Origin of the sequence: Kitasatospora herbaricolor (assembly GCF_030813695.1) — a bacterium.
GTDB classification, from domain to species: domain Bacteria; phylum Actinomycetota; class Actinomycetes; order Streptomycetales; family Streptomycetaceae; genus Kitasatospora; species Kitasatospora herbaricolor.
The window spans coordinates 115344-171489 of record NZ_JAUSVA010000002.1 but is presented as its reverse complement, the minus strand read 5'-3'; the positions used below and the strand labels follow the sequence as shown (position 1 = coordinate 171489).

The following is a 56146-nucleotide window of genomic DNA, read 5'->3' as shown; positions in this document are numbered from 1 at the left end:
GATCAGCCAGCGCCACCGGTAGGGGCCCGCGGTCTCGCCGGGGGCGGTCGTTCCGCCGGGGCCGGAGCTCTCGCCGGGGCCGGCGGTCTCACGGGAGCTGGTGGTGGGGGACGGGTCTCGCACGCTTGATACCTCCATCATGAAGTAATTCCATGGTGAAGGTAAACTGGGGGCGGTAGGTTGTCAAAGCGGCCGCCGACGCGGACCGCGCGGCAGGCGAGAAAGGTGGCGGGCCTCCATGGCGGGACCGACCGGCGACGGTGTGGCGGCGCAGCGCGAGCGGCTGATCGAAGGACTGAGGATCTACGGCGGTCACTACGCCGAGCTCGGCCGACGCTTCGCCGCCTGGCTGGGCCTGCACTCGACCGACGCGACCGCGGTGCTGGAGATCGCCGCCGCGGAAGAACGCGGGACCCCGCTCTCGCCGGCGCGCCTGAGCGAGCGCATCGCCCTCTCCACGGGCGCCACCACCGCGCTCCTGAACCGCCTTGAAGGCGCCGGGCACATCACCCGCTCCCGCGAGCACCCGGACCGGCGCATCGTCACCCTGCGCAGCGGCGCGCACATCCAGGAACGCGCGGACGAGTTCTTCGGCCCGCTGGGTCACCGCCTGGACGCCGCGATGGCCGGCTACCCGCCGGAACTGCTCCAGCGCTTCGAGGCCTTCGTCGCCGATCTGAACGTGACGCTGGAGAGCCACCTCGCCGAGCAGGAGCCGGGTGGCTGACGAGCCGTGGTCGCCGCCGTCCCGGCCGCCCCGACGGGAGCGCCTGGCCCTGGCGAACCGAGAACCGCCGGCCCCCAGGGGCGGGGGTGACGGCGGAGACGGCACGAGGGTGTCCGTCCCGGTCGTCTCCGACCGGGACGGACACCCTCGTGACCGTGCTCCGTGTGTACGTGAACGGCGTGGATCCGCCGCGCTGCGCAACCGCAGGTCAGGCAGGCAGGCAGGCAGGCAGGCAGGCCGGCCGGGCCGGTGATCACCTGACGCTCACGGGTGCCGGCCCTGACTTCTAGGCCGGGAGGAAGAAGCCGGTGATCTCGGCGAGGCGTCCGTCCTCGTGGTGGCGGGCGCTGCTGATGCCGGCCGACGCGCTCGCGCCCCGGTCGTCGAGCTGGGTCCAGCGGGCGAGGGAGCGGTCGTGGTGCTCCAGCACCTCGTCGATGCGGAACCGGTGGCCGGGGAAGGCGCCGGCGAAGCCGGCCATGTAGGCGGCGAGGTCGGTCAGGCTGCCGACCTCGGTGCCGGGGTCGCGATAGGCGACCTCGTCCACCGCGACCGCGCCGAGGGCGGCGAGCCGGTCGGCGGGGTCGGCCGACCAGCAGGCGGCGTAGTCGGTCCAGAGCCGCTGGGTGTCACTCATGGTCGTCCTGCTTCCGTGGGGTCCTCAGAGAGCCGATCGACGCCATCGCGCCGTCGGTGACGCTGTGCAGTGTGGTGCGGGGGCGGCCGGCCCGGACGAGCACCAGCAGGCCCTGGTACAGCGCGAGCAGGTGGACGGCCGTGGTCGCGACATCGAGGTCGGGCGGCGTGTCGCCGCGGTGCCGGGCGCGGGTCAGCGCGTCGGCGAAGCCGTCCTCGATCGCCGCCAGGCCGTGCCGCACGCCGGCGGCGGCCTGGGGGAGGGCGAAGGACTCGACGGCGGTGTTGGTGAGCAGGCAGCCCGGGTCGGGCTCGGCGCCGGTCTCCACCGCCGAGGTGAAGAACGAGCGGATGCCGGCCAGTGGGTCCGCCGGCTCCAGCAGGTGGACCCGGACCCGGCCCCGCACCACCCGCTCGTTGTAGGCGTCGAGTGCGGCGTGGAAAAGCCCGTCCTTGTTCCCGAACGTCCGGTACAGGCTCCCGGGGTGCAGCCCGGTGGCCTCCTCGATGTCCCGCAGTGAGGCGCCCTGGTACCCCCGGTGGCGGAAGAGCCGCATGGCCGAGGCCAGCACCTCGTCCTGGTCCCAGAGCTGTTTGCGCCCCATCGCGTCCTCCGTAGTTGAACGATTGCTCACAAAAAATAGCACAGCTGAGCGATCGGCTTCACCGTGCGCAGGGGAGGGGTGAGGCGGGAGGGGTGAGGCAGCAGACCGGGGCCGTGGACAGGACGGCGCCGGTGGTTGGGCGACGTCCGCGCCCCTGGGCGTGCAGCGGGGTGCGCGCGGCGCCGGCGCACGGAGCGGGTCCGTTCGCGGCTGGCGCACCGGAGCGGTGAACCGCCGGACCGTCGACACCGGACCGGAGCCCGCCGCGTTCATGGCGGTACGGGCGCTCGGCCCGGCCCTCGCGGGTGCCGGGGAGCGGGCGCCGACCGCCGATCCGGCCGGGCGCCCGGCGGAGGGCGCGGCCCTGGTGGAACTGCTGACGAGCCACCAGGGCCCCGGCCGCCCGGCTCCGGACGCCGACGGCCCGCGCGAGCGGATCACCAGGGGCCGGCCCGCCCTGGCACTCCGACCACGGACGCGATCCCGCCGGCTCCGCGTGCCGGCGGCCTGCCCGGCCCGGGCACCCCGGACCGCCGCCGCGCGCCGGCGGTCAGCGCCCCGCGGCGGCGTAGGCGGAGCCGACCGCGTTCGGCGCGCCCCCGGGCTGGAACAGGCCCGTCGCCCCGGGCTCGGTGGCGGGCAGGGCGAACCAGGCGTACCGCTGGACGTAGGGCAGCCCCTGCAGCATCGCCGTCGACGCCTTGACGAAGGCCACCTGCTGATCGGCGGTCGGGAAGCTGGTGCCGCCGGCGAACTTGATCAGCGCGTACTCGGTCAGCCACACCGGCAGTTGGTACCGGTCGTGCACCGCCTGGAGGTAGCGCTGGAGCTGCCCGACGGCCTCGGTGGTCCGGAAGTCCGAGCCGTACCAGTGCAGGGCGATGAAGTCGACCCGGTACCCGCGGCTCCTGGCGCCCTGCATGAACTGGTCCAGCCAGCCGCCCGGATCGGCGCCGCCGTAGGCGACCGCCGGACTGCCGAGGCTGAGGCCGGTGGCCATCAGCTTCGGCCACAGGTCCAGGGCCTGCTGCGGCGTCAGGTTGGACTGCGCGGCGAGATCCGGCTCGTTGAAACCGAGCAGGGTACTGCTGCCCTGCTGGGTGGCCTTGGCCAGCGAGCCGTTGCCGACCGCCGCCGAGCCCCAGATCATCGGGACGAAGTCGACGCCGGCCGGCGCCGCGATGCCCGGGTGGTCGGGCCCCCAGGTGTAGTACCAGGAGGCTCCCGAACCCGTCAGCGCGGTGCCCACGCCGTCGAAGGCCCAGGTCGACACGCCCTTCTTGGCACCGCGGACCGGCTGGGCGGCGGGCGCCGGGGCGACGGCCGCCGTGGCGGCGGCGGACGGTGCCGGCTTGCCCGAGGGCGTCGCGGTGGGCCGCGCCGAGGTGGCGGCGGCGCTCGGTTCCGCGGAGGGGGAGGGGGACGGCTGCGCGGCGGCAACGGCCGGATCCGACGCGGCGGCCGACGGCGCGTCACCGGTGGGGGCCGGGGCGAGCGCCGGCGCGGAGACGGCGGCGGGACGGGGATCGGCGGCGCTCAGGCTCGCCGCCAGCACACCCAGCGCCGCCACGGCGGCCATCGCGCCCACCATCAGGCTCACGCTCTTCACCGTGGCGCGGCCGCGGCCGCCCGCGCGAAGGGCCCGGCGGCCGTGCCGGGCCGCCCGCCGTCCGACGCTCGGGCCCTTGCCCGCTCCGCCGCCGTGCGCCGGGTTCGCGCCGACACCCGCGCCCTGGTCCGCGCCCCCGCCCTGGTCCGCGCCCGCGCCCTGGTCCATGCCCGCGCCCTGGTCCGGCCCCGGCCCGTGCTCCGTGGGCGGGGTGCCGCCAGCCTCGCCGCTGCCCGTCAGCGGCAACGGCAGCGGGTGCGCGGTCGGTACCGGGACGAGTGCCAGCCCGGCCAGCAGACCCTCGGCGGGTATCAGCCCGCGCGCGCCCGCCGTGCACTGCGCGCAGTCCCGCGTGTGGCGGGCCAGCCGCTTGCGCCAGAGCGGCGAGGGGACTTCGTCCCAGGACTCGGCGAGCGCCGCCAGCTCCGGGCAGACCGGCCGGCGCTCCAGCGCCCGCACCAGCGAACGGGCGATGTCGAGCTGCTGCTTCATCCGCTGCACCCGCACCCCCGTGTGCGCCGGCGAGAGCCCGAGGGCCGCCGCCAGTTCGGCCCGCCCGAGCTGACCGGCGGCCTCCAGCCACCACAGCGCCAGCAGCTCCTGATCGGCCGCATCGAGCCAGCGGGTCGCCAGCGCCACCTCCCGGCGCTGGCCGGTGAGCCCCAGCCGCAGGATCGACAGGTCCACGAAGTCCGCCTGCGGATCGGCCTGCTCCGCCACCTCCTCCAGGGCGGCGGACGGCACCTCCTCCACCTGCGCGGCCCGGTACCAGCGCACCTGCCGGACGGTGACCGCGACCAGCCAGCTGCGGAAGGCGGAGGGATCGCGGAGCTGCGGCAGCCCGGCGACGACCCGGAGCAGGATCTCCTGCGACAGGTCGTCCACCTCCCCGGGCCGGCCCAGTGACCGTCCGACGATGTTGTAGACCAACGGCAGGCAGAACGCCGACAGCTCGTCCAGCGCCGCACCGTCGCCCCGCTGCGCCGCCGCGACCTTCGCCGCGGTGAGGCCGCCGTCCTCGAATGTGCTCATGGTGCCTCTCGCTCCTCGTCGCGGCGCACCGCCGGACGGACCGGAATGTACATCCCACAGTCGGAGTGCCGATCCGCGGTATGCCGATAACAGAAACCTGCATGGGTGGGGGTCGTCCCCGGGCATCCCACGGCGTCGCCGGTGCCCGGCGCGACCGCGGGCGTCCGGACGTCCGGACCGCACCCCTTCCTCCTCCTTCTCGGCCGGTCAGCCGAGCGCGTCCCAGAGCGCGACGGTGTGCGGCGCGTCGGGCTCGGTCTCCTCCCAGCGCTCCGCGAGGGCGAGCACTCGTTCCAGCGCCTCGCGCAGCAGGGCCTCCGCCGGCCCGACGGGAGGTTGGTTCGGGTAGGAGGTGAACGGCAGGGGCTGGGCCGCCCGGGGCGCCGGCGCCCCCGGCGGGGGTACCAGCCGCAGGGCGGGCGGCGGGGCGGACACGGTGTCGGGCGCCGGTGGGTGGCCGGGTCGGGGGGTGGTGCTCATGCCGGTCCTCCGGTCGGGCGTGGCTCGAACGTGCACATGGTGCCTCTCGCTCCCGGTCGCGGCGGCCCGCCGGGACGGGCCGCGGGGACGCACCGGAATGCACGTCCCACAGGAGGAGTCCGGACCTGGGGCGCGTCGATAACAGAAAATCAGCGAGGGTTTCCGCTCCTCTGCCGACGGCCCACGTCGTGCCGGGCGCCGGGCGCCGGCTTCTGGGGGCCGGGTGCCCGTTCCCGGCAACCGAACCTCGCCGTCGGCCCGGCGGTGTTACTGTCGCGCCATGTCCAAGACCGAGATCGACGCGGTGACCGCCGAGTTCTACGGCGCCTTCGACAACCGGGGCGGCAAGCCCGCCGACGTGGCCCGGATCCGCCGGCTGGTCGTCCCGGGCGGCGTGATCGTCAAGACCGGCCCCGATTTCACCGTCTACTCCGTGGACGAGTTCGTCGCACCGCGCGAAGCCCTGCTCGCCGACGGCCGGCTGGTCGAGTTCGCCGAGTGGGAGACCTCCGAGCGGACCGAGATCGTGGGCGACATCGCGTCCAGGTTCGGCGAGTACCGCAAGGCCGGGATCGCGGACGGCCGACCGTTCGAGGGCGGGGGGACGAAGACCATCCAGTTCGTCCGCACCCCGGAGGGCTGGCGGATCTCCGCCTTCGCCTGGTTCGACCGGCCCTGACGGGCATCCTGCCCTGATGCGTGCGGACCGCACCCGCCGACGACCCCGCCACCGCAGCACCGCCGAGGTGCTCGGCCGGCCGAGGGCCGCCGGTTACGGCGTCAGCCGGGCCAGTTCGGCGGCGCGGTTGCGGCGGACGTCGGCGGCCAGCTCGCGGGTGGCCGGCTCCCTGCCCGCCGCGCCCTCGGAGTCGGCGAGCCGGACCGACTGCTCCAGGTACTCGCGCAGGTAGCCGCCGACCAGGCGGTCGAAGGCCGCGCCGCTCTCCTGTTCCGCGGCGGCGTACTCGGCCGCGGTGGTCATGCCCGGCATGTCGTGGCCCTCGTGCGGGCGGGCCCGGTCGGCGCCGGCCCCCACCAGGAGCGCTTGCAGGCGGGCCAGTTCGGCACCGTCGGCGACGGCGACGGCCGTCGCCAGCTCGCGCAGGTCCGGTGAGGCTGCCCTGACGGTGGCCAACTGGGCCATTCGGACAGCCTGTTCGGTCATCGGAGCGGCCAGCTGCAGCCAGGCGAGGTCCGTAGGGTTGAACGCCGACCCCGGGGTCGAGGCGACGTCCGTTCCAGGGCCTCCGGTGCCGGCCGCCGCCCCGGGGCCCGCGCCCGCCGCACCTCCGGGGGCCTGGCGGGACACCGTCGCGGCCGCGGCGGGTGCCCGCTCCGCGCCGGCGCCGGGAACCGCGACGGCGGCGAGTGCGCCGCAGACGGCCAGCGAGGCCACCGCCGCGCCGACGAACGCTCTTCTCATCGGAGGCCCTTCCGGAAGGACGGCGGTGTCCCGGGCGGGAGGGCTGCGCCGTCCCGCCCGGGCCGGTGAAGGGTACTGCCGGGTCGTCACGGACGCCCGTCGGCCCCGCACTTCACGATCGGGTTGATGCAGTCGCGGACGCGCCGCTCCATCTCGGCGGCCGGCCAGACGTTGAAGAAGTCACCGTGCATCGTGTAGCCGGGCCCGGAGGCCAGCCGCAGCCGCGACGGGTCGCCGGTCACCGGGTAGCGCAGCACCTGGCGGAGCTTGGGCACCGGCACCGGGTGGGTGGCCGGGCAGGCTCCGCCCACGGGGTACGCCATGTGGCTCTTGTGGTCGGCCGAGTCGAGGTCCTTGCCGTTCCAGCACTGCGGGAAGTCCAGGTACGACTCCAGCATCGTGCCCGCCGGGCAGTTCACGAAGTTGTGGGACGGGTTGACCTCGCCGGCGTGCAGGCACGACCAGCGCGAGATGGTGTTGTCGTCCGGCCCGGTCGCCTTGGCGTTGCCGGCGACGATGCGCAGGCCCCGGGGCAGCGGCTGGGTGTTGGCGATGACGTCGTCCCGGACGCCCTCCCCGAGGTAGTAGAAGGTGGTTCCGGTCGGCTCGACCGGGACGTTGTCCGCGTACAGGGTGGGCACCCAGTAGGAGGAGACGTCGGTCACCGGGTTGCAGGTGCCGCCGGACGTTTCGAGCCGGCCGAGGTCGGAGAACGCGTCGGTGGCGTTGTTGCCGAAGAAGCTGTGCATGTGCGAGCCGCCGGGCAGGCCGGGCAGCACGATCGGATCGTCCGGCAGGCGGTGGCTGTAGGGGCACTCGGCGAGGAACTCCGCGACCCGGACCGCTCCGGGCGGCACCGCCTGCGTACCGACCGTGCCGAAGACCTGGAACTCCCAGAGCGAGACGCCCCAGGCGGTGGCCCGCGCGGTCGCGAAGACCCGGACGTACCGGCCGGTGGCCGAGAGGTCCAGGGTCTGCTGTCCGGCGGCGCCGGTGGCGTTGCGGACGGTGACCCAGTTGGTGCCGTCGGCCGAGACCTGGAGCTGGTAGCTGCTGGCGTACGCGGCCTCCCAGTTCAGGACGACGCGGTTGATCACGGCGTTGGCGCCGAGGTCGACCCGGATCCACTGGTTGTCGGCGGCCGCGCTGGACCAGCGGGTCCCGCCGTTGCCGTCGACGGCGAGCCCGGCCGGGTAGGCCGCGTTCTCGACCGAGGACGCGGTGACCGGCCGCCCCTGGGACAGCGGGGTGTCCACGGCCTGGGCCTGGCCGGTGGTGCCGGTGATCAGGGCTCCGGCGGTGACCAGGGCCGCGACGAGGCCGGTCAACCGCCGGCGCAGCCTGCCGGAGGCGGAGTGCGAGCGGGCGCGCGAAGGGGGTCGCGGAACCGGGGACCGGAGCGGCGACCGCAGGGTGAAGGACCTCATGGCTTCCAATCGGGTGGGGGAAGGAGCCGGAAAGGTGCGGTGAGGGTGCATGACGGGCGCTCGACGTCCATGGGGGGAGAGAGCGCTCTCCGAAGCTAGGATCCCCCGCAGGCACTGTCAAGGCATCTTGCTGGTCCTCCGTCAACGTACCAACCCCGGAACGCCGTTGGCGGCGGACTGGGGAGAGCGCTCCCGTCGAAGGCTGCCTGCCGGAGCGAGCAGAAACCGGCTTGCCCCCACCCCGGCGAGCGCTGCGACAATGGTCCGGTGATCCCGACGTTCTCCCAAGGTCCGATCGAAGTCCCCCGGATCGTCACCCAGTTCGCGGCCGGACGACCCGCGCTGCCGGTCTGGCGCAACGCCGTCGGCGGCCTGACCTTCCAGATCGGCGAAGGGGCCTCGCGACAGTTCCTCAAGTGGACACCGGCCGGCAGCGGGATCGACCTGCCGGCCGAGGTGGTGCGCCTGCGCTGGGCGGCCGCCCACACGGTCGTGCCCGAGGTCCTGGCCGAGGGCTCGGACGAATCGGGGGCCTGGACCATCACCGCCGGCCTGCCCGGCCGCACGGCGGTGGACGACCACTGGAAGCGCGACCCGGCCACCGCGGTGCGCGCGATCGGCGCCGGACTGCGGGCGTTGCACGACCGACTTCCGGTGGAGGAATGCCCGTTCGACTGGTCGGCCGGCCGACGACTGGCGGCTGTGCGGGCCAGGGCGGCCGCCGGCCGGATCGATCCCGCCGACTGGGACGAGAGCCTGCGCCCCCTCGGCACCGTGCAGCACGCTCTCGACGTGCTGGCCGACCCGCCGCCCGTCGACCGGCTCGTGGTCTGCCACGGGGACGCCTGCGCTCCCAACACCCTGGTCGGCGACGACGGCACCTGCGTCGGCCACGTCGACCTGGGCGCCCTCGGCCTCGCCGACCGCTGGGCCGACCTGGCCGTCGCCACCTGGAGCACGGAGTGGAACTACGGCCCGGGATGGGAAGGAGCGCTGCTCGACGCCTACGGCGTCGAGCCCGACCCGGAGCGGACGAGGTACTACCGGCTGCTCTGGGACCTGTCGGACTGAGACGGCCGTCCGGGTTGCTCCGGACTCGTCCTGCCCTGCCCCTCGTAAGGGGGCTCGTGTCACAGCCCGCCCTGCGCACCCGGTGCGCTCCTCAGCACGGCGCGGGTCTCCCCGGCGCGGGTCTCCCCGACCGGCAGGTGTACCTCGGCCACCGTCGCCGTCGGCGCCCCGGGGGTGTCGCCCGGCGCGCCCGGCAGTCCTTCGGCGACGGCCGGCGCGCCCTTCTCGTTGCGGCACCACCGCCGGGCCCCCCGTGCTGACCCGGCAGCCGAAGGACCAGCGTGACCGTCTCCTGGCCGTGCTTGCCGTGCTGGCCGACCTGGCCGAGGCCGAGCCGGAGCCGGGACAGCGCGAGCATCCGGAGGCGATTCCGTATGCCAGCGGTCTGGTCGAGGACCCCGAGGACCGAGACCCCCACGACCGCCGGTGACGCCCTTGGCCGATTCCGCCGGTGGCGCCCGTGGGCCGACCCTGCGGGCGCGACGGCCGTGGTTCGCCTCAGGAGGAAGGGCCGTCGTGCGGAGGACGCCAGAATCCCGGATCGCGGTAGCGCCACCAGTACAGGACGGTGCGGTCGTCGGGCCAGGCCGCGAGCTGCACGCCCCGGGGCTCGAAGCGGTCGCGCTCCGGATCGACGGGCCGCCAACTCCGGTCCCGCGGTTCGTTCTCCTCAGGTGCCCGGACCTGCCCGAGGAACTGTTCGTGACTGGCTCCGAACGCCACGAAGTTGCGCTGGGCCTCGATCAGGGAGGTCCGCGGATTCGCCCCGATCGCCTGGTCCGGCCACCGGAGCTGGACCGGGTCGTCCTCCCAGCAGCACACGGGGCAGATCTCGTACGATCCGGGAGGCCCCGCCATCGTCAGACGGCCACAGCACACGCACGGGTACTTCAGGTCCACGATCGCCATCCTGCCCCGGGCGGGCCCGTTCGCTCAACCCGCTCGCCGCGGAGCACCGAGACCGCGCACCGGGTGGCCTGCCGACGGGACGGGGAACGGCTCGGCGCGGCCGGTGGCATCTCCTCCGCCGGCGCCTGCGGCGAAGGCTCACTGCCAGGCGGCCTCCTCGGTCCAGACGCCCTGCGGGTGCCTGTCGACCGGCAGATGGAGAGCGGGTTGCGCGCGGCAGCCCGGACTGGCCCGCTCGTCGGCGGGCCAGCGGTGCTCCCGGTCGGGCCAGACCAGCTGGAGAAAGGGGACGGGAGTCCGCCGGTAGAAGCCGCCGGCCGTGCCGAACAGGGCGCGGAGCCAACTGTTGTCGACGGGTTCGATCCGGAGCCGATAGTCCTCGATGACACCGGGGAGGAGGGAGCCCGGCTCCCGGGGCGCCCCGTCGCGCAGCAGGGTCGCGGCATCACCGATCCAGTGCATCAGGCCGCGCACTTCCAGGCCGAACATGGCGATTTCGGGGATGCGGTGGGAATGCCACAGGCCGACGGTGAAGGCCCAGTCGGGGACGTCCCCGCCGCCACCCACGCCGACCACGTGCCAGCCGTACTCCTGGACGTGCGCCATCACCGAGCCCCACTGCTTCCTGCGTTGCCGCCGGGCCAGGAAGGTCGCGGAGGCGGCGGGGACGCAGAGGACGCACGGGCAGGGAGCGGTCGCGGTCAGGTCGGTCACCCGGGTATCCAAGCAGATCCGGGCCGATCTGCGGGCACGCCGACCAGCGGGGATCCACGACGGGCCGCGATCGCGGGTGCAGGGTCGCGGCGGCGCCGGTCCGGGCAGCTCCCGGCGGGGGTGAACCCGCTGACCCCGGCGACGACCGTTCCCGCTCCCACGGCCGCCGGGGCGTCGTTCTCCTGGCCCGCGCGCGGTGCGTCGTGCCGTCCGGATCGCCTGCCCCCGGGGCGGACCGGACGGTCAGGGCCGGCGGGCACAGATGGCGGTCAAGACGGCCAGGTCGGCCGCTGTGCGCACGGGGTCGTCCCAGTGGACGACGTGGCGGGCGCCCTCGTGGACCAGCAGGGTGGCGGGCGGGAAGGCGGCGGTCAGGCGTTCCTGGTCGGAGGGGGGGAGGAGCGGGTCGTGGTCGCCCCGGATCACCAGGACCGGAGCGGTGACCCGGTCGAGGCGTTCGGGCGACGGTTCGTCGAGCAGGCCGTGGAAGGTGTCGCGCCACACCCGGGCGGGCACGAGCCGGGGTGATCCCCGCAGCAGGTGTCGCGTCCCTCCCCGACGGGCCTCGATCGTCAGTCGAGGCCTTCGATGATGCGGAAGTCGCGCTCGACGCCGTCAGCGAGTACGGCCAGCGCCTCCTGGTAGGCCGCACTCGCGCGCGCGGCGACCGCCTGTTCGAAGCTGTCGAACTCGATCAGGATGGTGCGCTCGGCGATTCCGGCGTCGTGTGCGACGACCCGGCTGCCGCGGGCGAGCAGCCGCCCGCCCGCGGCCCTGACGGCCGGACCGGCCAGCTTGTCGTAGGCGGCAAGCCTCTCAGGGGCGGCGATGGTGCGGTAGACGCTGACCCAGTAGCCCTTGGCCACGGTACCTCCTGTGTGCGGAATTGATGATCGGAAAGCATGCTCGGATCCATGGCCGGCGCGCTGCGGGGCAGCGAGCCGACCAAGACGCCTTGAGCGCGCAGGCCTCAGCGCATGACCGTGCGCACGATCGCTGCCTGGCCGCCGACCCGGATCCGGTGCCCCGCGCGGCCGCGGTGGACGGTCGCTGTGATGGTGGACGGGTTGCCGAGGTGGTCACCCATGTCGACAGCGAGGCGGCGTGTGCCGGAGCCGGCAAGGTGCGCTGCCAGGCAGGCCGTGCTGTTGGCGTTGGCGATGTCCTCGGGGACGCCGATCGACGGGGAGAACATCCGGGCCGCTGCTCGGCCGTGCCGGTCCGGGGGCGAGTAGGCGTAGCAGCCCAGCAGACCGTGGCGGTCACATGCTGCGCGCAACAGGGTGAAGTCCGGCGTGAGTTCGGCCAGTGCGGCGCGGGATCGGACGGGCAGCAGAAGCCTCGGCCGTCCGTTGGACGCCACGCACGCTTCGCCGGCGACCGCGTCCCGCGTCAGTCCGAGGCTGCCTGCGACTGCCCTCAGTTCGGGTCCACCGGCGCTACGCAGGCTGACCGGGCCCGGGTCGAACGACGCCGTCAGGCCGTCACCGCTCCGGCTTGCCCGACAGTCGAAGCTGCGGTGGGCCGTGCGCAGGACGCCGCGGTAGTCGTGGTCGCTGCCTTCCCGCTCGGCCAGCACGGCGAGGGCGGCGACGGTGCCGTGGCCGCAGGCGGGCAGTTCGTCCTGGGCGGTGAAGAACCGCAGGGTGTACGCGGGCCGACGACGCTCGATTCCGGTCGCGCGGAGGAAGACGGCGTGCGATGTTCCCAACTCCCCGGGAATGCGGCATCGCTCCTCGTCGGTGAACGGCGCGTCATCCAGAACGGCGGTCGGGCTGCCACCCGCGCCGTCTCGCTGACACGCGTCGACGACCGCTACCTCCGGCATGGCACCGGGCCGGTGGTCAGCAGCATGGTCAGATCCAGTGCGGGCGCGCTGTGCGTCAACGCCCCGACCGAGATGAGGTCGACGCCCGTCCCGGCGATGGCGAGAACCGTGTCCAGGCGGATGGTGCCCGAGGCCTCCAGCAGGATCCGGGAGGCGTCGGGCCGCCCGGCCCGGAGCTTCACGACCTGCTCGATGTCGGCCACCGGCATGTTGTCGAGCATGATCCAGCGGGCTCCGGCGTCGAGGGCCTCGACGGCCTGTGCGACGGTCTGCACCTCTACATCGCTCTCCACGGTCTGCCCGGTGTGCGCCATCCCGCGCCCGACCGCCTCGATCGCGGCGGTCACCCCGCCCGCCGCGGCGATGTGGTTCTCCTTGAGCAGGACCATCGCCGCGAGATCGAGGCGGTGGTTGTGGCCGCCGCCGGCGGTGACCGCGTACTTGTCCAGGGCGCGCAGGCCCGGCGCCGTCTTGCGCGTGTCCAGGATGCGCGCCCTGGTCCCTTCCACAGCCCGGACGTAGCGGTCGGTGAGCGTCGCGATGCCGCACATGCGCTGCAGGAAGTTCAGCGCCGTGCGCTCCCCGGTGATCAGGCTGCGCGCCGAACCGGACAGGTGCACCAGGACCTGGCCGTCGGCCACTCGGGCGCCGTCGGCGACGGCCGGCTCGACCTTGACCTCAGGGTCGACCTGCGCGAAGACCTCGGCGACCACGGGGAGGCCGGCGGCGATGCCGCTCTGCCGGGTGCGGATCTCGGCCGTGGCCACCAGGTCCTCGGCAACGCTCCACACGGTGGTGATGTCCTTCCCTGACTCGTCCTCGACCAGGGCGGCAGCGGCTGCGGCCCGTGCTGCCGCCGAGGGAAACGCGGTCGTGGTCATCTGGTCTCCAGCTCTGAGTGGACGTCGGCTCCGTCGCGGCACGTGCTGACGAGGCGTCATGGGAGTTCCGCCCGTCGGGTTTTCAGGACATGGTGGAGCCTGTACTCGCACTCCCGCGTGCCGGTCACCCGCCCCCTCCGGCCGCGAACAGGTTCCTGGTGCGCCGTCCGTGCGACTCGGCGCCGACCACGAAACCGGGGCACCATGCGACGCGCTTGTACCGGCCCTCCCCGCCGGTCCCGCCTCCGTCGACTCGGGCTTTCAGGGACTCCTCCCGCCCGGATCGTCGGAGCAGGCGCCGCAACAGCCGCGTTCGCTTCGATTTCCGAAGCGGATATCCATGCTAGCGTGTCGGAATTCGAAGCGTCAACCCTGGAGAGCTGGACATCGCGACATGGCAACACCCACACCTGGCAGTCCTGTTCGCGGCTCGACCACCGGCCGCCCCCTCATGGCCGCACTCGATCTGTTCGGGCGGCGGTGGAGTCTGCGCATCCTGTGGGAGCTTCACGCGGGTCCGCTTGGATTCCGCCCCTTGCAGAAGCAGTGCGACGACATGTCCTCCAGCGTGATGCGGCAGCGCCTGACCGAGCTGCTGGATGCCCGGGTGATCCACCAACTGCCGGACAGCCGCTACGAGCTCACCCCGCTGGGACAGGAGGCGCGCCACGCCCTGAACCCCCTCGCCCAATGGGCGGAGCACTGGGCGGCCACGATGGACCCGCAAGGGGCGGACCACGCCGACGACCGGTCCGCCGGCCGCGTCCCGGACCCGGACACCGCGGGCGACGGTGCGAAGAGGGACTCCTCGGACTGACGCCCCGATCGGACTGACGCCCCGACCCCGGAGCGGTGGGGGCGGGGGACCGCCGCATCGCGGGGTCGCTGCTGGTCGTCGGAGGCGGACCGGACGTGGTGCCGGGCTGCGCCAACGGTGAACGGCCGGCTCGGGAGGTGGCGCGGGGGAGTACCTGCTCGTGCCGCACGGTGGCCCCTGCTCGGCATGCCCGCGCGGCCTTGCCCCCGTCACCGCCGACCTGCCGGCGAGCACCTCGGACGGCCGTAGCCCGTCGGGCGCAGGTCCGGCAGCAGCCGGGCGCCGCCCCCGTGGGGCGGGACGGCCCGCCCGGGGCCGTCCGGTGGGGCAGGGGGTTGCGGCTCACGGGTCCCCTGGGTCACTGGAGTTACCGGGTTGCGCGTTCGCGTTCCTTGAGGCTGCGGCGTTCGGTCTTGCCGACGGGGGTGCGGGGGATGGCGTCGATGAACTCCACCCGCCGGATCTTCTTGTACGGTGCGACGCGTTCGGCGACGAAGGTCATGATCTCCTGGGCGGTGGCCGGTTCCCGCAGGACGACGAAGGCCTTCGGGATCTCGCTGGCCTCCTCGTCGGGCACCCCGATCACCGCCGCGTCCGCGACGTTCGGATGCGTCATCAGGACCGCCTCCAGCTCGACCGGGGACACCTGCTGGCCCTTGTACTTGATCAGTTCCTTGATCCGGTCCACCAGGAACAGTTCCCCGTCCGCGTCGACCTTCCCCAGGTCGCCGGTGTGCAGGAACCCGTCCCCCTCCAGCACCTCGCCGGTGGCCCGCGGCGCGTCCAAGTAGCCCTTCATCACGTGCGGGCCCCGCACCAGGACCTCACCCTCCAGCCCCGGCCCCAACGCTTCACCCGTCGTGGTGTCCACGATCTTGAACTCGATGTTCGTCGTCGCCCGTCCCACCGACCCCGCAGGCGAACCCTCCACCTGCATGAACGACACCAACCCCTCGGTCAGCCCGTACCCCTGCGCGACCCGGCACCCCAACCGCTCCTCGCACAGACGCGCGATCTCCGGGTCCAACGCCGCCCCGCCCGAGATCACGGTCCGCACCGACGACAGGTCGAAGCGCTCCACCAGCGGACTGCGCGCCAGCAGCACCGCGATCGTCGGCACCACGTACAGACGCGTGATCCGATGCTCCTGGATCGCCTGCAGATACCCCTGCGGATCGAAACGCGGCATCGTCACCACCGTCGCGCCCTGACGCAGACTCGCGTTCAACACCATGATCAACCCGAACGCGTGATGGAACGGCGCCACCGCCAGCACCCGCTCCCCCTCCTCCAACGGCGCCCCACCGTTGGTCTGCAACACGTTCGCACTCATGTTGCGATGCGTCAGCATCACCCCCTTCGGACGCCCCGTACTCCCCGAGGAGTGCAACAACGCCACCACGTCCGACCCCGCGTCCACCCCCACCACCGACACCCCACCCGCACCCCCGACCGGCACCCGGTCCGGCACCCGGTCCGGCGCCAGGTCCGCTGCCGGATCGAGGAGTTCCGAGAACGGCGTGGTACCGGGCGCCTGCCCGAACACCACCACCTCCCGGACCTCGGTGCCCGCCACCAACTCCGACGCCCTGGACGCCTGTTCCTCGGTCGTCACCAGCAGCACCGCACCCGACCCGCCCAGATGCCCCACCAGGTCCGCCGTCGTGTCCAACGGGTTCAGCACCACCACCGTGGCACCCAACGACGCCGCCGCGTGGAAGACCACCGGGAACTGCGGCACGTTCGGCGCCAGCAACGCCAGCACGTCCCCCCGGCCCAGACCCCGCCCCCCGAGGGCGCCCGCCACCCTCTCCACCCCGGCGACCAACTCCCCGTACGTGAAGGAGTTCTCCCCCGCCACGTCCACCAGCGCCACCCGGTCCGCGTGACCGCCCGCCTCACCCAGCACGAACGTCGTGAACGCCACATCGGGAACCGGCGTCGGCGCATGCGGCCCCGTGAAGATCATGACGCCGCGTCCCCACGACGGTAGGTGCTCAGACCCGGCTGGAAACTACGCTTCTCGAACTGCTTCAACGCCACGTTGATCCACTCGTTGCCCGTCAGACGCGACAACTCCCACAACTTCGCCTGGTCGTAGTCGATCGCCGCCGGCAGATCCGAGGCCCGGTTGTGCTCGTACACCTGCTTCGCCAACTCCAGCGTCACCGGGTTCTTCTTCACCAGCTTCGCCACGATCCGGTCCGTCTCCGCGTCCAGCTCACCCGCCGGCACCGCCCGGTTCACCAACCCGAACTCCTGCGCCTGCGCACCCGTGAACGTGTCCCCCGTCAAAATGTAGTACAACGCCTGCTTGCGCGGCAGATTGTTCGCCGCCGCCCACGACGCCCCACCCGCCGGGAAGATCCCGAAGTTGATCTCCGACAACCCGAACAGGACATCCTCCGACGCCACCGCCAGATCACAGATCCCCGTCACCAGCACCCCGCCACCGAAAGCGAACCCGTTCACCTTCGCCACCGTCACCGCCGGAAACGCCTTCAACCGCTGGAACCACCGCAACGCCACCAGATTCGTCCGGTAGAACAACATCGGATCCTCGTAAGGACGCAGGAAACACTCCTCCAGATCCATCCCCGCACTGAAACTGTCACCGTTCCCGGTGACCACCACCACCTTCACACCCCCCACCGTCTCGATCTCGTCCAACGCCGCATTCATGTCCGCATGCATCTGCGGATTCATCGCGTTCTTCTTCTCCGGACGATCCAACGAGATCGTCGCCACCGGCCCCTCGATCTCCAACTGCACCGTCTCAAGCTTGACCACCACAACGCCACCCAACCCTTCCGCACCGAAACGAACCCGACCGGACAACCCGACCGGACAACCCCACAACGAAACCCCGGACCGCCACCCACAACACACAGCAACCGACACCCGGAGACCGACCCCACGAGCATCACAGCACCCCAAACCACACCGCTTCTCCCAACGTGCCCAAGCCCCCGACCGCACCACCAGCAGCAACGGGTGGCCCGTGTGCGATCCTCGCGCCGGAGTCGATTTCCTGACGGTTGTCCAATAACCCTTGATAAAGGCACTATTGCCGGTGGAGCGGGTATGGGCGAAGGGCGGGACGACGGGAATCGCCCGTACCTGGCGGCACCTGCCGGAGGACCACCCGCTGTGGCCCACCACCTTCGAGCGGCCTACGACACGCCGCCAACAGGGCAGGGGCGTCCGAAAGTCCCGGTGTTCTTGGTCGGGTAGCGCTTCAGTGCGCGGATGAGCCGTCGAGTCGGGGAGCTGAGCGAGGTGCGTAGCCGGCGGCTCAACCAGCGCTCGGACACCCGTCCCGCCCGGATCCTTGCGAAGATTCTCTGCATGACCTTGTTTCCTGCTGACCGCGACTCCTCTGGCTCCTCCTTCGCCGAGGTCGGCGATCCCGTCCTGGCCGTCGCGGACAAGCGGCGACGCATGGTCGCGGTGGCCGGCGCGCACGAGTATGACGAGGCCAAGACCGTAGGCGTCTTCCACGTCACCGACCGCGCCCGCCGCCGTTGGCTCCTGAGCTCGCAGTACCCCGTGAACGCGATGGCCTTCCATCCCACTCTTCCCTTGCTGACCGTGGGATCCGGCGAGTACGACGGCGGCTACCACTTCGAGGGGGAGCTCCTGCTTGTGAACCTGGAGACCGGTACCACCCTGTCGCTCATCGAACACCACCTCGGCCGCCAGATCCTTGGCCTGGAATGGTTGAACCACCAGGACCTCCGCGTTCTGATGGCGCCACCGGACGACTGGAAGGACCGCAAGGCCCACGTGGAAGGACACGTCGCCGTGGTGCACCGCGCCGACTGGACCGTGGTCGGAGCCAAGTCGCTCACCGGCCGGGACCTGGCCGGCCCCCGCGTGCCGGTGCCCCGCCCTGACCACCGCGAGGCCGCCCGGCAGGCGGTCGCCCGTCTGGTGTCGCCGCGGACGCGCCGACACCACAGCAACGGGACACACGCATGAGGACCTGGATTTGAGGCAGAGCGAGACACGGCTCGGCCAGCTCGCCCGGTCACAGTGGCCCATCGCCAACCGGCTGAATTTCGTCCGCGACACAACCTTCGCCGAAGACACCTCGAAGATCCGCACCGGGCGCGGCCCCGGGAACATGGCAACCCGGCGCGACCTGGCGATCAAGACCTTCCGTCGGCACGGACACCGCAACATCGCTGCCGGCCTCCGCCACGTCTCCTACGACCCCTTCAACCGGCCGCTCGACCTCGAGTAGCACCCCCCTCCACGTACGGAACGCCTCCAGTACGCCGTGCTCGCGGCGGGCGGCTCGACGGAACCGCGCCGGAAGTGCTCCCGTCCGCCCGGCTGGGCCTGGCCGCCGGGCGGACCGCCCGGCGGCCGTCGGTGGTCGTCCGATGGGCGTCCTGTGGTCGTCCGGTGGCCGTCCCCATGGCCGGATCTGCGATGACCTCGTCATTGCGGCCACCTCCGGCCCAGCGGCATGATCAAGGCATGCCCCAGTCGCCCCACCGAGTCGTCGTCGCCGCCTTCCCAGGCGTCGAACTCCTCGATGTCACCGGACCGGCTGAGGTGTTCTCGGTCGCCACCCGTGTCGCCGGACCCGACCGGCCCGGCTACGTCGTGCAGATCGCCACCGCCGACGGCGCACCGGTCCCGACCTCAAGCGGTGTGCGCCTGATGGCCGACCTCACCCTCGGGGCGGTGGACGGCCGGGTGGACACCCTGCTCGTGGCGGGCGCGATCGACCTGGTCGGCGACACGGTGGAGCCGGTGATCGACCGGGAAGTCACCGCCTGGCTCCGCACGGTGGCGCCCCGGGCAGGCCGGGTCGGGTCGATCTGCGCGGGTGCGCACCTGCTGGCCGCGGCAGGGCTGCTCGACGGCCGGCCCGCCACGACCCACTGGCTCACCGCGGCCCGCTTGGCGGCCGAGCACCCGGACGTCGCGGTCGACCCCGATCCGATCTTCATCCGCTCCGGGCGCGTATGGACCTGCGCCGGCGTCACCTCGGGGATGGACATGGCGCTCGCGATGGTCGCCGAGGACCACGGTCAGGCGCTCGCGCTCGGCACCGCCCGGATGATGGTCATGTACGTCAAACGCTCCGGCGGGCAGAGCCAGTTCAGCGTGCCGCTCTCGGTCCAGAGCGCCGGCGGTGACCGCATCGACGACCTACGGGTGTGGATCGCCGAGCACCTCACCGAGGACCTCTCGGCCGAAACCCTCGCCGCCAGGCTGCACCTGAGCGTGCGCCACTTCTCCCGCCTGTTCCGCCGACGTACCGCCACCACACCGGCCGCCTACGTCGAGTCCGCCCGCCTGGAGTCCGCCCGCCGACTGCTGGAGGAGACCGACCTCGGCCTCCCGGAGATCGCGGCCGCCAGCGGCCTGGGCTCCGTGGACACGCTGCACCGCTCATTCCAGCGACGTCTGGGCACCACCCCGGCCGAGTACCGCCGCCGCTTCTGACCGCCCAGGCGGCCCCGCGTCACACCGCCTGCCAACCCACCGCCGCCCGGCGTTCCCCAGCCATGCCCGCACGAGCCGAAGCCACCACCCACACCCTGGAGCCCGCCATGTCCCGTACGAAGGTCGTCCCCATCCCGGTCCTGGGCCGGCACGCCGTCAACGCCTACCTGCTGCTCGGCCGCCGGCCCGTCATCGTCGACGCCGGGACTCCCGGCAGCGGCCGGAAGATCTACGAGCAGATCGCCGCACACGGCGTCGACCCCTCCGAGATCTCGCTGATCGTCCTCACCCACGGCCACATCGACCACTTCGGCTCCGCCGCAGAACTGCACCGCCTCACCGGCGCACCCGTCGCCGGCCACGTCGCCGACCTCGGTCCCTACCGCAGCGGCCGGGTCCGCGAACCGTACCTGCCCACCGGCCCGATGGGCCGGCTGATGGACCGCAACAAGAACCTGCACGTCCGGGCCGAACCGGTCGAACCCGGCGTACTGATCAGCGGCGAGACGAGCCTGGAGGACTTCGGGATCGCCGGCCGCATCATGCCCACCCCCGGGCACACCGCCGGAGCCGTCTCCGTCCTCACCGACGAGGGCGACCTCGTCGCGGGCGACCTCATCGCCAACTCCTTCATGGGCCTGATCCCCGGCAAACCGGCCAACCCGCCCTTCCACGACGACCCCCGCCAGAACCTCGCCAGCCTGCGCGCGATGCTCGCCCTGGGCCCCACCGCACTGCACGTCGGCCACGGCACCGCGCTGGACCCCGCCCGGGTACGACGCTGGGCGGAGCGCGAGCACGAGCGCCTGGCCAGGCTGGAGTCCGCCGGCCGCCTCCCCCTCCGAGAGGAGGAACCGTCCCGATGATCCCGGCGAGGCAGCGGCGCCCCGCCGGCAGCTGCTGTCACGCGAGGACGACGACGGTGGCGGAGGCGCCGACGGCGCTGGCGTTGCCGCCGGTACGGATCGACTGGCGCCGCTGCCCGTCCGGCCTGCCGGCCCACCGAGTCGTGCCTGGTCGACCAGCCTGTCACCGGTCACCTCCTCGGCCGCCCATGGCGCCGATACCTGGACCACGCCGAGGCTGGGACGCTCCGGCGGCACCTGGTCATCGCCGCCTTCGTCGTCTGCCGCTCCCTGACCGGAGCCCGACCGCAGGAGAGACCTCCCCCGCGTCGTCGAGGACGGCGAGGACGAGACCGAGGAGGACGGGCCGCACTGGCCTTTCCGGTCTTGCGTTCGGTGCGGCGGCGCTCGATCTGGACGGCCTGGCGGGCGCCGGGGAACAGCAGGTTGCTCGCGTTGGCGACCTTGATCCGACGGATCTCGCACGCCCGCTGCCGGTTTCCTACGTCCGCCCCAGGAACGGGATGTCCCCCAAGGAAACGACTTTGGCGGCACGCGGAGACTCCTCCGGCTGCCCATTTTTGACGAATCGACCGATCCGCTCAACAAAACAGGTTGCCGATCCGGTGGGCCTGTGTCACTGTTCCGCCTGGATTGACAGTCGGACAAGAGAATTGGTGCCATGGGGAATCAGTACGAGGAAGAGTGTCGTCGGTCGTTGGCCGAAGAGCAGGCGAAGAGCCTCGCCGAGACCAACAACTGGGACCACGTCGACAGGCCTCAGGTCCACCAGGACTGGGACGTGCTGTACCGGGAGATCGCGGCCTGCCTGGACGGCTCCCTGCCTGGGGACTCCCGGATCCAGGAGCTCGTCGGTCGGCATTTCGGCATAGCCTGCCGATTCTACGCCCCCAGTACGCAAGCATACGTCGGGATGGCACTCTTCTACGCGGAGGACGACGCCATGAGGGAGTTTCACAACTCGTACCATCCCAGGATGGTGGAATTCCTGGGTGAGGCGATGAGGATTTTCGCCGAACGGCGAGCCGGCTTCACCTCGTAGTACTCGAGCCGCAGATCGTGATCCTGCCCGTTGACAGAGCAGGGCTTCGGCGTTGCGTGAGTCCTCCCTCCGGTTCGTGACGGTCTGTTCGCCACCCGCAGCCGGACGGCCCCGGGCTCTCGGCCTCTGCGATCAAGGCGCTGCGAGCGATGGGGCCGGCCGCCGCCCCGGCCGCCCCGCTCGCCTCGGCCGTCCGCGCCTGCCACACGCTGGGCTCCCCGGACAGCTTGGTGGGTGGTCATCACTGCCGCGTGCGTCGGAGCGGACCGCGAGGCAGCCCTGCGACTCGTCCGCGGCGGACGACCAGCATGGTGGGCGGCCGGATCCCGAGGGGACCGGCGCCAATCGGCCTGGTTGCCGTCGGGCGGGACGGGTCGAAGCCGGTGGGTGCCGTCGTTCCGGTGCGAGCTTCGGAATCTGGGCGTTCGGCGGCGGGGCGGCCCCACCGCCGTATTGCGACCGCGCCCCGTGCGCCCGGGGTCTTCGTGCCTGCGGGGGCGAGAGGCCCCGCAACCGGGTGTGCCCAATGGGCGTCCGTATCTCCTGGCAACGATGGTGATCGTGTTGTCAGGGTGCAGCTACTTTCCGTACGACCTTTGCCGGGGGGCATGGTGGCGCAGGGAACGTTTCGGGTCGAGGCCGATCAGTTGGACGGTCTGGGGCGCGGGTTGGACGAGGCGGTCGCCAGCATGGGGGGCGCGATTTCGGCGCTGACGGGGACCCAGCCGCGGGCGGTGGGACACCAGGCGCCGGAGTTCGCCTGCGGCGGGTTCGGAGAAGGCTGGTCGTTCGGGCTCCAGCAGCTCGGCGAGACCCTGAAAGCCCTCGGCGGCGGCCTGCAGGTATCGCCGAAGGGCTACCGGCAGGCGGACGAGGCGGTACGCAGGGTGATGTCCGGGCAGGTGTCCTGATGGCCGGATTCCCCGGGCTCGCTGCGGCGGTATCGCGCGACCGGGCGGGTTTCGAGGGGATCGGCTTCGATCCCGCTCCGCGGGATGCCGAGCGGGTCGAGGCGCTGGCGGCCCGGCTGCGGCAGGCGGCGAAGGAGATCGACGACACCCGCCGGATCGTGGCTCGAGCAGTTCCTACCCCGCAGCGAACGGCAGTTTGCCGAAGCCCTGGCCGGGGGACTCCTCGGCATCGGCTTGGAGAACGCGTGGAGGGACGGTTCCAAGGCCGACCAGGCCGCCGAGGACGGTGGCTGAGGTGATGGACCACTCCGCGCTGGCCCGTCGCCTGGACGGCAGGAACGCCGAGGTCGTGGTCAGGAGCTTCTGCCGGGGGCCCGAGCTGGCGCAGCAGATCTGGGCGGCGGGCCTGTACGGGTACCGGCTGGAGCGCCACGACCCCGGCGTGATGCCCGGCCTGGCCGGCCCACGCCTGCACTTCGTCCTCGATCCGGATCCGGCCGCGCAGCAGCGGGCCGCCTGGATGCGCCGTCCGGACCTGCATCCCGGCGTCCTTGCCCCGGCGCGATGGGGAACGAACCGGGTGGGGGAGTGGCCGCCGGTGTGGACGCCGCCGGGCTGGCCGGCCGGTCACGGCCCGCTGCCGCCGGGGGACGCCGACCTGCCGCCCACGCCGTCGATCGTGCCGTGGCGCACCAGACTGAGCCCGGGCAACATCGTCCTCCTGGCCGGCTTCGTGGTGCTCGTCCGGGTGCTGGCCGCGCTCGGACTCACCCGAAGCGGCCGGGCGGTGGCATTCGCCGCCTGGGACATTGGCACCGCGCTCCTGGTGGCCGCGCTGCTCGCAGGGGCACTGGTCGCCCGGCGGGTCCGCAACCGCGCCCGCAGCGAACTCGACCACCGGACGCCCGGCACCTGACGGCTCCCGCCCACCCGGCCGCCAGCACCACAACACCCGGTCTCAGGCCCGGCGCGGGCCACCGTGCCCTGCTCGCCCACGCGCCGAACCGGCCTTGCCGGCGTACGAGGCACTGGCCCAGCGCCTGGGCCAGGCCGCCACCGACATGCCCGCCGGGCAACGCCGCGCCATCACCGCAACCTACGCACGGACCTCGAGCGCCATGACCGACGCGGGAGCCGTCGGGTCCGGCAGCTGCGCGGGCACCATCGACGGCCACCTCTCCACGCCACGCTGACACTCACCGAGATCGCGACCGGTGACGACACCGCCGGGGCGGTTTCTTCGAAGACGCCCTGGCTGGTGCGCATCCGTCCGCCGTCCAGGTACGCGACGTGGGTGGTTCCTTGCGGGGGCAGAGGCCATGAGGTGTCGGGGTGGGTGGCGGTGTGGATCCACGGTGGCGTGGGTGTCCAGATGTCCAAGGTGTGCTCCACCAGGGTCGGGGGTGTGCTGCCAGGTTGCCCGGTGTTCGTGTTGCCGGAGTTGGCCCCACGGTAGTCAGCGCCTGTCCGTGTCCGTCCCGCTCACTCCGTTCCCGGCCCGTCTGGTTGCCGCTCCAGCTCGCCTTGCCTGCCGTCCCGTCACTTTGCTGCACCGTGCCGGGTCCAGCCGGCCGCCCTCGACGGGGTGCCGGCCCGGCCCGGCCCGGCCCGGCCCGGCCCGTCCCGGTCCCGGCCCCGCCGTTCCGGCCCGGGCCCGTCGGCGCTGCTTCCCGCTCCCGGTCTGGTTGCCCGCCGGTGGCACCGGGGTCGGTGTGCGGGCGAGGTCGAGGCGGCGATCGCCCGGCTGTTCGGCAGCCCGAATCCGCCTCACCCGTTCGTGTGTCAGGGGTGTGGGGAATCGTCAGGCTTTCGGGCTGGTGGTGCAGGTCGCGATCCGGTGTGCGAGGCCGTCGTAGGCGACGGGGTCGCCGCAGATCCTTTGGACGGTGGCGAGTCCGAGGCTGGCCTGTGCGGTGGCTTCCACGGGGGTGCGGGGGGCGATGTAGAAGTGCCACTGGCCGACGTCGAGGGGGTCGTAGTCGGCGTGGGTGCGCGCGGTGTGGACGGCGAAGACGTAGACGTCGGCGTTGTACGACTGCTCGGGCGAGCGGCCGCTCTCGGGGGTCCAGGTGCGTCCTCGCAGCCGGGAGAAGCGGATGTCGGACAGCCGGGCTTGTCCCCAGGCCTGGAGGTAGGCGCTGGTCTTGACCTCGATCCTCAGCCCTGAGGGCGCGAGGACGTCGAAGCTCTCCCATTCCGTGTTGCGGTTCACCGCGCCGACAGCGCGGTGGACCAGGAATTCGGCGAGCAGACCACGGGTCGTGTTGGTCCGCAGGTCGGGCATGGCGTAGCGCCAGAAGTCGAGCACCGTGCCCGCGTTCGAGCCTTGGAAGGGCTCGCCGCCGTCGAGTGGCGTCGGTTCACAGGGAGCGTGCCGGTCAGCGGCGGTGGATCCAGAGGGCATTCGCCCAGCCTGCCATGCGTGCAGGACCCGACAAGTCCGGCCTGCACATGGCCGCAGGTGACGTGGGGACAGGCCGGTCGTGGACCCCGAGCTTGCCGTCGTCCTCGCCGGCCTTTCGCCGGTGGCCGGGTGTTGGATTATGCATGCGACGAAGTACACCGGGGCGCACGCCGTCTCCGGCGTCTCCTCCCCCCGACTGCCCGCTGCCCGCTGCTCGCCGAAGGCACCGGCGGCAGGACCAGGGGCGTGGGTGGGTCGTCGTCCCGATTGCCGGTGGTGCCGGGACCGCTGTCGCGCGGTCCCGGCACCAGCGGTACTACCAACACCACCGGCACTACCAACACCACCGGCACCCTTCGGTTTCCGAAGGCCGTCCGGAAGAGGCCACCTGACCGGCCCGCGGCCGGGATCGCCTCCAGCTCGGTGCGGGCACCGGCACGGACGGGACGTCAGGACCGGTCGTACATGCCGACCAGGTCGACGATCAGGTCGGTCGGCTCCCAGCCCAGGTTCCAGATGTCGACGTACTCCACGTTCCTGAAGTCCGCCTGGACCAGGTTGGAGACGGTGGCGCCCTTGGTCCAGTTCAGCACCGAGGAGTCCGGCGGAGTCGGGCGGGCGCCGCCCAGGTTGCCGGGCTCCGGAGCGACCGCGAGGTGGCCGCTGCCCTGCGGGTTGGTCACCGTCGTGTTCAGGACGAGGGCTTCCAGCGCCCTGCCGGACGTCCATACCCCTTCGCGGTTGAAATTCCGGCCGGAGAGCGGCCCCCAGGGCCGGGAGTCGTACAACCGCCGGGGCTCCTCCGGCAGGTAGGCGGCCTTGCCGTCCGCGCTGTAGTAGCCGGTGACGTCCACGATGACGTCCGCTGCGCCCCAGGCGCCGTTGCGGACGGAGATCCGGCCGTCGGGGCCTACCGGCACGATCACCGCGTTGGCGACCGTCTGCCCGGTGGTGAAGTTCAGGTTCGACGTGGCCGACGGCTGAAGGCCGCTCGGCGACACAGTCAGGTGGCCGGGGCCCTTCGGGTCGGTGACCGTCACGTTGAGCGCGACGGCCGCGACGCCCTGGGCCGGCAGTCCGCCCTGGCCGGCGACCTGCAGGGCGAAGGAGCTCTGCCCGGCGACCTGGCCCTGGGCGGTGCCCCTGCCCTCGCGGGTGTCGCCGATCCGGGACGGCTTCACGGAGGTGTACCCGTTGGCCGCGGACCTGCTGAACCAGCCGGTCACATCGGCGAGCAGGTCCACCGGGCTGCCGCTGCGGTTGGCCAGCTCGACGTACCCGTCCGCACCGACCGGCACGATCGCCAGGGTCGGCACGGTCTGCCCGGCCGTGAAGTTCACGTTCGAGGTGGTCGGCTGCTTCGAACCGGAGGCGTACGCGATGACGTGCCCGTCGACCGCGGTGTTGGTGGCGGTGATGTTCAGGGCCACCGACGTCACCCCCGCCGGGATGTCGCCGTTGCCGGCGATCTTCACCCGGGCCGTGGCGTACGGGGCGACCGCTCCGGCGGCCGGGGCTCCGGTGCCGTCGCGGGTGTCCAGCAGCCGGGTGGGCGAGTACGGGGTGAACTCGGAGCCGTCCACGACCTGCTCGAAGACGGTGAGGGCGGTCAGCTTACTGATCGCCTCGGTCGCCGTGACCGTGACCTTGTGGGAACCGACCTCGGCGAAGGTGTGGTTGAGGAACCTCACCTCGCTGAGGAGGCCGACATCAGAGGAGGTGCTGCCGTCACCCCAGTCGACCTGGTAGGTGACGACTCCCTGGGTCAGGTCAGTGCTGACGCCTACCGCCATCCCCATACCGTGCGCGTTGCGGTTGGACCGACCGGTGGAGACCTGGAAGTACGGCTGCTCGGCCGAACCAGCGGGCGGACCCGACGTGGCGGACGCGTCCGGCGCTGCGGACCGGGCGCCCTCCTTGGCCTTGGCGGCCGCGGCGTTCCCCGCGGCGATGTCCTTCGCCACGGCATCTCGCGCGGCCTTCTCTGCGGCGGTGTCCTCGGCGCTCCGCGCGGAGGTGCCCGCCGAGGGCGCGCCCTTCCCGGCCCCTGCGGCCGGGGTGGTGGCACTCGCACCCGTGCCGGGAGCAGTCGACGGACCCGCCGCCTGCGCCGTGGCGGGTATGAAGCCGACGACTGCCGCGACGACGGCAGCAGAGATCATGACACGGTGACGGTACACCGGCCCCCCAATTCCTGAACTCGTTCAAAGCTCTTGATCACGAAGCTTATCCCACCGAAGGTTCGCACCCCACTCTTACGGAGGAACACTGCTGTTGTTCGCCGCCAAAGCCGTGCTCTGTCATCAGGATCCGTGCTTCCGCTGCTACCGGGGTGCCGGCGCAGGCACCCTGTCCGATGAGGATGAGGTAGCGGTGCGGCTCGTGTTCAAGCTGCTCGGCCAGGTCGAGTACTTCTGCTGCGGCCTCGGCCTCGGGAGCTGAAGCGCTGTCGATCAGCGCCTCCAGCTCAGGGGCCAGGAGTCGCATCTGCGACTTGTCGAACCAGGTGTCGTCATAGGGGTCGACGTGGCAGAGCATCGGCAAGGCCAAAGTCGCGGCTCGTCGGCACAGGTCACCGAGCGCCGGATGGGTGCAAGCTGTCAGGGTCTCTCCGGAGGAGGTCCGCACGTTCAGGCCGATCGGCATGCCACCACCGTGGTGCCGGCCACTTCGGGCAGCGACATCGTTTCCGGAGGGCGGCGGTGGGTCATAGCCACTCGTTGATGACGGCGATGGCAACCGTGGCCTCGTGGCGGACCGCCAGCTTGATGCCCCTGCGGATGTCACTTGGCTGACGCTGGGGCTGGAGTGGGCTTCCTGGCTGAGGTGATGAGTCGGTAGATCTCGCGGGCGACGTAGCGTGTCAGGCACCTATGGCTTCGTGGCGGGTCTTGCCTTCCGGCGCTGCCGCAGGCGGACAGCTGGCGCGGTCGGCGGTGCGGTGGCCTGCACGGTGGCGGTTGTGGAGCGGCAGTGCCGCGTCGAGGGTGCCCGCGCCGGCCCGTACCGCCGCGGCGGGGTCGAACCCGGCGGCGCTGAGCAGCCCGTCCACGACGTCCGGGTCGTCAGGGACGAGAAGCGCCGGGGCCGCGCCCGAGGCCGCGCTCTCGTCGGTCATGCGCAGGGACAGGGCCGAACCGGGCCCGAGCTGCTTCCGCGCCGGCAGGGCCGAGCCGGTCGGCCTTGTCCGGCGGACCGGATGGGGATGGCTCGGCTGTTGGCGCGTCAGGCACCCCAGCGAGCGACGACGGCCTCCGCGACATCGAAGGGAGTGCCGCATTCCGCGCACTGAGCCGTGCCGAAGACGTAGGTGAGTTTGTGCGCGAGGTCGGGGTGACCGTCCGCGAGGATGCGGTTGTGGAGTCTGCCGGCCAGTCCCTTCATCACCGAAGGATCCTGCGGCCGGAGGGGGAACCGTTTGGCGGGTGGGTGGTTCATGTACATGCTGTCGATGGTCGAGAAGTAGCCGTGCTCGCCGAAGACGACATAGTTCTCGGTCTCGCAAGCGGGGCAGGGCAGTTCGTACTCTTCACCGTTGAGGCCGTCGATCTGCTCGCCCCAGACCTCGACGCCCTCGAAGCTGAGCAGCGTCCCCAACAGCTGGATGTAATTGAGGGGGTCGCCGTTCAGCCCGGGGTCCTGGAGGGCTTCCTCCGTCAGTCTGTGCAGTTCGGCGATCTCGGCCGGGTGGGACAGCAACGGGTGTTCGCTGTCGTCGGGTCGGTCGATGCCGGCGACGATGGCGCCGGCGAGGTAGAGCGGCAGCCTTCGCTCCGTCAGCGACCACCGCCGGGCCGCGCCGGCCAGGGCGGGGAGCGCTGCGTAACTGGCGGTGAAGACCGAGCCCTGATGGCACAGGCAGGACCACAGCCTGTCCCAGCAGGCATCCTTCGGATCGGGACTCATGGAATCGAGGAGTCCGGGAATGTCCTGGGCGGTGCCGTAGGCGTGGTTGAGCTGAGACCAGTCCGTCATGGGCCGATCCAAGCAAACGGCTCGGCGGCAGCGGCCGCCGGGTCCCCGGACCGGACATGCGGCAACCCGCCCGCCCCCTTGGGGTGGTTGCGGGGCCGCCATCATCAGGTCGCCGCCGGCGTGCCGGTAGATCGCGAGCGGGAGCCGTTCGTCGTGCCGGTCGCACCGGTTCGTAGGGGAACGTGGCGGCCGGTCATTCACGGGCGGGGGTGACGGTGTGTGGGAGTTGGACGCGTGAGTGCAGTCCGAGTTTCCGGTAGACGCGGGTGAGGGTCGCTTCAACCGTCTTGACGCTGACGGTGAGGGCGGCGGCGATGTCGCGGTTGCTCGCGCCGGCGGCGGCGAGTTCGGCGCAGCGCTGTTCGGCGCCGGTGAGGTGGGGGCGGGCTCTGTTGTCTGCGGGGAGGGTGTCCAGCCGGCGCAGGGTGCGCGCGGCGGCTTCGGCCCAGGGGTGTGCCTGGTGGGTGGTGAAGAGGTCGGCGGCGCTCTGGGCGGCGGTGCGGGCACTGGCGCGGCGTCGAGCGCGGCGTTCGGTGTGGCTGAGCGCCAGCAGGGTCCGGCCGCGGTCGAGGGGGAGGTGGTGGAGGTGGTCAGCCGCTTCGCCGAGGCGGTGGGCGGCGGTGTCGTAGTCGCCGCGGGCGGCTTCCAGGAGGGCCTGGGCGCGGTCGAGTCCGGGCAGGACGGAGGTTCTGCCGAGTTCGGTGGCGGTGCGGCGGGTGTCGTCCAGCAGGTCCTGGGCCTCGTCGAGGCGGCCGTGGGCGGTGAGGGTTTCGGCGAGTTCGGGGTGCCAGCGCAGGAGGGACGGGTCGCGGACCTGCTGCCGCTCCTCCAGGGCGCGCACTTCCTCCAGGGCGTCCAGGGCTTCCTTGGGGTGCCCGGTGGTCATGAGGAGGTGTCCGAGGGCGAAGAGGTTGCGGGAGAGGAAGACCTTGTTGTCCTCGTGCCGGGCGGTGTCGATGCCGCGGCGTGCGTGGGCGAGGGCGGTGTCGGTGTTCCGGGCGGCGCCTTCGACGAGGGCGGAGGTGTAGCAGGCCGGGGCGGGTGACAGGGAGGTGCGGTCGGTCAGGATCTGGGCGCGGTGGGCGTGGTCGAGGGCCCTGGTGCAGCGTCCGGCGCGCAGCTCGGCTTCGGCAAGGCTGCGCAGGATGTCCACGGTCGCTTCGGCGTCCGCTGTCCGTTCGGCTTCGACGAGCAGAGGCAGCAGCAGGGTGCGGGCCTGGTCGGGGCGGTCGTCGAAGAGGGTGTGGCGGGCGGCGAGGTGCTGGGGTGTGCCGTTGACGGGGGTGAGCGGATTGCGTGGCAGGAACAGGGCGCGGGCGAGCGTGGTCCCGGTTCCGGGGTGGCCGAGGATGCGTTGGAAGCGGGCCTGCAGGGTCAGCGCCATGGCGGTGGTGGCAGTGTCGCCCGCGGCCTCGGAGAGGGTGGCGGCCTGTTCGGCGAGGTCGCATGCCCGTTGGGGGTCACCTTCGTTGACGTTGGCCCAGAGGGACCGGCGGATGAGGATCTGCGCGGTGAGGTCCGGGTGTCCGGCTGCCGTGTGGAGGGCGTCGGCGAACAGGTGGTCCGCGTCGTCCAGGTGCTGTCCGCTCGCGTCGATGAGGGCGATGAGGGTGTCGACGCGTTGGGCGGGGCTGCTGTCGTGCTGCAGGACGAGGCGGGCAGCGGTGCGGCCGCGGGCCAGGTCGCCGTAGTGTGCGGCGTCGCGGGCCGCGGTCAGCGCCCGTTCGGTGAGCAGGGCGGTGTCCTGGGGCGGGGTGCGCTGGGCGGCGAAGAGGGAGAGTTCGGCGGCGAGCGCGTGCTCGCCGCGCCGCCGGGCGCTCACGGCGGCGCGGGCGGCGTGCTGGGCGATGCGCGGGTCGTCGGCGTCGGAGGCCAGCGCGGTGTGCCGGTCGCGGCGCAGGCCGTCGTGGCTGGCTTCGGCCAGGCGTGCGTGCAGGAGCCTGCGGGCGGTGTCCGGCAGGCGGGCGGTGAGTTCGGCGCCGATGGCGGAGGCGGTGAACCGGACCGTCCCGTCGGGCTGGTCCGTGTCGATGAGTCCGGCGGCCTCGGCCTCGGTCAGGAGGTGCTCGGCGGCCGGGCCGGCGAGGCGGCCGAGGAGCCTGCGGTCGGGCCGGTCGTCGAGTGCGGCGAAGGTCAGCAGTTCCTGGACTTCCCCCGACACGGTGCTCAGCCACTCGCCCACCAGTCGGCGGGCCGCCGGGGGAAGGACCGGGTCGTCCTCGGGACCCTGAGCGGTCGGCCCGTCGGCGGTGCGACCGCGGTCGTCGGCGAGTGCCAGGGCCAGGGCCGGATTCCCGCCGCTGCACGCATGGATCCGGGTGACCTCACGTGCGGTCGGCCGGTACAGCGCGAGCAGCGCCGCGATCTGATGGTGCGCCAGTGACGGTACGCGCACCACGTGCGCGTCCTCGCCGCTCCAGTGGCCTTCGGCCCCGGGGCGCCAGGTGCGCTCGGCGACGATGACCGGCAGGTCCGGGACCAGGCGCAGGGCCCAGCGCAGGACGGCCGCGCTGGCCGCGTCCAGCCACTGGGCGTTGTCCACCACCAGCGTCAGGGGCGGGGCCTCCCGCAGGAGGGCTGTGGTCAGTCGGCGCAGTCGCAGCGCGGGGCCGGCGCCGTCCGGGGGGCCGGGCCGGCCGGCGGCCTCGTCGAGGGCCGCTGCGAGTTCCCCCGCGGCGGGCAGCGGTTGGAGGGCCAGCGCGAGTTCGAGCAGGCCGGTCCAGGAGATGCGGGCGTCCTGCGGGCCCGGGGCCAGCCGCAGCACGGGCAGACCCAGCCGCCGCCCCAGCACCCCGGCCGTGGTGGTCTTGCCGATTCCGGGCGGACCGAACAGCACCACGCGGCGGGTGCCGGGCACGTCGTCCGGCACCACCGGCACCACGGCGCCGGCTGCTCCCTGAATTTCGCTCAACCATGTTGCGGAGTCTCGCATCGGGCCATCGTGCGCCCTCGGGGCCCCCTGCGCCAGGACAAGGGTTTTCCCTGATTTCGGCCGTCCCCCGCCTTCCCTAGCCTCATGGCCACAGCTGAGCCAACTGCTGCCGAACGCCCCCCACCCCCCAGACGGCGTCCTGCGGTCCTCTCCCCCAACCCGGCTCGGCGGAAGGAATGTCATGCCTCGCAAGAACGCCCTCGCGGCCGCCGTCGCGGCCGCCCTCGCCCTGGGCACACTGACCGTCGTGGCCACCCAGTCCACGGCTGCGGCCAGCAGTCCCTCCACCCGACCCGGCGCCGGGTCCAAGGCGATGACCGCCGACTCGCGCGCCGAGGCGATACGCACCGCCGACCGCGAGGCCGACGCCGTCGCCAAGTCCCTCGGCTTCGGCCCCGACGAGCGCCTGACGGCCAAGGACGTCCTGGTCGATACCGACGGCGCCCGGCACGTGCGCTACGACCGCACTTACCACGCCCTGCCCGTCATCGGTGGCGACCTGGTCGTCCACTACGGCAAGGACGGCAGGATCACCGGCTCGGACCAGGCGCACCAAGGCTCGCTCAAGGTGGCCGGCATCACGCCGAAGCTGACCGCGGCCGACGCCTCGGCCGCAGCCGTCAAGCACGCCAAGCACGTCAAGAACGCCAAGACCGACAGCCGGGACGGCAGCACCCTGGTGGTGTACGCGGTCGGCAAGGTGCCCGTGCTCGCCTATCGATCGACCGTCACCGGCGCGGGCGAGGGCGGCCCCGCGTCGCGGGAGGCGGTGATCGTGGACGCGGGCAGCGGCGTGCCGCTCGACCAGTACGAGCTGCACCAGAGCGTCACGGGCACGGGCAACGGCGTCACCGCCGGCCAGGTCTCGATCGAGACCACCCAGTCCGGAAGCGGCTACACCCTCACCGACGCCGCGCACGGCTCCACCATCGTCTACGACTCGTACAACAGCTCGCAGTCGACCCCGAAGCAGAACGCCCGTGCCTTCTCCAGGACCACCAACACCTGGGGCAGCGGCACCACCTCGAGTCGCGAGAGTGCCGCCGTGGACGCCTCCTACGGCCTGGCGAAGACTTGGGACTTCTACAAGGACGCCTTCAACCGCTCCGGCATACGCAACGACGGCAAGGGTGCCCCCGCTTACGTCCACGTCGACACCGGCCTGCTGAACGCCTTCTACGACGACGACTGCTTCTGCATGTTCTTCGGCGACGGCTCCTCGCAGAACAGCAACACCCCCGTCACCGCACTCGACGTGGCCGGCCACGAGATGAGCCACGGGGTCACCGCCGCCACCGCCAACCTCAACTACTCCGGCGAGTCCGGCGGCCTCAACGAGGCCAACTCCGACATCTTCGGCACCATGGTCGAGTTCTACGCCAACAACGCCGGCGACCCCGGCGACTACTACATCGGCGAGAAGCTCAACATGTCCGGCGGCTACATGCGCCGCATGGACAACCCCACCGCCGACGGCAACAGCCTGGGCTGCTGGACCTCCGGCGCCGGGTCGGTGGACGTCCACTACTCCTCCGGCATCGGCAACCACTTCTTCTACCTGGCGGCCGAGGGCACCGGCGCGAAGACCATCGGCGGACTCTCCCACAACGGCACCACCTGCAACAGCGACACCTTCAGCGGCATCGGCAGGGACAAGGCCGCCGCTGTCTGGTACCGGGCGCTGACCACCTACATGACCTCCACCACCAACTACTCCGGCGCCCGCACCGCCACCCTCCAGGCCGCCGCCGACCTCTACGGCACCAACTCCCAGGAGCGGTACCTCGTCTCCAAGGCCTGGGCCGCCGTCAGCGTCGGCACCGCCCTGCCCGCCCCGGGCACCAGCAGCCCGACCCCGAGCCCCACCCCCACCTCCACCCCCACCTCCACCCCCACCTCTAGCCCGACCCCCACCTCGAGCCCGACCTCCACCCCCACCTCGACCGGCAACGCGCTGACCAACGGCGCCTTCGAGCAGGGCACCACCGGCTGGACCCAGAGCGACGACGACATCACCAACTCCACACTGCAGGCCGCGCACGGTGGCTCCTGGTACGCCTGGATGATGGGCTACGGCACCTCCGCCGTCGAGTCCCTGTCCCAGTCGAACATCGCGGTGCCCTCCACCGGCAACCCCAAGCTCACCCTCTGGCTGCAGGTCAGCACGCAGGAGTCCGGCACCACCGCCTACGACACCCTCAAGGTCAAGGTCAACGGCACCACACTGGCCACCTACTCCAACGCCAACGCCTCCTCCGGATACGTCCAGAAGACGGTCGACCTGTCCGCCTACAAGGGCCAGAAGGTGAAGCTGGAGTTCGCCGGCACCGAGGACGCCTACCTGTCGACCGTCTTCCTGCTCGACGACATCGCCATCGGCTGACCACAAACCGCTCCACCCCCAGTACTCCCGCCGCCGGGACCGTTGTGGGACGGACCCGGCGGCGGGAACTGCCGCGTTCTTCGCACGGTGCAGCGACGAAGGCGACAGACCTGCGGTCGGCCCACCGGGGCAGGGTCGACCGCAGAAGCCACCGCGGTCGGCACGTTGCGAGGCTTCGATCGCAGGCCGCATCCGCTCGCCCGTTATCCGGTCCACAACACGCCGAATGCGCGAACCTGCCAACCCTCCCTCGTCCCGCTCCGGCGGGCCACGGCACCATCCTGCTGCGCGGCCGGCTGGTGCACCTGGCTGAACGGCTGGCCGTGGACGAGTTGCCGTACGGTGCTCGCCAGGTCGTGCTTGCGGGCGAACCACGGCACCTCGGCCGGGACCTTGTCCGCGTCGTCGGTGACGAAGGCGTTGACCATGGTGCTCAAGGAGTGCGCGGCGGCGACATGTTCGTGGACCCCGTGGACCCCGTGGACCCCGTGGACCTCGTGGACCTCGCGGGGCCGCAGGGTGAGCATGCGGGTGCCGCGGGCCGCGGTGGTGCAGCGTTCGCGTGAACGGCAGGGACGGCAGTCGGTGCCGGCGAAGGCGATCACGATGGGGTCGTGACGGTGCTGGGTGACGGGGTACCAGCCGGTGCTGGTGCGGCCTTCGGGGCGGGTGACCTGGCGGGTGTTCCGGTCGACGCGGAACGCGGCCCGCAGGAACTCTGGAGCTGCTGTGGCTCATGCGGGCGGAACCGCTGAGCCCAAGAGCCTGGTAAGGACTCTTGACAGTCGGGTGGTCCAGACCACCAGTATTGGTCCAGGCCAGAGTGCTTCAAGTCGCCGAAGTCCCCACTTTCGAAGGGAGCGCGGTCCATGACCGGACCCGTTCGCGCACCACTCCGAGCCCTGCTCGCCGGAGCCGTCACCGCCGCCGCCATCGCCGGCGTGGCGCTCACCGGCACCGTCCACGCGGCGGGCACCCCACTGCCCGCCCAGGTCTCCGCCCCGTACGTCGAGGCCCAGGCCGACGACAGCCCGTCCAGGCTCGCTTCGCAGTCGGGTGACAAGTACCCGACGGCGGCCATCCTCCAAGCCGCCACCGCCTCCTCCCCGTCGCCCTCCGCGTCGAGTGTCCAGGTGCCCGCCATCCAGGTGCAGGTCAGCCCGTCTTCGGGCACGGTGACCGCCGGCTCGTCGACCACCGCGACCGTGAGCACGGCCATCATCAACAACGGCTCGAACACGTCCATCGCGATGACGGTCAGCGGCGTTCCTGTGGGGGTCGCCGCCTCGGTCAGCCCGTCCTCGGTCAACGGGAGCTTCAGCGCCGCCCTGTCGGTGTCGACCGTGTCCACGGTCGTCCCCGGCACCTACACGCTGACGGTCAAGGGCACGCTGACCGGCACCTCGGCCACGTCCTCCGCGACCTACACGCTCACCGTGACCGGCACCGCCCCGGCGTGCTCCACCGCCTCCTGGGGCGGCACACAGGTCTACATCGGTGGCAACACCGTCTCGTGGAAGGGCCACCAGTGGAGCGCCAAGTGGTGGACGCTCGGTGAGGAGCCCGGCACCACCGGTCAGTGGGGCGTCTGGCAGGACCTCGGTACCTGCTGATCCGCACGCGTCGCCGGGCCGAGCCCCGGAATCGAGGCCCGGCCCGGCGACGCGTGCGGACTCTGCTGCTCATTTCGCTGTGGGGTGTTGGTCGGGTTCGGGATGATCACTCTGTGGGCTGCCTGGCGGTGGTGCGGCCCGGGAGCGTGGTGCGGAGTCGATGCGGCCGCCGGGGCTGCCGGAGATTCCGGCGATGACGGCCCGCCCTTCGCCCGCTCGGTAGACCAAGAGCGGCGGTGCACCAGGGCGAGGACAGGGTCCCGCTGGCCGCTGGTGGGTTCGTATCGGCGGGCACCGGGGTTGGTGAGTTCGGTGGTGTCGTCCTTACGGGGCACGGTCGCCGGCATGACGTTCGAGGTGGGGCCCTGGTGGGGCAGCTGTGGCGGGTGGCGACGCGGGCCTTGGAATGGCCGCGCTGCTGGGCGAGGCGCGGTCGGGGTCCTGGCGGTGGAGGAGGGGGTGGTGCGCGGCGGTGAGCGCGGCGTGCGCGGTCGCCTTCGTCGACATCCTGCACGCGGCGCAGGAGAACGGTGCCGGGGGCGCGACCGTCGGAGGCGCCCGCCGGGTGAGGGCCGTGAACGCGGGCGGTCGCGGCCCCCTTGCCTGCGGTGGTCGCAGTGCGCGGACTGCTGGGGCCGCGGCGGCCGACTCCCTCGGAGGTACCGGCGGGCGTACCCGGCGGGCCGACAATGCGGCTGACGGAGCATCGGGGCGGGGTCCCGTGGGGGCTCGGGACGAGGCGCCGCGGGGACGTTCCTGCGGTTCACGGGTCTGACGATGATCGACCCGACGACGGGACTGCACCTCGCCCCTCCGGGGACGGGAGGGGGCGGCCCGGGTGGTGCGGCGGCGGTGTGGCGTTCGTGGCCAGGGTGTGCGTGGCCTCGCTGATGTGGCAGCAGTTCCCGGCGTTCGTAGGGGTGTTTGATGGGCGTGCGCCTCTCGGCGTAGGCGCGGCGATTGACCTGCTGCGCCGGGTACGGGCCGGCGGGATACTACGCTGTGCAACTGCTCCGGGCGTTATGGGTGACGGCTGTGACTGGTGCCACCAAGGCGGTCGGCGGAAGCGGGAACTCCGCAGGACATGGTGACGGATCGTCACATGGCGATCGCTCCGGGCAGAGCTCGCCGGCGGCTTTGCCGGGGCATTGGCGTGATCGGGGGCGCATTGGCGGCCCTTTCGATCACGCAAACCCCGTCAAAAGCTGACATTTCCCGCCCGATTTCTTGATCCTTACCTCTGGTAAAACCCAACTGACCTGCACTGTCAGGGAATTACTTGATTACCGACCGCAACCGCCCGTAGCTTCATGGGCGGTGCAACGAGCACCACCCGGATTCACCCCGATGCACGGCCCGCAGCCGATCCCCGGTGCGAGGGCCGTGCCCGTAGACCGGCCAAGCTCGAAGGGCGGGCCGGCGGTAAGCGGGGATACCGGGGCGGCACGGCACGTCGGACACGTGCCCGCCGCCCGTCGAGTGAGGTGAGCGAAACCTGGGCCCCGCCGGGGCCTGGTTCCGCATGCCTGCCTGGGGCTTGTCGAGAGGATGTTCATGACCGTCGGTCACGAGACCACCGCTGCCACCACCTCCACCAAGGCCACCACCAAGCGCAACCGAGTCTGCGTAGCCGTTGTGGCCGGCGCTGCCGTCGCCGCGCTGCCGGTGGCCGGACTCGTCGCGGCCCCCCCGGCCTCGGCCGCCTCCACCTCGACCTGGGACGCCGTTGCCCAGTGCGAGAGCGGCGGCAACTGGTCGATCAACACCGGCAACGGCTTCTACGGCGGTCTGCAGTTCACCGCCGGCACCTGGCGGGCGTACGGCGGCACCGCATACGCACCGCAGGCGAACCAGGCCGGCAGGGCACAGCAGATCGCTGTCGCAGAGAAGGTGCTCGCCTCGCAGGGCCCCGGCGCCTGGCCGGTCTGCTCCAGGAAGGCCGGTCTGGCCAGGGGCGGCGCGCCGGCCCAGGCCGACACCGCCACCACGGCCAAGCCGGCCGCGCCCAAGGCCCAGGCCCCGAAAACGCAGCCGAAGTCGGCGCCCCCCAAGCCCGCCCCTGCCCCGATATCCGACCCGAGCTCCACCGGCACCACGCGATCGGGGCGGACGCCGACCCCGTCAGCCCCGGTCAACTCCCCGAGGAACGGCGCCCCCATCGGTACCTACACCGTCAAGAGCGGCGACACCCTGAGCGAGATCGCGGTCAAGTTCGGCAAGGACGTGCGGAGCCTGTACGCGGAGAACATCCGGACCATAGGCGGGGACCCGGACCTGATCTTCCCGGACCAGGTGCTGGACCTCTGACCTCCGTTCGGACCAGGGCCGGCCGCCCTTCCCAAGGACGGCCGGCTCCGGTGCGCGGACCGCGGCGCCCGGCCCCGTACATGGACCCGGGCGCGCGCCCTACGCGGCCCTCGGCACGCGACCCGGTTGCCGTATCAGGCCGGCCGGTACGACGCCCTTCTCGCCCTGAACGAGAGCCAACACCAGGAGACCCACCACCCCGAGACCCACCTCCTGCGTCTACAGCCCAGCCTCCTGGATGCGAGGACCTCGCCGAACCGGCCCGGCACCACGCCGCGGGTCACCGGCAGACTTCACCGGCCGGTGCCCTCAGGCCCGGCACAGGCCCGGCCCCGACACCTCCGAGTGAGCAAGCGATGACCGAAGTGCCCCGGGCCGGTTCGCCGCCACCGTCCGGGACAGCCTCGCCGGACCGGTCGTCGAAGTCGCCGGCGACCTCGACCACGACACCGCCCCACGCTTACGGAGGGTGCTGCGCCGTGCCCTGGCGGTGCGTCCCGCTCCGGTGATGCTGGTGGTCGACAGGCCCATTTCGCCCGCCGGCCAGCCGCTGACGTGAAGGCGGTGCGCGCCTCGGGCAATGGTGTGCGGCGCGCACCACCTGCCGATCCTCCCAGACCGCCCGCCGGCGAGCCGCGGCCAGTACCGGCCCCGTACCCACCGCCGTACCCGGGCGGGGGACAGAGTCCGGCCGGGCGCGCACCGCGACCGACCGGTAAGGGGGCGTGGCATGTTCAACCGCAAGCGGTCCGGCCGCTGGACGGACTCGACCACCTGGGCGGTGTTCCTGACCGTCGGGACCGGCCTCCTGGCCTTCACCCCCGGCTCCCTCGCCCGCCACATCATCACCGGAGCCATGTTCGCGATCGCGGTCACGGGCCTGCTCGCCGACGTCGTGGGCCGGATCCTGCTGCGCCGGGCGGCGCGGGCCGGGAGCATGAAGGGCCGCCACAGCGTGACGGACCACGGCCTCCGCTCCTGAGCCGACCGCGTCGCCGGCTTGCTGCGACGACGGCCGGGCCGCTTGCCCGCGCACCGGCGCGACCACACCGACCGAGGGGCCATGAACGTCTACAGGAACCCCCACTACCGCCTCGCCGGTGTCGTGCTCGCGGTGATCGGCATCGTTTTGGCGGTGTCCGACCGGTCGGTCATCGCCCGATTCCCCGACCGGGACTCCACCTGGCGCATCGCCCTGTACACCGCGATGCTCGCCGGGGGTATCAGGGTCCTCACGATGCGGGTGGTGGCGACCGCCGACACGCTGACCGTCCGGAACCTGCTGCGCACCCACGTCCTGCCGTGGGAGGCGGTAGCCGGCTTCGCCCTGGAGAGCAGTCTGGTCGTGGAACTGAAGGACGGACGCCGCATCGGCTGCTCCGCGGTCCCGCCGACCGGACTTGACCGCATGACCGGCCGCAAGGGCTACGCCGGCACTGAGTCGCCCCGACCGGCCCCGCGGCGCGGCTGCGGCCAGGGGGCCGGTCGGGGCGGTGGGGCCGGGGCCCGGCGGGACGCCGGCGTTGCCGGAGCCGGTGGCCCGCAGGGTGCTGTCGGTGGTGGTCCGCCATGCCTGCGACGCGCAGGACGGCCGGCTGCTCCTGGATGCCCTGGGTGAGAAGCGTTGTCTTCCGAGAGTGACGGGCACGTTTCCGCTGGTCAGGCATGGTGTCGATGTCTTGGTGGCAGAGACGGGGGTGTGGTGTCGTCTCTTCGCGGAGGTGCCGGATGCCATCGGTGATGGGGTTGCTGGAGGAGCGCGAGCGTGCTGCCCGGCAGCGGGTGGAGGTTCTGCAGACCGAGTTGCAGGAGGCGGAGGCCATGCGGGAGCGGCTCGTGATCGCCCGTCAGACGGTGGCCGAAGTCCTGGCAGATCCGCGTGCAGGCGTGAAGATCGGCTCCGGGTCGGTCACGTCGAAGCCGGTCTACGTGGCCGTCGGCGTGGACATGGACGGCCGCAAGGACGTCCTGGGCCTGTGGGTGGGAGCCGAGGGCGAAGGTGCCACCACGTGGATGGACGTGCTTTCCGGCCTGCTCCGACGGGAAGTGACCACGGTTGCGGGTCGCCTTCCGAAGCCGGGAGTTGATCGACTCCACCATGTCCGTGGAGCAGACGAAAGCGCATCTCTCAGTGCTGGTGGCGGTCAGGGTCGAAGACCGTACAGACCCGGCGCGCGGACGAGCGGGGTGCCGTGACCGGCACCCCGCTCTTTGATCACGCTGTGCCCGGCTCGGTCACGGTGCCGGCGTCAGGGTGAGGGCGAAGGCGTGCATCGACGGGGTGGACGGTGCGGCCTGGGCCGTGGTGGGCAGCTTGATCGAGGCCAGGGCCCTCTGCGGGTCGGGGGTGAGGGAGACGGTGTACATCGACACGCTGCTGTTGTCCGTTCCGCCGGTGGGCGTGTAGCGCTTCGGAGCGGTGAGTTGGCCGTTCGCCGCGTACCAGTCGGCCGCGCTGAGGGGCGCGGTACCGGTGGTTCCGTCGGTGTAGGTGAAGGTCACCGTACCCGAGGTCGCCCCGTAGCTGGAGGCGACCAGCAGTCGGGCGTTGGAGTAGCGGCGTTGCGCCGTGGTGATGGTCTGTCCGAGGGCGACGACGTTGTTGTTGCGGCCGGCCGCGGTGTCGGGGAAGAGGAACGGGGTGCCTGCCACGGTGGTGAGGCCGGGCTGCGGCAGGGCGTCGGCGGGGTAGGTGTAGCCGGAGCCGTCGAAGTTCCCGTCGTGGGCCCCGGCAGGGGAGATGCCGTCGTTGTTGACGTACGCGGTCAGCGGGACCTGGACGGGGGCCAGGTACTGGGCGGTGACCTGGGCCGCGGTCAGGGCCTGGTCGTAGATCGCCATGGTGTCGAGGTCGCCGACGAGCGTGGTTCTGTTGCTCTCGCCGACCGCCTGCATCGGGAGCGGGATGGAGACGGCCAGCTGGCCGACCTGCTGCCCGTTGGCGTAGAGCGTGGTGGTGCCGGGCGTCGCGACGAAGGTGAGCTGCACCCACTGGTTGAGCGGCGCGGTGTAGTTGAACGAGTAGTCCCCGACCCCGAAGCGGGTGAGGCCGACCTTCGCCTGCGTGCCGAACTGCTGGAGTTTGATCGCCCCCGCCGTGGACGACAGCAGTGCGGCGTCCGACTGCGTACCCGTGGGGCGCACCCAGACGGAGTACGTCCAGGGCTCGGCGATGTCCACGCCGCCCAGACCGATGCCGTCGCCTGATCCGCTGAAGTGGGCGGCCTTGCCGCCGGCGCCGTCACTCACGAACGAGGGCGAGCTCAGGATGTAGGAGGAGCCGTGCAGGCCTCCCACGGTGTCCAGGAACGGGCGCACGTTGGGGGGCGGTGCGGCGTCGTGCCAGCCGGAGGGGTAAGGGGCCGGGTCCATCGGGTAGAGGTGGATCGGCTTACCGTTGCCCGCGCGAGTGGGGGGCGGGAACCCGATGATGCCCGGGGCGTTGCCGATGGCGCTCAGGCGGCTCTGGAACGCCGGCACGGTGTCGGTGGGGAGGGAGGTGTTCCACATGCGGTCGGCGACCATGGCGCGGGGAGTGCGGGCGAGGTCCTCGTAGAACTGGTCCTGGGCCCACATGTTGTAGTCGTCCCACAGCGAGAGCGCACCGCCGAGCGACTTCGCACTCGTGCTCGGTGCCCACTGCTGATAGATCCAGGACTGGTTCGGGTACAGCCTGTGGTAGTTGTTCGGGGTGAGGTAGAGGTTGTGCTGGTCGGCCTCGATGGTGTCGTACCCCGCCAGGGCGGCGCTGGTCGCCCCGTCGCTGTCCCACTGCATCACGATGACGTCCGTGTTGACGCTCTGCTTCGGGTGATTCATGGCCTCGAAGCCGTTGAAGATGACACTGCGGCTGCCGGGCTTCGTGGTCTTCACGTGGTCATTGACGTTGTTGATGAAGCCGGAGAGCAGGTCGCCGAGAGTGGAGTAGGTCGCGGAGTTGGCGGTGAGGTAGGACTGCACGGCGGGACAGCCGGCGAGGCCGCCCGGCACTTCGTCACCGCCGAGCTGAACGTACGGGCCGTTGAACCAGGGCAGGAAGGTGTCCAGGAGCTGCTTGGAGACCTGCAGACTGCGGGGGTTGGTCAAGTTCATGGTGAACGAGGGCGTCACCCAGCCGTACGTGTACTGCTGGCCGCAGGAGTTGGCCGAGGTCGCGCCGGATCCGTCCGCGTTGGGACCGTCGCCGAAGCCGACGTGGAAGTAGTCCGCGACCGCCGAGGCGTGCCCCGGGAACTCGAACCCGGGCATGATCGTGACATTGTTCTCAGCCGCGACCTGCTGGAACTCCTGGATCTGAGCCTGCGTATAGCTGGAAGCCGGATCCGCCAGACCGGGGAACGCGGGGCTGTTCAGCCTGAAGCCCTCGGCGTCGTCGAAGTGCATGACAAGGACGTTGCTCTTGACCCAGCCCATCTGGCGGATCAAATCCTTGACGTAGCTGGGCTGCCAGTACTTGCGGCCCATGTCGAGCATGACCACGCGCATCGGCTTCGCCGGGGTGTCCGTCGTCGAGCCGACCGGCAGGGCGGCGTGGGACGGGTCCTGACGCAGAATCTGGAGCAGAGTCCGGCCGCCGTAGTACACCCCTGCACTGGTGTTGGCGGTGATCTGGGCCGTGGCGCCGATCGCGAGCCGGTAGCCCTCCGCGCCGGCACCGGAGGTGGAGGCCAGGCTCAGGACGATGTCGCCGGGCTGTGCCTGGCTGTGGGTCACGGCGTGGGGCTGGCCGGTGACGGTGGCGAGGTCGGTGGCGAGCCCGGCTGCCATTTGGTCCACTGTCTGCTGGGTCAAACCGAGTTGGGTCTGACCGAGGGTCGATTGGCCGGCTGTGGTGCTGTCGACCACGATCCTCGAGGTCGCGGCGATCGTCATGGAGCCGGTGCCCGGCGTCCAGGAGGTGAGCCGCGGGATGGTTTGCGGTGGGGCGTCGGCGCCCTGGGCGGTGGGCGCCACCACTGTCAGGCACGCGGCGGCGGTGAGTACCGCCGCCACTACGGCAGGCATCGTTCTGCGCACAGCTTGCATCTCCATTCCATTCATGCGCGACGGGGGACGGTCCAGCGTCGCGGGGGGGTAGGGGGCATCGAAGACGTGAACCGGATCGGGTGGTCCCCGCCTTCTTCGGCATGGTGAACGGGCTTGCCTCCTGGTGAGGCCGACCAGTCGGTGCGCATGGCGGTCGAATCCGCCGGGCGGCCCTGCTGGCGCGGGTGCTTCCCGCACGAGCGGGCCCGCCGCCCGTTCCAGGTGGGCTGTCGTGGGGAGACCGGCCGGCTCAGCTGCCGTAGATGCTGAAGCCGTCGAGGGTGGCGTACTGGCCGGAGAGCTTGGTCACCACGATGGTGTGGCTGCCCGGGGTGAGGAGGCCGGAGGTGTACAGGGGGACGTTCGCGTGCCGGAGACCGTCGGTGGGCAGCGTGCTGACGGTCTGCTGCGGTCCGCCGTCGACGCTGATGCCGATGTTCCCCTGATCGGTGAACTGTTCGCCGCGGACCTGGATCTGGGTGCCGGTGAAGGTGAAGGAGGCGGTCGATCCGTTGGCGGTCGCGTAGTGGATGTCGTTCTGGTAGTCGCCGAACGTGCGGTTGCCCGCGTAGGCGAAGTTGCTGTAAGTGATTCCGGTGTTGGTGTCGTCGACCCGGGTCGCGTTGAGGATGCGGAAGCCGTCGAGGGTGGCGTACTGGCCGGAGAGCTTGGTCACCACGATGGTGTGGCTGCCCGGGGTGAGGAGGCCGGAGGTGTACAGGGGGACGTTCGCGTGCCGGAGACCGTCGGTGGGCAGCGTGCTGACGGTCTGCTGCGGTCCGCCGTCGATGCTGATGCCGATGTTCCCCTGATCGGTGAACTGTTCGCCGCGGACCTGGATCTGGGTGCCGGTGAAGGTGAAGGAGGCGGTCGATCCGTTGGCGGTCGCGTAGTGGATGTCGTTCTGGTAGTCGCCGTATCCGCGGTTGCCGGAGTAGGCGAAGTTGTTGTAGGTGATCGCAGCGTTGGTGTCGTCGACCCCGAGGGAGATCGAAGCCGCATCGGTGCCGGCTGTGACCGGCACGATCATGAAGCCGCTGGACAGCCGGGTCACGTTGCTGACCAGGGTGGAGCCGACGTACACCGGCGTGGTGGAGGTGAAGCCTTCCCCGGCGACGAGGACCTGTGTGGCGTTCGCGGTCGACGACACGTAGGAGATGCTGGGGGCGACGGTGAGGATCGGCGAGAAGGACCCGGATCCGGCGCCGGCGCCGCTCAGTACGGTGCTGGGGAGGTCGGACGGCGCGGGTGCGGCGGGGATGGTCGTGTTGCCGCCGGCGTTGGAGTCGATCGCGTTGTTGCAGTCGGCGTAGCGCTGGTAGGGGGCGGAGAAGTAGTTGCCCGTGATCCAGAAGTGGCCCGTCGGGCTGCATCCTCCCTGCGCCCACTGGCCGGCGCCGAAGGCGACGTTGCCTTGCCAGTTGATCCACTCCGAGCCGGCGTCGTCGTAGTAGGTGAAGTTGACCGCGGGGGAGTTGTAGGCGATGTTGCCGGTGACCTGCAGGCCCTTGGCCAGGGTCTTGACCTTGTCGATCGTGGTCCCGTCGGCCTGGTACACGTACTGCGCCTGGTGGCCCTCGACGTACACGGCGCCGCCGTCGTGCCGCACCGACATGTAGTCGTGGATGATGTTGTTGCTGATGGTGTTCGAGGAATTGATGTTCGTCGTGTTGTTCGGGGTGCTTGCCTGGTCGACGTGTCCCTGGATGACGCCGGCCGTGATGCCGGTGTAGGGCAGGTCGTAGAGGTTGTTGCGGGTGATGGTGGTGTTCTGGGAGAACAGGAGGGTGATGCCGCAGGCCGAGGAGTAGTCGGTGCCGATGTGGTGGATGACGTTGTCCGAGACGGTGGTGCCGGTGAGGATCTCGTTGGTGCCGATCGTGTCGCCGCTCACGGCGCCCGCGTTCGGGGTGCAGTTCTGCTTGATCCCGGCTGCGTGGGACGGGTCGGTCGGGGTCGGGTCGTAGGTGCAGCCGAGGAGGATCGCCGTCGAGGCGATGTCGGTGAACTCGTTCCCCTGGATGAGGAGGTTGGCCGACCCGTACATCACGCTCAGTCCGGCGCCGCCGAGTTCGGCGAACCGGTTTCCTGTGATGCTGATGTTCTTCGACGCGGTGAACGAGACGTTCGCCAGCGGCTGGGTCAGCGCCCCGAAGGGGCAGGTTCCGGCGGGAGTGGAGAAGGTGCACAGCCCCTGGTTGTTGCTGCCGGTGATGCGCAGATTGCTCTGTACATCGGCGAATCCGGCTGCTGCGGAGGGGGCGTTCCAGGTCGCGTAGGAGAACTGCAGCCCGCTGAAGGTCACGTCGTGCAACGGGGCGGCGAGGGTACCGGCGCCCTGGAGCAGCGATTCGAGACGCGGGAGCTCGACGTCCAGGCCGGCGACCTGCTGTCCGGCCTTCGGCTGGTAATACAGCTTGTTGCCGGCCGTGTCCAGGAACCACTGCCCGGAGTGAAGCAGGCCCTGCGCGTTCTGGATGAGCGTGGGCATCGTGCTGGTGGGCATGGACGGTAGACCGCCGCTGCCTTGGGCGAAGGGCGCCCTCGCCGTCACGTTGCCCCAGCACGGCTGACTCATCGTCAGTGTTCCGCTCGCCGCCGAGAAGCCTGCGACTCGGCACCGCGACTCGGTCCACGGTCCGTTGCCGGCCGGGTAGTCGAACTCCACGGCCGCGACCTGGCTCGCGGTGAGGCCGCCGAACCAGGTCATGGCCGTAGTGTCGCCGGAGATCGTGTAACCCGATGAGGATCCCTGCCAGGAGCCCGTGAAGCCCAGGTCCGCGGGGGAGGCCGTGGCCACGGGGGTCTGCTGACCGTCGATGTAGAGCTGTCGACTGTTGCTTCCGGCCGGAACGGAGGCGGACCACACCTCGCTGGAGCCGACCTGCGTCCACCCGGTGATCTGGGAGGCCCCCGAGATCACCGGTCGTGCACCCGGCGCGGCCTTCCAGACGACGGGATGGCCGGCGGAGCCGGAGTCTGCGGCGCCGAAGGACCAGGTGGTCGACGGCCGGTACGTCCCGTTGCTGAGCAGTACGGTGACGTCGGTGGAGCTGTCCGCGGCGAGCAGCGATCGGACCGCACCCTGTGCACCCTGCAGTGAACACGGTGACGACGCCGAACACGTCGAGCCGGCGCCGGACGGAGAGGCGTAGAGCGTCGCGGTCGACGCGGCGGCGGCGGAGGGGAACGCGGGCAGCGTCAACGCCGCTGCCAGGATCAACCCGGCCGATCCCGTACGGCGGAGCAGTCTGCTTTTGATCCATTCATGTTTGGACATGGGGGCCTCTTCGGACGTGGGGGACTACCTGCCTCGAGGGTGGGGACAGGCTTTGTCGCGGAGGGTGGGAGAGGGAATCGTCCGTGCTCCCCGGCCTTGGGTGGCCAGGGGAGAACCGAGGACGATGTCCTGCGGTTGCCGGTCCACCCTTCGAGCGGATCGGTCGGGCGAGTCGGGCGGCCGCGAGTGGCTGACAAGCACCGACTCGACTCTCACCGCCTCGACATCCGATGTTTGTGAATAATGAGTCTCCGCCCTCCTCGTGTCAAGACTCTGGCCGTGACGGAATGCGGCGCGCGTCCGGGAGTCGTGCGGAAGGGTCCTCGCTCGTAGGTCACCACGTTGCCCGGTGTACTCAAGGGGCGACTCAGGTCGGCCGTACAAGCACCTATGGCTATGCGCGGGCAGGTGGCGATCGTCCGACGAGCCGTAGGGCCGCCGCTGCTTTGCCAGGAGGGTCTGCACATACCCGCTCCCGGCGGCCGAAGAAGTGCAGCCTCGTCTCCCGGTCGGCGATCCGCCCTAACATCCGATGTATTCACAGGATCGCCTAGGACTAGGACGGTGTGCCGGCTGGCTCGCCGATCCGCGGGAGCCGGCAGGCACTCTCGGGCCTGTCCGTTCGCGGCCGGCCGTCCTGCCGCGGATTCAGTGCGTCTGCAGGGCCGGGCCGTACGCCGCCGCCGCCGTGCCGGCGAACACTGCGTGCTGTTCGGCGGAGCTCAGGCCCCCGGTGAGGGCGCGGGCGGTGTCCATCACCTCGCCGTAGGTGGCGGCAAGGGTACAGACCGGCCAGTCCGAGCCGAACATCAGCCGCTCTGGTCCGAAGGCCGACAGCGCGGTGTCCATGTACACGCTCAGGTCGGCGGGGCGTCGGCGTTGCCAGTCGGCCTCGGTGACCAGACCGGAGAGCTTGCAGAAGGTGTTGGCCCGGGCGGCCAGGGCGCGGATCGCGGTCGCCCAGGGTTCGGTGCGGCCGGTGGCCACGGGAGGTTTGGCGAGGTGGTCGAGGACCAGGGTCAAGGCCGGCAGCCGGGTGGCGGCCTCGGTGGCGGCGGGCAGCTGGTGCGGGAGGACCAGCAAATCGTAGGCGAGTCCCGCGTCCGCCACCGCGGCAAGGCCGCGCAGCACGTCGGGGCGCAGCAGCCACTCGGGGTCGGGTTCGGACTGGACCTGGTGCCGCAGACCCACCAGCTTGTGGCCGCCCGGCAGTTCCCGCAGGCGTCCGATGCTGTCGGCGATGCCGGGGTCGGTGAGGTCACTCCAGCCGACGACGCCGGCGACCAGGTCGTCGTCGGCGGCGAGGGCCAGCATCTCGGGCGTCTCGGGGGCGACGCAGACGGTCTGCACCAGGACGGTCGCGGTGACGCCGGCCCGGCGGGCGAGCGGGCGCAGGTCGGCGAGCGAGAAGTCGCGGCGGATCGGGGCGAGTGCCTCGCCGGTGATCCAGTCCTGGTCGCGGACGGCGAGGTCCCACAGGTGGTGGTGCGCGTCGATGACGCCGGGGCGGGTCACAGCTCCCACACCACCGGGAGGCCCGCCGTGGCACCGTCGGCGGAGTAGTCGTGGACGACGTCCAGGAGTTCGGCCATCCGGGCCTGCCAGGCGATGTTCACCGGCAGCCCTTCCAGCCCGGCGAGCAGGAGGGAGTAGTCGGCGCACTCGACCAGGTGGAACAGCTCGGTGCCGCTACGCCAGATGGTCCACTCGGTGGCGCCGGCGGCGCGGATGGCGTCGGCGAGTTCGGCGGGGACCTCGCGGTGGGCCTGCTCGTAGTCGGCGATCCGGTCGGCGTGGACGCGGGTGTGCAGGGCGATCCTCATGCGGACTCCAAGGGCTGTCGGGCCGCTCCTCGAAGGGGCCGGAGCCGGGTCGGGTTCGGGTCGGGTTCGGGGGGCGTCCCGGCTCCGTGCGTTGTCGGGTGCGGCCGCCGGGTCGGACCGGTCAGAGGTCGTCGACGATGACGATGTCGAGGGTGCGGGGGCCGTGGACGCCTTCGACGCGGTCGAGTTCGATGTCGCTGGTGGCGGAGGGGCCGGAGATGAAGGTGAGCGGCCGGGTGGGGTCGAGCGCGGCGAGGGCGTCGGGGACGTCAGGGACGATCTGCGAGGCGCGGACGACGCACAGGTGGTGGTCGGGGACGAGGGTGAGTGCGCGGCGCCCCTGGCCGGGGCCGGTGTCGAGGACGAGGGTACCGGTGAAGGCGATGGCGACGGCCGCGGTGGTGAGCGCGCTGTCGAGGGTGTCCAGTGCGGCGACGGTCAGGGGCGGCCGGTCGGAGATCCAGCCGGGGTCGGAGGGCTGGGGGCGGTCGGGCAGCCAGGCGGGCGGGAAGCCGTCCGGGACGACGACCTTGGCGGCGCCGCGGGCGGCGAGGGTCGCCTGGACGGTGTCGGCGACGGCTTCCGGCGCGCAGCGGATCACGGTGGCGCGGTAGTCGGCCGCGCGTTCGTCGAATAGCTCGATGAGGTCGCAGTCGGCGTGGCTGCGGCGGTAGCCGCGCGGCACGGGGACGTTCTCGGGGGTCTCCTCGGCGGGGACGTCCGCGAGCGCGGCGCGGATCCGGGCGAGGACGGTGTCGCGGGTGGTCATGGCTGCTTCCGGTTGTTGCGCCACCAGGTGCGGAAGGTCTCTGCCGGTGGCTGGGGGGTGTCGCGGCTGTCCGTCCAGCCGCGCAACGGGCCGGGGAGCCGGCCGATGCGGCCGTTGCGGGCGAGCAGCCGGCCCCCGAGTGCGGCGGCCCTCTGGGCGGCGGCGAGCCGGCCCGGTGAGGCGAGCACCGCGGCGGCGGCCTTCATGGCGAGGGCCTCGGGGGTGGGAAGTCTCCGGTCGCGGGCCTTGGCCTCGACGACCTCGGCCCGCAGGTGGGCGAGCACTTCCGGGATGTTGATCTTGACGGGGCAGGCGTCGTAGCAGGCGCCGCACAGGGTGGAGGCGAACGGCAGCGAGGCCGCGTGTTGGGCGCCGACCAGCTGGGGGGTGAGGACGGCGCCGATCGGGCCGGGGTAGACGGAGCCGTAGGCGTGGCCGCCGGTGCGCTCGTACACCGGGCACACGTTCAGGCACGCCGAGCAGCGGATGCAGGCCAGGGCCTGGCGGCCGACGGTGTCGCGCAGGGTGGCGGTGCGGCCGTTGTCGAGCAGGACGAGGTGGAAGTCGCGCGGTCCGTCGCCCGGAGTCGTCCCGGTCCACATGGAGGTGTACGGGTTCATCCGCTCGCCGGTGGAGGACCGCGGCAGCAGCTGGAGGAAGACCTCCAGGTCGGCGAAGGTCGGGACGACCTTCTCGATGCCCATCACGGTGATCAGTGTCGCGGGCAGGGTCAGGCACATGCGCCCGTTGCCCTCGGATTCCACGACGACGACGGTGCCGGTGTCGGCGCAGGCGAAGTTGGCTCCGGAGACGGCGACCTTGGCACGGAGGAACTTCTCCCGCAGGTGCAGGCGGGCCGCGTCGGCGAGGGCGCGCGGGTCGTCGCCCAGACCGTCGGGCGCGGGGCGCCCCCATCGTCCCATCTCGCGTTCGAAGATCTCGCGGATCTCCGCGCGGCTCCGGTGGATGGCGGGCACCAGGATGTGCGAGGGGCGGTCATCGCCGAGCTGCACGATCAGTTCCGCCAGGTCCGTCTCGTAGGCGGTGATCCCGGCCTCCGCGAGGGCCTCGTTGAGGCCGATCTCCTGGGTGGCCATCGACTTGACCTTCACCACCTCGCGTTCCCCGGCGGCGTGGACGAGGTCGGCGACGATCCGGTTGGCCTCGGTGGCGTCGGCGGCCCAGTGCACGGTGCCGCCCGCTGCGGTGACCGAGGCCTCCAGCCGCTCCAGGTGGTGGTCGAGGTGGCGCAGGGTGCGGGTCTTGAGCGCGGCTCCGGCGTCGCGCAGTTGCTCCCAGTCGTCGAGCTCCGCGACCGCCTCCAGGCGCTTGTCGCGGATGGTGGTGGTGGCGCGTTTGAGGTTGGCGCGCAGCCGGGTGTCGGCGAGGGCGGTGCGGGCGGCCTGGGGGAAGGCGGGGGTGCCGAGCCAGACCAGGCCGTGGTCGTCCTTCATCGCGGATCCCCTTCGGTGGCGGCGAGGATCTCGGCGAGGTGCAGGGTGCGGACGTCGGAGCCCTGCTGGGACAGGCCGCCGCCGATCTGCAGCAGGCAGGAGTTGTCGGCGGCGCAGAGTACGTCGGGGGCGGTGGCGGTGACGTCGGCGGTTTTGTCGGCGAGTATCGCGGCGGAGGTGTCGGCGTTCTTCATGGCGAAGGTGCCGCCGAAGCCGCAGCACTCCTCGGGTGCGCGCAGGTGGAGGAGTTCGAGGCCGTGCACTGCGCGGAGCAGCCGCTCGGGGCGGTCGCCCAGGCGCAGGCCGCGCAAGGAATGACAGGTGGGGTGGTAGGCGACCTTGTGCGGGAAGTGGGCGCCGACGTCGGTGACGCCGAGGACGTCGGTGAGGAACTCGGTGAACTCGTGCACCTTGGGGGCCAGTTCGGCGATCTGCTGTTGGAGGGCGGGGGGCGCGTACCTTTCGGCGAGGGCGGGGTGGTTGTCGCGGACCATGCCGGCGCAGGAGGCGGAGGGGGTGACCACGGCGTCGTACTCGGCGAAGGTGTCGGCGAAGCGTCGCACCAGCGGCAGGGCCGCGCTGCGGTAGCCGGTGTTGAAGTGCATCTGCCCGCAGCAGGTCTGTTCCTGGGGGAAGTCGACGCAATGGCCGAGTCGTTCCAGGACCCGCACCACGGCGCGTCCGGTGCTGGGGTAGAGGGTGTCGTTGAAGCAGGTGACGAACAGGGCGATCCGCATCAGTGATCACCTTCTGGGGTGGGGACGTGGCCGGGAAGCAGGCCTTGCGCGCGCAGGTCGGCCCAGACCGCGTCGGGGACGGGCCGGGTCGCTTGCTCGGCGGCGTCGGTGATCTCGCCGGCGGTGCGGGCGCCGATCAGGACGCTGGTCACCGCCGGGTGCGCGAGCGCGAACCGCACCGCCGCCGCCCGCAGCGGCACGCCGTGGCGGACACAGACCTCTTGCATCCGCAGCGCACGCGCCACCAGCGGGGCCGGGGCGGTGGTGTAGTCGAAGGTGGCGTCCGGGCGCGGGTCGGCGAGCAGGCCGGAGTTGAACACCCCGCCGACCACCACCGACACGTCGGACTCGGTGGCCGTCGGGAGCAGATCCTCCAGTGCGGTCTGGTCGAGCAGCGTGTAGCGGCCCGCGAGCAGGACGACGTCCACGTCGGTCTCACGAACGAAGCGGGCCAGGGGTGCGCAGTGGTTCATCCCCGCGCCGATCGCGCCGACCAGGCCCTCGGAGCGCAGTTGCTCCAGTGCCGGGTACGCCTCCTCCAGGGCCTGCTCCAGGTGGTCGTCCGGGTCGTGCAGGTAGACCGTGTCGATGCGGTCGACCCCCAGCCGGGCAAGGCTTTCCTCCAGGCTGCGACGTACGCCGTCCGCGGTGAAGTCCCAGCGGCGCACGTGGGTCGCGGGGACCGCGAAGCCGTTCACCAGGTCGGATCCGATGGGGCCCCGGGCCGGGTCCAGAATCCGGCCGACCTTGGTGGAGAGGTGGAAGGCGCTCCGGGGCCGGTCCTCAAGGAAGCGGCCGAGCCGTCGTTCGGACAGTCCGAGACCGTAGTGCGGGGCGGTGTCGAAGGAGCGGATGCCCGCCGCCCAGGCCGCGGCCAGGGCGCCGTCTGCCTCTTCGTCCCCCACCGGGGTGAGCAGGTTGCCGATGCCGGCGGCGCCGAAGGCGAGCCGGGTGAGGGCGGGGCCGGCATGTCCGAGCGGGAGCCTTTCCATCACCGGATCCTCACTGCCCGGCCGGGCGGATGCGCAGGCCGGCCATGCCACCGTCGACCGCGAGGGTGGTACCGGTGACCGAGGCGGCGTCGGGGCTCGCGAGGTAGGCGACGGCGGCGGCGACCTCGTGGGGGGTGACCAGGCGTCCGATGGGCTGGCGGGCGTTCAGTGCGGCGCGCTCGGCCGCCGGGTCGGCGGCGGAGTCCAGCAGCCGGCCCACCCACGGGGTGTCGACCGTGGCGGGGGAGACGCAGTTGACCCGTACGCCCTCGCCGACGTGGTCGGCGGCCATCGCCAGGGTCAGCGACAGTACGGCGCCCTTGCTCGCGGAGTAGAGCGCCCGCTGGGGCAGGCCCGCCGTCGCGGCGATCGAGCAGACGTTGATCACCGAGGCGTGCGCCGACCGGCGCAAATGCGGCAGCGCCGCCCGGGTCACCCGCACCAGTCCCAGCACGTTCACCTCCAGTACGCGCCGCCACTGCTCGTCCGGGTTGTCCTCCACCGTCCCCACCGCGCCGACACCGGCATTGTTCACCAGGATGTCGAGTCCGCCCAGCCGGTCCGCCGCGGCGGCCACCGCCGTCCGTACCGAGGGATCGTCCGCCAGGTCCGCGGTGAACCCCGGCAGCGGTTCCGGCAGCGTGTCGACGTTCAGGTCGAGGACGGCGACCCGGGCGCCGTGTTCGGCGAGCAGGTGCGCGGTGGTCAGGCCGATGCCGGAGGCACCGCCGGTGACGAGGGCGCGCAGACCGCGCAGGGTGCTGGTCATGAGGCGGTCTCCGGTCGCGGGTCGGGGATACGGTCGGCGGTCCAGAAGGCGCCGTCCGGGTAGCGGTAGGTGTTGATGGACGCCGGGTACATCGTCGATGAGAAGCCGGGCTCGGCAGGTGCGGTGTAGTGCCCGTCCTCGACTGTGGCGGGATTCACGAAGTGCTGGTGGAGGTGGTCGACGTACTCGATGACCCGGTCCTCGGTGGTGCCGGAGAGCGCCACGTAGTCGAACATGGACAGGTGCTGGACCAGTTCGCACAGGCCGACGCCGCCGGCGTGCGGGCAGACCGGCACGCCGTACTTGGCGGCGAGCAACAGAATGGCGAGGTTCTCGTTGACGCCGCCCACGCGGGCGGCGTCCAGCTGGAGGACATCGATCGCGTCGGCCTGGAGCAGCTGCTTGAAGACGATGCGGTTCTGGACGTGTTCGCCGGTGGCGACCTTGACCGGGGCTACGGCGGCCCGGATCGTGGCGTGGCCGAGGATGTCGTCGGGGCTGGTGGGCTCCTCGATCCAGTACGGGTCGAACTCGGCCAGGGCCTTGGTCCACTCGATCGCCTCGCCGATGTTCCAGCGCTGGTTGGCGTCGACGGCCATCCGGATGCCCGGGCCGACTGCGGCGCGGGCGGCCCGGCAGCGCCGGACGTCGTCGTGGAGGTCGGCGCCGACCTTCAGCTTGATCTGGGTGAAGCCGTCGGCGACGGCCTGCCGGGCGAGGCGGGTGAGCTTCTCGTCGCTGTAGCCGAGCCAGCCGGGGGAGGTGGTGTAGCCGGGGTAGCCGCGCCGGCGCAGTTCCGCCGCCCGTTCAGTGCGGCCGGGCCGGGCGGCGCGCAGCAGTGCCAGGGCCTCCTCGGGGGTGAGGGCGTCGGCGATGTACCGGAAGTCGACCTGGGAGACGAGCCATTCGGGTTCGGCGTCGGCGAGCAGCTGCCAGAGTGGCTTGCCCTCCCGCTTGGCGGCGAGGTCCCAGACGGCGTTGACGACGGCGCCGATGGCCATGTGCATCACGCCCTTCTCCGGTCCCAGCCAACGCAGTTGGCTGTCGCCGATGAGGGCGCGGTTGAGCGAACCAGGGTCGGCGCACAGCTCGGCGACCGGCCGGCCCACCACATGGTCGCGGAGCGCGTCGATGCCTGCGACCTGCACCTCGTTGCCCCGGCCGATGGTGAAGGTGAAACCGTGGCCTTCCAGGCCGTCCCCGGCGTCGGTGCGCAGGACGAGGTAGGCGGCGGAGTAGTCGGGATCTGGGTTCATCGCGTCAGAGCCGTCGAGCTCGCGTGACGTGGGGAAGCGGATGTCGAAGGTGTCGACGGCGGTGATCCGCGGTGTCGGCCGTGGCACGGTCGGTCCTTTCGGTAGCGGAGGGGTTCAGGCCTGGGCGAAGGTCTGGCGCTGGCGGCCGAGGCCGTCGACACTGAGTTCGACGGTGTCGCCGGGGCGCAGGTAGGGGGTGCCCGGCAGGCCGAGGGCGACGCCGGCGGGGGTGCCGGTGTTGATCACGTCGCCGGGGTTGAGCACCATGTACTGGCTGAGGTAGCGGACCAGGTGGGTCACGCCGAAGATCATGTTCTTGGTGCTGCTGCTCTGGCGGAGCTCTCCGTTGACGGACAGCCGCATAGCCAGGGCCTGCGGGTCCGTGACGTCCTCCGCCGGTGCCAGCCAGGGACCGAGCGGGTTGAAGGTCTCGCAGGACTTGCCGAGGTCCCACTGGGAGGAGAAGTCGAGCTGGAACTCCCGCTCGGAGACGTCGTTGCTGATGGTGTACCCGGCGATCACCCCGGCGGCCTCCGTCTCGTCGGCGAGGTAGCGGGCGCGGCGGCCGATCACCACCGCGAGTTCCACCTCCCAGTCCGTGCGGGTGGAGTTCCGCGGGATGAGCACCTGGTCGTAGGGCCCGACTACGGTGGCCGGATCCTTCATGAAGACCACCGGGCGGGTGGGGATCGCGGCGCCTGTCTCCTCGGCGTGGTCGCGGTAGTTGAGACCGATGCAGACGACCTTGCCGGGCCGGGCGACCGGTGCCCCGATCCGCAGCCCGGTCGTGTCGACCTCGGGCAGTACGCCCTCGTCCAGTGCGCGGCGGACTGTCTCGATGCCGCCGCCGGCCAGGAACGCGCCGTCGATGTCCGGGGTGAGACCGCGCAGATTGTAGGTGCTGCCGTCGGCGGCTCGGACTGCGGGTCTCTCGTCTCCGACGGGGCCGAAACGGAGAAGTTGCACGGCGGGGCCCTCCATCTGTGGTCGGACTCTGCCTTGCCTCGGCAAGACATCCGATGAATCTCTGAAGGCCGACCATACGAGCGGTCCCGGGCAAAGGCAAGGGCGACGGTGCGGCCAGCTGGAGTCGAAGTCCCGGAATTCCAGGGAAAGATGCTGCTCAAACGAGATGTTCGGGTGTCGGGGCGGTCGGGGCTCAGGTTACGGTTGGGATTCGTCGGAGCTGCTCCCTTGTAACGGGGGTTGGCCAGCTCGTACAGTCCACCTCATCGAGAGCCATCCGATGAATCCCTCGAGTTCCTGGCAGGTTTTCGGCAGTCCGGGGCTTCGGTCCCGCCGGCGCGGACCGGACCCCCTCCCGACACCGCCACCCGCGCCGGGAGACGGCGCCGCCCCCTCGGACCGAGGGCAGGGCGAACCGCCGTCACCGAACCGCCGCGCAACCGGCAGCGCCCCTCGCCCCTCGCCTCTCCCGCCCGTAGCCCGGGTACTCGGCTTCCCACCCTCCCTGTCGCCACCGCCGTGGCACCAGTAGCACAGCCAAGGAGACCAGCACCATGAACACTCCCATCTCCCGTACCGCGGCCGCCGCGGCCACCGTCCTCCTGCTGGCCGGGCTCGGCACCGCCTGCAACCGGGGCAGTGACAACAGCGCCGCCGCCGGTGACAGGCCGGCCATCGGTGTCGACCTGCCGCGCGCGGACTCCGACTTCTGGAACTCCTACGCCCAGTACGTGAACAAGGACGTCGCGGGCCAGGGCCTGAACGCGCTGCCGGTGAGCAACTCGCAGAACGACGTGACCAAGCTGGTCGCCAACGTCCAGGTCTTCCAGAACACCGGCGCCAAGGCCGTCGTCATGGCTCCGCAGGACACCGGCGCGATCGCCTCCACCCTCGATCAGCTGGCCGCCAAGAAGATCCCGGTGGTCAGCGTCGACACCCGCCCCGACAAGGGCCAGGTGTTCATGGTGGTCCGCGCCGACAACAAGGCCTACGGCTCCAAGGCGTGCGAGTACCTCGGAA

At 71.7% G+C, this 56146-nt stretch carries 52 protein-coding genes and 1 pseudogene (2 of these 53 only partly in view); 20 read left to right on the top strand and 33 right to left on the bottom strand.

Annotated features, from left to right (window positions below; translation table 11 throughout):
* Positions 1-123, bottom strand: the beginning of a protein-coding gene (locus tag J2S46_RS01135; protein WP_370882157.1) for an MFS transporter. Its footprint begins 1428 nt before the window's first position; 123 of the gene's 1551 nt are visible here — the first part of the coding sequence; its start codon is at positions 121-123; the stop codon falls past the left edge of the window.
* Positions 124-238: 115 nt separating this feature from the next.
* On the opposite strand from J2S46_RS01135, the gene J2S46_RS01130 reads away from it, so the two are divergent.
* A complete protein-coding gene (locus J2S46_RS01130; protein WP_191291882.1) occupies positions 239-727 on the top strand; it encodes a MarR family winged helix-turn-helix transcriptional regulator in 489 nt (162 codons plus the stop codon).
* Positions 728-1013: 286 nt separating this feature from the next.
* Here J2S46_RS01130 and J2S46_RS01125 read toward each other — a convergent pair whose 3' ends face one another.
* The 4 genes from J2S46_RS01125 to J2S46_RS01110 form a co-directional block, all read right to left on the bottom strand.
* Positions 1014-1364, bottom strand: a complete 351-nt coding sequence (locus J2S46_RS01125) for a nuclear transport factor 2 family protein (protein ID WP_191291883.1) — start codon at positions 1362-1364, stop codon at positions 1014-1016.
* Entirely contained in the window at positions 1357-1968 is a 612-nt protein-coding gene (locus J2S46_RS01120) for a TetR/AcrR family transcriptional regulator (protein ID WP_191291884.1), read from the bottom strand. The genes J2S46_RS01125 and J2S46_RS01120 overlap by 8 nt, the downstream gene beginning before the upstream one ends.
* 550 nt (positions 1969-2518) lie before the next feature.
* On the bottom strand, positions 2519-4609 hold the full coding sequence (locus J2S46_RS01115) for a sigma-70 family RNA polymerase sigma factor (RefSeq protein WP_191291885.1): 2091 nt from the start codon (positions 4607-4609) through the stop codon (positions 2519-2521).
* A 207-nt stretch (positions 4610-4816) separates the two neighbouring features.
* Entirely contained in the window at positions 4817-5089 is a 273-nt protein-coding gene (locus tag J2S46_RS01110) for a hypothetical protein (protein WP_191291886.1), read from the bottom strand.
* 280 nt (positions 5090-5369) lie between these two features.
* Between J2S46_RS01110 and J2S46_RS01105 the strand changes: the two genes are divergently transcribed.
* Positions 5370-5768, top strand: a complete 399-nt coding sequence (locus J2S46_RS01105) for a nuclear transport factor 2 family protein (RefSeq protein WP_191291887.1) — start codon at positions 5370-5372, stop codon at positions 5766-5768.
* A gap of 93 nt (positions 5769-5861) precedes the next feature.
* Here the strand turns inward: J2S46_RS01105 and J2S46_RS01100 are convergent, their stop codons facing one another.
* Both J2S46_RS01100 and J2S46_RS01095 read right to left on the bottom strand, forming a co-directional pair.
* Complete coding sequence (locus J2S46_RS01100; RefSeq protein WP_191291888.1) at positions 5862-6512, bottom strand: DUF305 domain-containing protein; 651 nt, start codon at positions 6510-6512, stop codon at positions 5862-5864.
* An 86-nt stretch (positions 6513-6598) separates the two neighbouring features.
* Positions 6599-7939, bottom strand: coding sequence for a DUF1996 domain-containing protein (locus tag J2S46_RS01095; RefSeq protein ID WP_268255712.1), 1341 nt, complete (start codon positions 7937-7939; stop codon positions 6599-6601).
* Positions 7940-8206: 267 nt separating this feature from the next.
* On the opposite strand from J2S46_RS01095, the gene J2S46_RS01090 reads away from it, so the two are divergent.
* Both J2S46_RS01090 and J2S46_RS01085 read left to right on the top strand, forming a co-directional pair.
* Positions 8207-9010, top strand: coding sequence for an aminoglycoside 3'-phosphotransferase (locus J2S46_RS01090; protein WP_191291889.1), 804 nt, complete (start codon positions 8207-8209; stop codon positions 9008-9010).
* Between the two features lie 253 nt (positions 9011-9263).
* Positions 9264-9440, top strand: coding sequence for a hypothetical protein (locus J2S46_RS01085; RefSeq protein ID WP_191291890.1), 177 nt, complete (start codon positions 9264-9266; stop codon positions 9438-9440).
* A gap of 68 nt (positions 9441-9508) precedes the next feature.
* Here J2S46_RS01085 and J2S46_RS01080 read toward each other — a convergent pair whose 3' ends face one another.
* The 6 genes from J2S46_RS01080 to nadC all read right to left on the bottom strand — a co-directional run bounded on the left by J2S46_RS01080 (position 9509) and on the right by nadC (position 13342).
* The gene (locus J2S46_RS01080) at positions 9509-9919 is read right to left on the bottom strand and encodes a CPCC family cysteine-rich protein (protein WP_191291891.1); all 411 of its coding nucleotides are present in this window, start codon (positions 9917-9919) and stop codon (positions 9509-9511) included.
* A gap of 138 nt (positions 9920-10057) precedes the next feature.
* Complete coding sequence (locus tag J2S46_RS01075; protein ID WP_191291892.1) at positions 10058-10633, bottom strand: DUF4262 domain-containing protein; 576 nt, start codon at positions 10631-10633, stop codon at positions 10058-10060.
* A 243-nt stretch (positions 10634-10876) separates the two neighbouring features.
* Positions 10877-11149 (bottom strand): alpha/beta fold hydrolase, encoded by a 273-nt coding sequence (locus J2S46_RS01070; RefSeq protein ID WP_191291893.1) that lies wholly within the window; start codon positions 11147-11149, stop codon positions 10877-10879.
* Between the two features lie 56 nt (positions 11150-11205).
* A complete protein-coding gene (locus J2S46_RS01065; RefSeq protein ID WP_191291894.1) occupies positions 11206-11499 on the bottom strand; it encodes a DUF1330 domain-containing protein in 294 nt (97 codons plus the stop codon).
* Positions 11500-11603: 104 nt separating this feature from the next.
* On the bottom strand, positions 11604-12461 hold the full coding sequence (locus J2S46_RS01060; protein WP_191291895.1) for a PhzF family phenazine biosynthesis protein: 858 nt from the start codon (positions 12459-12461) through the stop codon (positions 11604-11606).
* Entirely contained in the window at positions 12449-13342 is an 894-nt protein-coding gene (gene nadC, locus J2S46_RS01055; RefSeq protein ID WP_191291896.1) for a carboxylating nicotinate-nucleotide diphosphorylase, read from the bottom strand. The genes J2S46_RS01060 and nadC overlap by 13 nt, the downstream gene beginning before the upstream one ends.
* Positions 13343-13400: 58 nt before the next feature.
* Between nadC and J2S46_RS01050 the strand changes: the two genes are divergently transcribed.
* On the top strand, positions 13401-14159 hold the full coding sequence (locus tag J2S46_RS01050) for a winged helix-turn-helix transcriptional regulator (protein ID WP_307348231.1): 759 nt from the start codon (positions 13401-13403) through the stop codon (positions 14157-14159).
* Between the two features lie 367 nt (positions 14160-14526).
* Here J2S46_RS01050 and J2S46_RS01045 read toward each other — a convergent pair whose 3' ends face one another.
* Positions 14527-16128 carry an AMP-binding protein gene (locus J2S46_RS01045; RefSeq protein ID WP_307348229.1) on the bottom strand — a complete coding sequence of 534 codons (1602 nt, stop codon included), beginning with the start codon at positions 16126-16128 and terminating at the stop codon, positions 14527-14529.
* On the bottom strand, positions 16125-16952 hold the full coding sequence (locus J2S46_RS01040; protein WP_307348227.1) for a p-hydroxycinnamoyl CoA hydratase/lyase: 828 nt from the start codon (positions 16950-16952) through the stop codon (positions 16125-16127). Before J2S46_RS01040 ends, J2S46_RS01045 begins: the two co-directional genes overlap by 4 nt.
* A gap of 456 nt (positions 16953-17408) precedes the next feature.
* Here J2S46_RS01040 and J2S46_RS01035 point away from each other — a divergent pair, with 456 nt between their 5' ends.
* The 8 genes from J2S46_RS01035 to J2S46_RS01000 all read left to right on the top strand — a co-directional run bounded on the left by J2S46_RS01035 (position 17409) and on the right by J2S46_RS01000 (position 23634).
* Positions 17409-18140, top strand: a complete 732-nt coding sequence (locus tag J2S46_RS01035) for a hypothetical protein (RefSeq protein ID WP_191294131.1) — start codon at positions 17409-17411, stop codon at positions 18138-18140.
* 10 nt (positions 18141-18150) lie between these two features.
* Positions 18151-18405 (top strand): hypothetical protein, encoded by a 255-nt coding sequence (locus tag J2S46_RS01030; protein ID WP_229913346.1) that lies wholly within the window; start codon positions 18151-18153, stop codon positions 18403-18405.
* A gap of 239 nt (positions 18406-18644) precedes the next feature.
* Positions 18645-19622, top strand: coding sequence for a GlxA family transcriptional regulator (locus tag J2S46_RS01025; RefSeq protein WP_191294132.1), 978 nt, complete (start codon positions 18645-18647; stop codon positions 19620-19622).
* 107 nt (positions 19623-19729) lie between these two features.
* Positions 19730-20488, top strand: a complete 759-nt coding sequence (locus J2S46_RS01020) for an MBL fold metallo-hydrolase (RefSeq protein WP_191294164.1) — start codon at positions 19730-19732, stop codon at positions 20486-20488.
* Between the two features lie 661 nt (positions 20489-21149).
* On the top strand, positions 21150-21530 hold the full coding sequence (locus J2S46_RS01015; RefSeq protein WP_191294133.1) for a TipAS antibiotic-recognition domain-containing protein: 381 nt from the start codon (positions 21150-21152) through the stop codon (positions 21528-21530).
* A gap of 608 nt (positions 21531-22138) precedes the next feature.
* Positions 22139-22441 (top strand): hypothetical protein, encoded by a 303-nt coding sequence (locus J2S46_RS01010; protein WP_191294134.1) that lies wholly within the window; start codon positions 22139-22141, stop codon positions 22439-22441.
* Positions 22442-22736: 295 nt separating this feature from the next.
* Positions 22737-23357 (top strand): hypothetical protein, encoded by a 621-nt coding sequence (locus J2S46_RS01005; protein WP_191294135.1) that lies wholly within the window; start codon positions 22737-22739, stop codon positions 23355-23357.
* A 94-nt stretch (positions 23358-23451) separates the two neighbouring features.
* The gene (locus tag J2S46_RS01000; protein WP_191294136.1) at positions 23452-23634 is read left to right on the top strand and encodes a hypothetical protein; all 183 of its coding nucleotides are present in this window, start codon (positions 23452-23454) and stop codon (positions 23632-23634) included.
* Positions 23635-24242: 608 nt separating this feature from the next.
* On the opposite strand, the gene J2S46_RS00995 is transcribed toward J2S46_RS01000, so the two are convergent.
* From J2S46_RS00995 to J2S46_RS00970, 6 genes are all read right to left on the bottom strand, one after another.
* The gene (locus tag J2S46_RS00995) at positions 24243-24845 is read right to left on the bottom strand and encodes a hypothetical protein (protein WP_191294137.1); all 603 of its coding nucleotides are present in this window, start codon (positions 24843-24845) and stop codon (positions 24243-24245) included.
* Between the two features lie 449 nt (positions 24846-25294).
* A complete protein-coding gene (locus J2S46_RS00990) occupies positions 25295-27007 on the bottom strand; it encodes a PKD domain-containing protein (RefSeq protein WP_191294138.1) in 1713 nt (570 codons plus the stop codon).
* 64 nt (positions 27008-27071) lie between these two features.
* Complete coding sequence (locus J2S46_RS00985; RefSeq protein ID WP_191294139.1) at positions 27072-27491, bottom strand: hypothetical protein; 420 nt, start codon at positions 27489-27491, stop codon at positions 27072-27074.
* Between the two features lie 217 nt (positions 27492-27708).
* Complete coding sequence (locus tag J2S46_RS00980) at positions 27709-27963, bottom strand: hypothetical protein (RefSeq protein WP_191294140.1); 255 nt, start codon at positions 27961-27963, stop codon at positions 27709-27711.
* 107 nt (positions 27964-28070) lie between these two features.
* Positions 28071-28820: a hypothetical protein gene (locus J2S46_RS00975; protein WP_191294141.1), complete on the bottom strand. Its 750-nt coding sequence runs from the start codon at positions 28818-28820 to the stop codon at positions 28071-28073.
* A 193-nt stretch (positions 28821-29013) separates the two neighbouring features.
* Positions 29014-31731, bottom strand: coding sequence for a helix-turn-helix transcriptional regulator (locus J2S46_RS00970; protein ID WP_229913348.1), 2718 nt, complete (start codon positions 31729-31731; stop codon positions 29014-29016).
* A 202-nt stretch (positions 31732-31933) separates the two neighbouring features.
* Here J2S46_RS00970 and J2S46_RS00965 point away from each other — a divergent pair, with 202 nt between their 5' ends.
* Positions 31934-34135 (top strand): M4 family metallopeptidase, encoded by a 2202-nt coding sequence (locus J2S46_RS00965; RefSeq protein WP_191294143.1) that lies wholly within the window; start codon positions 31934-31936, stop codon positions 34133-34135.
* 203 nt (positions 34136-34338) lie between these two features.
* Here the strand turns inward: J2S46_RS00965 and J2S46_RS00960 are convergent, their stop codons facing one another.
* Positions 34339-34848: a transposase gene (locus J2S46_RS00960; RefSeq protein ID WP_191294165.1), complete on the bottom strand. Its 510-nt coding sequence runs from the start codon at positions 34846-34848 to the stop codon at positions 34339-34341.
* 156 nt (positions 34849-35004) lie between these two features.
* On the opposite strand from J2S46_RS00960, the gene J2S46_RS00955 reads away from it, so the two are divergent.
* The 5 genes and pseudogenes from J2S46_RS00955 to J2S46_RS00935 all read left to right on the top strand — a co-directional run.
* Positions 35005-35748: a hypothetical protein gene (locus J2S46_RS00955; protein ID WP_191294144.1), complete on the top strand. Its 744-nt coding sequence runs from the start codon at positions 35005-35007 to the stop codon at positions 35746-35748.
* Positions 35749-37302: 1554 nt separating this feature from the next.
* A complete protein-coding gene (locus J2S46_RS00950; protein WP_191294145.1) occupies positions 37303-38055 on the top strand; it encodes a LysM peptidoglycan-binding domain-containing protein in 753 nt (250 codons plus the stop codon).
* Between the two features lie 730 nt (positions 38056-38785).
* A complete protein-coding gene (locus J2S46_RS00945) occupies positions 38786-39037 on the top strand; it encodes a hypothetical protein (protein ID WP_191294146.1) in 252 nt (83 codons plus the stop codon).
* Positions 39038-39118: 81 nt separating this feature from the next.
* Positions 39119-39673: a PH domain-containing protein gene (locus J2S46_RS00940; protein ID WP_191294147.1), complete on the top strand. Its 555-nt coding sequence runs from the start codon at positions 39119-39121 to the stop codon at positions 39671-39673.
* A gap of 47 nt (positions 39674-39720) precedes the next feature.
* Positions 39721-40113 (top strand): annotated as a pseudogene (locus J2S46_RS00935) (transposase); the annotation flags it as partial.
* Between the two features lie 177 nt (positions 40114-40290).
* Here the strand turns inward: J2S46_RS00935 and J2S46_RS00930 are convergent.
* The 11 genes from J2S46_RS00930 to J2S46_RS00880 form a co-directional block, all read right to left on the bottom strand.
* Complete coding sequence (locus tag J2S46_RS00930) at positions 40291-43059, bottom strand: family 20 glycosylhydrolase (protein ID WP_268255739.1); 2769 nt, start codon at positions 43057-43059, stop codon at positions 40291-40293.
* 271 nt (positions 43060-43330) lie between these two features.
* A complete protein-coding gene (locus J2S46_RS00925; RefSeq protein WP_307348216.1) occupies positions 43331-46360 on the bottom strand; it encodes a hypothetical protein in 3030 nt (1009 codons plus the stop codon).
* A 648-nt stretch (positions 46361-47008) separates the two neighbouring features.
* A complete protein-coding gene (locus J2S46_RS00920; protein ID WP_191294150.1) occupies positions 47009-47875 on the bottom strand; it encodes an amidohydrolase family protein in 867 nt (288 codons plus the stop codon).
* Complete coding sequence (locus J2S46_RS00915; RefSeq protein ID WP_191294151.1) at positions 47872-48183, bottom strand: L-rhamnose mutarotase; 312 nt, start codon at positions 48181-48183, stop codon at positions 47872-47874. The genes J2S46_RS00920 and J2S46_RS00915 overlap by 4 nt, the downstream gene beginning before the upstream one ends.
* A gap of 121 nt (positions 48184-48304) precedes the next feature.
* Entirely contained in the window at positions 48305-48952 is a 648-nt protein-coding gene (locus J2S46_RS00910) for a LutC/YkgG family protein (RefSeq protein ID WP_191294152.1), read from the bottom strand.
* Positions 48949-50406 carry a LutB/LldF family L-lactate oxidation iron-sulfur protein gene (locus J2S46_RS00905; RefSeq protein WP_191294153.1) on the bottom strand — a complete coding sequence of 486 codons (1458 nt, stop codon included), beginning with the start codon at positions 50404-50406 and terminating at the stop codon, positions 48949-48951. Before J2S46_RS00905 ends, J2S46_RS00910 begins: the two co-directional genes overlap by 4 nt.
* Positions 50403-51143: a (Fe-S)-binding protein gene (locus tag J2S46_RS00900; RefSeq protein WP_191294154.1), complete on the bottom strand. Its 741-nt coding sequence runs from the start codon at positions 51141-51143 to the stop codon at positions 50403-50405. Before J2S46_RS00900 ends, J2S46_RS00905 begins: the two co-directional genes overlap by 4 nt.
* Positions 51143-52135, bottom strand: coding sequence for an aldo/keto reductase (locus tag J2S46_RS00895; RefSeq protein WP_191294155.1), 993 nt, complete (start codon positions 52133-52135; stop codon positions 51143-51145). Before J2S46_RS00895 ends, J2S46_RS00900 begins: the two co-directional genes overlap by 1 nt.
* A 10-nt stretch (positions 52136-52145) precedes the next feature.
* A complete protein-coding gene (locus J2S46_RS00890) occupies positions 52146-52904 on the bottom strand; it encodes an SDR family NAD(P)-dependent oxidoreductase (protein WP_191294156.1) in 759 nt (252 codons plus the stop codon).
* A complete protein-coding gene (locus tag J2S46_RS00885) occupies positions 52901-54247 on the bottom strand; it encodes an L-fuconate dehydratase (RefSeq protein ID WP_191294157.1) in 1347 nt (448 codons plus the stop codon). The genes J2S46_RS00890 and J2S46_RS00885 overlap by 4 nt, the downstream gene beginning before the upstream one ends.
* A 27-nt stretch (positions 54248-54274) precedes the next feature.
* Positions 54275-55126 carry a fumarylacetoacetate hydrolase family protein gene (locus J2S46_RS00880; protein ID WP_191294158.1) on the bottom strand — a complete coding sequence of 284 codons (852 nt, stop codon included), beginning with the start codon at positions 55124-55126 and terminating at the stop codon, positions 54275-54277.
* Between the two features lie 554 nt (positions 55127-55680).
* Here J2S46_RS00880 and J2S46_RS00875 point away from each other — a divergent pair.
* Positions 55681-56146, top strand: partial view of a sugar ABC transporter substrate-binding protein gene (locus J2S46_RS00875; protein ID WP_191294159.1) — the 5' end (the start) only. The gene runs 581 nt beyond the window's last position; the window shows 466 of its 1047 coding nt (coding positions 1-466); its start codon is at positions 55681-55683; its stop codon lies off the right edge, out of view.

What these genes read in the sequence shown, in the direction of transcription:
- J2S46_RS00910 (WP_191294152.1), bottom strand. Translation starts at nt 48,952, where the DNA reads ATGACCACCCGCGACACCGTCCTCGCCCGGATCCGCGCCGCGCTCGCG.
- J2S46_RS01095 (WP_268255712.1), bottom strand. Translation starts at nt 7,939, where the DNA reads ATGAGGTCCTTCACCCTGCGGTCGCCGCTCCGGTCCCCGGTTCCGCGA.
- J2S46_RS00990 (WP_191294138.1), bottom strand. Translation starts at nt 27,007, where the DNA reads ATGATCTCTGCTGCCGTCGTCGCGGCAGTCGTCGGCTTCATACCCGCC.
- J2S46_RS00930 (WP_268255739.1), bottom strand. Translation starts at nt 43,059, where the DNA reads ATGCCTGCCGTAGTGGCGGCGGTACTCACCGCCGCCGCGTGCCTGACA.
- J2S46_RS01120 (WP_191291884.1), bottom strand. Translation starts at nt 1,968, where the DNA reads ATGGGGCGCAAACAGCTCTGGGACCAGGACGAGGTGCTGGCCTCGGCC.
- J2S46_RS01115 (WP_191291885.1), bottom strand. Translation starts at nt 4,609, where the DNA reads ATGAGCACATTCGAGGACGGCGGCCTCACCGCGGCGAAGGTCGCGGCG.
- J2S46_RS01125 (WP_191291883.1), bottom strand. Translation starts at nt 1,364, where the DNA reads ATGAGTGACACCCAGCGGCTCTGGACCGACTACGCCGCCTGCTGGTCG.
- J2S46_RS01100 (WP_191291888.1), bottom strand. Translation starts at nt 6,512, where the DNA reads ATGAGAAGAGCGTTCGTCGGCGCGGCGGTGGCCTCGCTGGCCGTCTGC.
- J2S46_RS01035 (WP_191294131.1), top strand. Translation starts at nt 17,409, where the DNA reads ATGAGCCGTCGAGTCGGGGAGCTGAGCGAGGTGCGTAGCCGGCGGCTC.
- J2S46_RS00900 (WP_191294154.1), bottom strand. Translation starts at nt 51,143, where the DNA reads ATGCGGATCGCCCTGTTCGTCACCTGCTTCAACGACACCCTCTACCCC.
- J2S46_RS00995 (WP_191294137.1), bottom strand. Translation starts at nt 24,845, where the DNA reads ATGCCCTCTGGATCCACCGCCGCTGACCGGCACGCTCCCTGTGAACCG.
- J2S46_RS00945 (WP_191294146.1), top strand. Translation starts at nt 38,786, where the DNA reads ATGTTCAACCGCAAGCGGTCCGGCCGCTGGACGGACTCGACCACCTGG.
- J2S46_RS01105 (WP_191291887.1), top strand. Translation starts at nt 5,370, where the DNA reads ATGTCCAAGACCGAGATCGACGCGGTGACCGCCGAGTTCTACGGCGCC.
- J2S46_RS00955 (WP_191294144.1), top strand. Translation starts at nt 35,005, where the DNA reads ATGACCGGACCCGTTCGCGCACCACTCCGAGCCCTGCTCGCCGGAGCC.
- J2S46_RS00890 (WP_191294156.1), bottom strand. Translation starts at nt 52,904, where the DNA reads ATGACCAGCACCCTGCGCGGTCTGCGCGCCCTCGTCACCGGCGGTGCC.
- J2S46_RS01025 (WP_191294132.1), top strand. Translation starts at nt 18,645, where the DNA reads ATGCCCCAGTCGCCCCACCGAGTCGTCGTCGCCGCCTTCCCAGGCGTC.
- J2S46_RS01110 (WP_191291886.1), bottom strand. Translation starts at nt 5,089, where the DNA reads ATGAGCACCACCCCCCGACCCGGCCACCCACCGGCGCCCGACACCGTG.
- J2S46_RS01020 (WP_191294164.1), top strand. Translation starts at nt 19,730, where the DNA reads ATGTCCCGTACGAAGGTCGTCCCCATCCCGGTCCTGGGCCGGCACGCC.
- J2S46_RS00915 (WP_191294151.1), bottom strand. Translation starts at nt 48,183, where the DNA reads ATGAGGATCGCCCTGCACACCCGCGTCCACGCCGACCGGATCGCCGAC.
- J2S46_RS00950 (WP_191294145.1), top strand. Translation starts at nt 37,303, where the DNA reads ATGACCGTCGGTCACGAGACCACCGCTGCCACCACCTCCACCAAGGCC.
- J2S46_RS01080 (WP_191291891.1), bottom strand. Translation starts at nt 9,919, where the DNA reads ATGGCGATCGTGGACCTGAAGTACCCGTGCGTGTGCTGTGGCCGTCTG.
- J2S46_RS00980 (WP_191294140.1), bottom strand. Translation starts at nt 27,963, where the DNA reads ATGACCGACGAGAGCGCGGCCTCGGGCGCGGCCCCGGCGCTTCTCGTC.
- J2S46_RS01130 (WP_191291882.1), top strand. Translation starts at nt 239, where the DNA reads ATGGCGGGACCGACCGGCGACGGTGTGGCGGCGCAGCGCGAGCGGCTG.
- J2S46_RS00925 (WP_307348216.1), bottom strand. Translation starts at nt 46,360, where the DNA reads ATGTCCAAACATGAATGGATCAAAAGCAGACTGCTCCGCCGTACGGGA.
- J2S46_RS01010 (WP_191294134.1), top strand. Translation starts at nt 22,139, where the DNA reads ATGGTGGCGCAGGGAACGTTTCGGGTCGAGGCCGATCAGTTGGACGGT.
- J2S46_RS01015 (WP_191294133.1), top strand. Translation starts at nt 21,150, where the DNA reads ATGGGGAATCAGTACGAGGAAGAGTGTCGTCGGTCGTTGGCCGAAGAG.
- J2S46_RS01060 (WP_191291895.1), bottom strand. Translation starts at nt 12,461, where the DNA reads ATGCCGGAGGTAGCGGTCGTCGACGCGTGTCAGCGAGACGGCGCGGGT.
- J2S46_RS01050 (WP_307348231.1), top strand. Translation starts at nt 13,401, where the DNA reads ATGGGAGTTCCGCCCGTCGGGTTTTCAGGACATGGTGGAGCCTGTACT.
- J2S46_RS00965 (WP_191294143.1), top strand. Translation starts at nt 31,934, where the DNA reads ATGCCTCGCAAGAACGCCCTCGCGGCCGCCGTCGCGGCCGCCCTCGCC.
- J2S46_RS00975 (WP_191294141.1), bottom strand. Translation starts at nt 28,820, where the DNA reads ATGACGGACTGGTCTCAGCTCAACCACGCCTACGGCACCGCCCAGGAC.
- J2S46_RS01045 (WP_307348229.1), bottom strand. Translation starts at nt 16,128, where the DNA reads ATGATCTTCACGGGGCCGCATGCGCCGACGCCGGTTCCCGATGTGGCG.
- J2S46_RS00905 (WP_191294153.1), bottom strand. Translation starts at nt 50,406, where the DNA reads ATGAAGGACGACCACGGCCTGGTCTGGCTCGGCACCCCCGCCTTCCCC.
- nadC (WP_191291896.1), bottom strand. Translation starts at nt 13,342, where the DNA reads ATGACCACGACCGCGTTTCCCTCGGCGGCAGCACGGGCCGCAGCCGCT.
- J2S46_RS00940 (WP_191294147.1), top strand. Translation starts at nt 39,119, where the DNA reads ATGAACGTCTACAGGAACCCCCACTACCGCCTCGCCGGTGTCGTGCTC.
- J2S46_RS00895 (WP_191294155.1), bottom strand. Translation starts at nt 52,135, where the DNA reads ATGGAAAGGCTCCCGCTCGGACATGCCGGCCCCGCCCTCACCCGGCTC.
- J2S46_RS00985 (WP_191294139.1), bottom strand. Translation starts at nt 27,491, where the DNA reads ATGCCGATCGGCCTGAACGTGCGGACCTCCTCCGGAGAGACCCTGACA.